General features: G+C 52.4%; 33 protein-coding genes and 1 pseudogene. 17 read left to right on the top strand and 17 right to left on the bottom strand.

What is annotated here, in order from left to right; all coding sequences use genetic code 11:
• The 4 genes from F4Y39_23465 to F4Y39_23450 are packed head-to-tail and all read left to right on the top strand — an operon-like array spanning position 1 to position 3,705.
• Positions 1 to 474: a hypothetical protein gene (locus F4Y39_23465; protein ID MYC16697.1), complete on the top strand. Its 474-nt coding sequence runs from the start codon at positions 1 to 3 to the stop codon at positions 472 to 474.
• 22 nt (positions 475 to 496) lie between these two features.
• On the top strand, positions 497 to 1,045 hold the full coding sequence (locus tag F4Y39_23460; GenBank protein MYC16696.1) for a shikimate kinase: 549 nt from the start codon (positions 497 to 499) through the stop codon (positions 1,043 to 1,045).
• A 2-nt stretch (positions 1,046 to 1,047) separates the two neighbouring features.
• On the top strand, positions 1,048 to 2,151 hold the full coding sequence (locus F4Y39_23455) for a 3-dehydroquinate synthase (GenBank protein ID MYC16695.1): 1,104 nt from the start codon (positions 1,048 to 1,050) through the stop codon (positions 2,149 to 2,151).
• Between the two features lie 9 nt (positions 2,152 to 2,160).
• Positions 2,161 to 3,705: an amidophosphoribosyltransferase gene (locus tag F4Y39_23450; GenBank protein ID MYC16694.1), complete on the top strand. Its 1,545-nt coding sequence runs from the start codon at positions 2,161 to 2,163 to the stop codon at positions 3,703 to 3,705.
• A 15-nt stretch (positions 3,706 to 3,720) separates the two neighbouring features.
• Here the strand turns inward: F4Y39_23450 and F4Y39_23445 are convergent, their stop codons facing one another.
• Complete coding sequence (locus F4Y39_23445; protein ID MYC16693.1) at positions 3,721 to 5,796, bottom strand: amino acid permease; 2,076 nt, start codon at positions 5,794 to 5,796, stop codon at positions 3,721 to 3,723.
• A 12-nt stretch (positions 5,797 to 5,808) separates the two neighbouring features.
• Complete coding sequence (locus F4Y39_23440) at positions 5,809 to 7,047, bottom strand: hypothetical protein (protein ID MYC16692.1); 1,239 nt, start codon at positions 7,045 to 7,047, stop codon at positions 5,809 to 5,811.
• 185 nt (positions 7,048 to 7,232) lie between these two features.
• Between F4Y39_23440 and F4Y39_23435 the strand changes: the two genes are divergently transcribed.
• From F4Y39_23435 to F4Y39_23400, 8 genes are all read left to right on the top strand, one after another.
• Positions 7,233 to 8,279, top strand: a complete 1,047-nt coding sequence (locus F4Y39_23435) for a TIM barrel protein (GenBank protein MYC16691.1) — start codon at positions 7,233 to 7,235, stop codon at positions 8,277 to 8,279.
• A 17-nt stretch (positions 8,280 to 8,296) separates the two neighbouring features.
• Positions 8,297 to 9,304, top strand: coding sequence for a pyridoxal-phosphate dependent enzyme (locus tag F4Y39_23430; GenBank protein ID MYC16690.1), 1,008 nt, complete (start codon positions 8,297 to 8,299; stop codon positions 9,302 to 9,304).
• 3 nt (positions 9,305 to 9,307) lie between these two features.
• Positions 9,308 to 11,113: a hypothetical protein gene (locus tag F4Y39_23425; protein ID MYC16689.1), complete on the top strand. Its 1,806-nt coding sequence runs from the start codon at positions 9,308 to 9,310 to the stop codon at positions 11,111 to 11,113.
• Positions 11,114 to 11,236: 123 nt separating this feature from the next.
• Complete coding sequence (locus F4Y39_23420) at positions 11,237 to 11,725, top strand: CinA family protein (protein ID MYC16688.1); 489 nt, start codon at positions 11,237 to 11,239, stop codon at positions 11,723 to 11,725.
• Positions 11,707 to 12,993: a DegT/DnrJ/EryC1/StrS family aminotransferase gene (locus F4Y39_23415; GenBank protein MYC16687.1), complete on the top strand. Its 1,287-nt coding sequence runs from the start codon at positions 11,707 to 11,709 to the stop codon at positions 12,991 to 12,993. Before F4Y39_23420 ends, F4Y39_23415 begins: the two co-directional genes overlap by 19 nt.
• Complete coding sequence (locus F4Y39_23410) at positions 12,950 to 13,723, top strand: hypothetical protein (GenBank protein ID MYC16686.1); 774 nt, start codon at positions 12,950 to 12,952, stop codon at positions 13,721 to 13,723. The genes F4Y39_23415 and F4Y39_23410 overlap by 44 nt, the downstream gene beginning before the upstream one ends.
• A gap of 20 nt (positions 13,724 to 13,743) precedes the next feature.
• Complete coding sequence (locus F4Y39_23405) at positions 13,744 to 14,976, top strand: right-handed parallel beta-helix repeat-containing protein (protein ID MYC16685.1); 1,233 nt, start codon at positions 13,744 to 13,746, stop codon at positions 14,974 to 14,976.
• A gap of 13 nt (positions 14,977 to 14,989) precedes the next feature.
• Positions 14,990 to 15,778 (top strand): phytanoyl-CoA dioxygenase family protein, encoded by a 789-nt coding sequence (locus F4Y39_23400; GenBank protein MYC16684.1) that lies wholly within the window; start codon positions 14,990 to 14,992, stop codon positions 15,776 to 15,778.
• Positions 15,779 to 15,782: 4 nt separating this feature from the next.
• Here F4Y39_23400 and F4Y39_23395 read toward each other — a convergent pair whose 3' ends face one another.
• From F4Y39_23395 to F4Y39_23360, 8 genes are all read right to left on the bottom strand, one after another.
• Positions 15,783 to 16,262, bottom strand: coding sequence for a GNAT family N-acetyltransferase (locus F4Y39_23395; GenBank protein ID MYC16683.1), 480 nt, complete (start codon positions 16,260 to 16,262; stop codon positions 15,783 to 15,785).
• A gap of 148 nt (positions 16,263 to 16,410) precedes the next feature.
• Complete coding sequence (locus F4Y39_23390) at positions 16,411 to 17,946, bottom strand: hypothetical protein (GenBank protein ID MYC16682.1); 1,536 nt, start codon at positions 17,944 to 17,946, stop codon at positions 16,411 to 16,413.
• Positions 17,947 to 17,955: 9 nt separating this feature from the next.
• Positions 17,956 to 19,497 carry a sodium:solute symporter family protein gene (locus F4Y39_23385; GenBank protein MYC16681.1) on the bottom strand — a complete coding sequence of 514 codons (1,542 nt, stop codon included), beginning with the start codon at positions 19,495 to 19,497 and terminating at the stop codon, positions 17,956 to 17,958.
• A gap of 61 nt (positions 19,498 to 19,558) precedes the next feature.
• Positions 19,559 to 20,164, bottom strand: a complete 606-nt coding sequence (locus tag F4Y39_23380; protein ID MYC16680.1) for a hypothetical protein — start codon at positions 20,162 to 20,164, stop codon at positions 19,559 to 19,561.
• Between the two features lie 4 nt (positions 20,165 to 20,168).
• Complete coding sequence (locus F4Y39_23375) at positions 20,169 to 21,494, bottom strand: AAA family ATPase (GenBank protein MYC16679.1); 1,326 nt, start codon at positions 21,492 to 21,494, stop codon at positions 20,169 to 20,171.
• The gene (locus F4Y39_23370) at positions 21,448 to 22,707 is read right to left on the bottom strand and encodes a sulfatase-like hydrolase/transferase (GenBank protein MYC16678.1); all 1,260 of its coding nucleotides are present in this window, start codon (positions 22,705 to 22,707) and stop codon (positions 21,448 to 21,450) included. The genes F4Y39_23375 and F4Y39_23370 overlap by 47 nt, the downstream gene beginning before the upstream one ends.
• A gap of 3 nt (positions 22,708 to 22,710) precedes the next feature.
• Positions 22,711 to 23,511, bottom strand: coding sequence for a phytanoyl-CoA dioxygenase family protein (locus F4Y39_23365; GenBank protein MYC16677.1), 801 nt, complete (start codon positions 23,509 to 23,511; stop codon positions 22,711 to 22,713).
• Between the two features lie 162 nt (positions 23,512 to 23,673).
• Complete coding sequence (locus tag F4Y39_23360; protein MYC16676.1) at positions 23,674 to 24,918, bottom strand: DUF2088 domain-containing protein; 1,245 nt, start codon at positions 24,916 to 24,918, stop codon at positions 23,674 to 23,676.
• A 218-nt stretch (positions 24,919 to 25,136) separates the two neighbouring features.
• Here F4Y39_23360 and F4Y39_23355 point away from each other — a divergent pair, with 218 nt between their 5' ends.
• Positions 25,137 to 27,563 carry an FtsX-like permease family protein gene (locus tag F4Y39_23355; GenBank protein MYC16675.1) on the top strand — a complete coding sequence of 809 codons (2,427 nt, stop codon included), beginning with the start codon at positions 25,137 to 25,139 and terminating at the stop codon, positions 27,561 to 27,563.
• 64 nt (positions 27,564 to 27,627) lie between these two features.
• On the opposite strand, the gene glgB is transcribed toward F4Y39_23355, so the two are convergent.
• Together glgB and F4Y39_23345 are read right to left on the bottom strand one after the other, a co-directional pair.
• Positions 27,628 to 29,508 (bottom strand): 1,4-alpha-glucan branching protein GlgB, encoded by a 1,881-nt coding sequence (gene glgB / locus F4Y39_23350; GenBank protein MYC16674.1) that lies wholly within the window; start codon positions 29,506 to 29,508, stop codon positions 27,628 to 27,630.
• A complete protein-coding gene (locus tag F4Y39_23345) occupies positions 29,509 to 30,507 on the bottom strand; it encodes a dihydrodipicolinate reductase (protein ID MYC16673.1) in 999 nt (332 codons plus the stop codon).
• Positions 30,508 to 30,752: 245 nt separating this feature from the next.
• Here F4Y39_23345 and F4Y39_23340 point away from each other — a divergent pair, with 245 nt between their 5' ends.
• Complete coding sequence (locus F4Y39_23340) at positions 30,753 to 31,316, top strand: hypothetical protein (protein MYC16672.1); 564 nt, start codon at positions 30,753 to 30,755, stop codon at positions 31,314 to 31,316.
• A gap of 16 nt (positions 31,317 to 31,332) precedes the next feature.
• A complete protein-coding gene (locus F4Y39_23335; GenBank protein ID MYC16671.1) occupies positions 31,333 to 32,526 on the top strand; it encodes a pyridoxal phosphate-dependent aminotransferase in 1,194 nt (397 codons plus the stop codon).
• Here the strand turns inward: F4Y39_23335 and F4Y39_23330 are convergent.
• Together F4Y39_23330 and F4Y39_23325 are read right to left on the bottom strand one after the other, a co-directional pair.
• On the bottom strand, positions 32,501 to 33,070 hold the full coding sequence (locus F4Y39_23330) for an HAD-IA family hydrolase (protein MYC16670.1): 570 nt from the start codon (positions 33,068 to 33,070) through the stop codon (positions 32,501 to 32,503). The genes F4Y39_23335 and F4Y39_23330 overlap by 26 nt on opposite strands.
• A 7-nt stretch (positions 33,071 to 33,077) precedes the next feature.
• Positions 33,078 to 33,431 carry a cupin domain-containing protein gene (locus tag F4Y39_23325; protein ID MYC16669.1) on the bottom strand — a complete coding sequence of 118 codons (354 nt, stop codon included), beginning with the start codon at positions 33,429 to 33,431 and terminating at the stop codon, positions 33,078 to 33,080.
• A 95-nt stretch (positions 33,432 to 33,526) separates the two neighbouring features.
• On the opposite strand from F4Y39_23325, the gene F4Y39_23320 reads away from it, so the two are divergent.
• Positions 33,527 to 33,865 carry a P-II family nitrogen regulator gene (locus F4Y39_23320; GenBank protein MYC16668.1) on the top strand — a complete coding sequence of 113 codons (339 nt, stop codon included), beginning with the start codon at positions 33,527 to 33,529 and terminating at the stop codon, positions 33,863 to 33,865.
• 13 nt (positions 33,866 to 33,878) lie between these two features.
• On the top strand, positions 33,879 to 36,950 hold the full coding sequence (gene glnE, locus F4Y39_23315; protein MYC16667.1) for a bifunctional [glutamate--ammonia ligase]-adenylyl-L-tyrosine phosphorylase/[glutamate--ammonia-ligase] adenylyltransferase: 3,072 nt from the start codon (positions 33,879 to 33,881) through the stop codon (positions 36,948 to 36,950).
• A 61-nt stretch (positions 36,951 to 37,011) separates the two neighbouring features.
• On the opposite strand, the gene F4Y39_23310 is transcribed toward glnE, so the two are convergent.
• From F4Y39_23310 to F4Y39_23300, 3 genes and pseudogenes are all read right to left on the bottom strand, one after another.
• A complete protein-coding gene (locus F4Y39_23310; GenBank protein MYC16666.1) occupies positions 37,012 to 37,989 on the bottom strand; it encodes a hypothetical protein in 978 nt (325 codons plus the stop codon).
• Positions 37,973 to 39,262, bottom strand: a pseudogene (locus tag F4Y39_23305) (DUF362 domain-containing protein). Before F4Y39_23305 ends, F4Y39_23310 begins: the two are co-directional and overlap by 17 nt.
• 12 nt (positions 39,263 to 39,274) lie before the next feature.
• Positions 39,275 to 40,249 (bottom strand): alpha/beta hydrolase, encoded by a 975-nt coding sequence (locus F4Y39_23300; GenBank protein MYC16665.1) that lies wholly within the window; start codon positions 40,247 to 40,249, stop codon positions 39,275 to 39,277.
• Positions 40,250 to 40,612: the final 363 nt, after the last annotated feature.

Below are 40,612 nucleotides of genomic sequence, written 5' to 3'. Positions count from 1 at the left end.
ATATACAGAGATGTGGGCATTGGTGCGATTATTTTTGCGGATCTGGATTCCAAACGGACGCGCGATATTGTGTTTGATTGGGACGAGGTTCTGAATTTCAACGGCGAGACCGGTCCCTATCTGCAATATACCCACGCGCGATATTGCAGTGTGTTGCGGCGTTATGACGGCACTTTGCCGCCGCGGGATATCGACTTCGCATTGTTAAATGAGCCAGAAGCCATTGAGGTCGTCAAGTGTCTTGCGCGATTTCCAGGGCAGATTCAAAAGGCTGCGGACGAATACGAACCTTCTGTCGTGACAACGCTTATGATTGAATTGTGTACGGTCGCCAATCGGTTTTACAATGCCCATCAGGTTATTTCTGAACAAGCGGATTTGACGGCTGCCCGCGTTGCACTGGTCTATGCGATTAAGACGGTGCTGGCATCGGGCCTAACTTTGCTGGGGATGAAAACGCCAGAACAGATGTGATACCGTATAGTGGAAGAGCGCTGTGTTTGATCTACCTGATAAACCCATATTTCTCACCGGTTTTATGGCTACTGGGAAAACCAGAGTTGGGCGCATTTTGGCCGGGTGGTTGAAGCGGACCTTTGTCGATACAGATGAATTGCTGGTCGATGCTGCTGGGAAAACTATTCCCGAGATTTTTGAACAAGACGGTGAGACCGCATTTCGCCAGTTGGAACACCAGGCGGTTGTCGTGGCATCGAAGATGAGCAATGTGGTCGTGTCGCTCGGGGGTGGTGCCATTACGCAGGAGCGGAATTGGGCGGTTATTCGCGAGACAGGTGTATGTCTTTGTTTCCGCGCTTCTGTCGATACGATTTTTGAACGGGTCAGTCGCAAGCGCGATGAAAGGCCCTTGCTGGCCGGGCTGGATGACGAGGGTTTGAAAAATAAAATTGAGGTGATGATGGCAGAGCGAGAGCGTTTTTATGCGCGTGCAGATGCGTTTGCAACCTCGACAAATGATCACACGCCCGAAGACACAGCAGAGACAGCTCTTATTGAATTACAGCGCGTTCTGGATCGGGATTGACAATGGAAATAGTGACGGTTGATTTAGCTGATCGAAGTTACGATATTTTAATCGGTCGCAATTGTTTGCGCGATTTGGGGGATTTGTATGCGGAACGCGGGTTGGGAGAAACAGCGGCAATTGTGACCAATCCGACGGTTGCCGCGCTCTATCTCGATACGGTTCAGCAGAGTCTCGTGCGTGCCGGTGTGAAGGTTGTGGTCGTAACTGTGCCCGATGGGGAGCAATACAAGACGCTCGAGACGGCCTCGCAGATCTATGGCGATTTGATCGCGGCGGGAATGGATCGGAAATCCTGTATTGTGACATTGGGCGGTGGTGTGGTCGGCGATATGGCTGGTTTTGTCGCTGCGACGTATTTAAGGGGGGTCGATTTTGTGCAGGTGCCCACGACACTGGAAGCGCAGGTCGATGCCAGTGTGGGAGGCAAAACAGCTGTTGATCACGTTTTGGGAAAGAACATGATCGGTGCTTTTCACCAGCCAAAGTTGGTGTTGATCGATACGGCTACACTTGATACTTTGCCCAAACGCGAAGTGCGAGCAGGTATGGCAGAGGTGGTCAAGCACGGGATTATACGCGATCTCGGTCTGGTGGCGTTTTTGGAAGATTGTATTGAGGGTGCGGTAAATTTAAGCCTGCCTGCGGATCAGATCAATTGGCTCGTTGCCCAACAGTGTCGCATCAAGGCGGGTGTTGTGGCCGCCGATGAAACCGAGAAGGGCTTGCGCGAAATTTTGAATTACGGCCATACGGTGGGACACGCCCTGGAAGTGGTGACGCATTACGATTATTACAAACACGGCGAGGCGGTGTGTTTGGGGATGCTGGCTGCAGGGTATATTGCTGTGCAAAAGGGGATGTGGTCGCAAGATGCGTTTGAGCGACAAAATGCACTTATTGCCCGTTTGGGCATTCCCAGGGGTGTGCCCGATTTGAAGGTCGATGAGGTGTTGGCGCGAATGGCAAGCGATAAGAAAGCGCGGGACGGTGTCATCCGCTTTGTATTGCCCGAGCGGATTGGGAAAATTGTGCCACGAGATGATGTGACGCGCGAAGAAATCGTTGCTGGGATTCATTATATGCAGAATCAGGCATTGGGATAGGAGATTTTTATGAGCGAAGATATTGGCCACGAATGCGGCGTGGCAGCCCTTTACTGGCTCAAGAGAAACAGCGGTGCCGATGATTTTGAAAATGTTGCAGCACTTATGCCGAGTATGTTGCTCGACCTCCAAAACAGGGGACAACTCGCCGCGGGGTATTGCGCCTATCACCCCAATCGCGATCACCTGTTGCGCACGTTTAAAGATCTGGGTGGTGTTACCGAAGCCTTCCGCATGTCGCATCCCGGTAAATTCCAGTCTATTATCAACCAATATGCAGGGATTGCTGCGATTGGACATACGCGCTATGCCACCAGTGGCGAAGACGATGTGGGCTATGCACAGCCCTTTGAACGGCAGCACGGGCGTATTTGGAAATGGTTTAGTCTGGCTTTTAATGGCAATCTGGCCAATTACACGCTGTTGCGCGAACGCCTGTTGTCCAAGCAGGGGTATCACTTTACCCTCAATATCGATACCGAAATTATCATGCACACCCTGGCGTATCGATTGAAAGGTGAAAACCCACCCGATCTGGCCGATGTGATGCGCTCGCTTTCCCGCGATTTTGACGGTGCTTATAATATCGCTTTTCTCGATGCCTCGGGGCGCATGTTCGTCTCGCGCGATCCGCTCGGTTTGCATCCCATGTGCTGGGGGGTGAAAGGCCATCTCTTTGCCGCAGCCAATGAATCAACGGCTCTTTCTAACCTCGGTTTTAACGATATAAAATGGCTCGAACCCGGCGAAATGGTGATTGTCGAAAATGGTGACTTGCGCGTTGCGCGCTATACGGAACCGAAAAAAACAGCTCGTTGCTTTTTTGAATGGGTCTATTTTTCCAATGTTGCCAGTGAAATTGATGGCCTCAGCGTCTATACTTCTCGCGCTGAGGCCGGTCGTATTTTGGCCGAGAAAGAAAGCCAGAAAATTGACGATTCATGTGTGGTTGTGCCCGTTCCCGATACGGCCAAAGCAGCAGCCGATGCCTATGCCCACCACCTGAATATGCCCTGTATGGAAGGTGTGATTCGCAATCGCTATGTGGGGCGCACTTTTATCCAGCCCAAAACCACTCGCTCGCAGAGTGCCAAGAGCAAATACACGTCATTGGCTTCTGTTTTATCGGGCAAGCGCGTTTTCCTCGTGGAAGATTCTATTGTGCGCTCCCTCACGCTTCGCACCCTTGCCCATCAGGTGCGCGATATCGGCGGCGCGACCGAAGTGCACGTGCGCGTGGCCTGTCCGCCCATTGTTGCGCCGTGTTTTTACGGCATTGATATGACGACCTTGGACGAACTCTTTGCCCCCGAACACGTTCCGGTGCGATACCGCGGTTTGCCCAGCACACAAACGCTAAAAAAAATGGCTATCGATCTTGATGTCGATAGCCTGAGGTACCTCGATGTTCCCGATCTGGGTTCCAGTATTGGGTGTGAAACAGATACCCTGTGTCTGGGGTGCGTCACGGGCAAATATCCCACAACATGGGGCAATCGCCTCATGCGCGAGGCTCGCAAACACCCAGAGACTGTTGGTCGTCTCTACGGGTGATCTCGTTGCAGGGACTCACCGCCCGCCAAATCGCGCTTCAAGGTTGCGCAAGCCTTCATTATTTCCCAAAATTGTCAATCGATCATTTTCTTGCAGTACGGTATTGCCGCGGGGAATCACCATGCGCCCGCCACGCCGCAACATTGCCACGAGACAGCCTTCTGGAAAATCTGTCTCGATCAGGGCGCGGCCAATGAGGTCGGCGGTTGCGCGATCGCGGCGCAATGTCAATAATAAAAAGGCTTCGTCGCGCAACAGGACTTCTTTTAACTCGACTTCATCGCTGGCAGAGTGCCATTCGCGCAAGAAGTTTTCATCGTCTGCGCGCCGCGCGATTTGTGCCAGGATACGCAGGTGCTGTGACGGGTCGTGTTCTGGGCTGAATAAGAAAAAGAGCGCGGTTAGCTGCGCTTCTACTTCGTGCTCGGTCAGTGGATCTGTAAATTGGATGTGAATACCCGGCAGTGATCGCACGAGGACCATTTCGCAGTGTTCAATGCCATCAATTCTCAAATGTGGCAATCCCACGCCGTGTGTCACGGGTGTCGATCCAATATGCGTGCGGTCCAGCAATTGTTTCTCGATTTCATCTACGGTGTGTGGTACGCGATCCGATAACCATTTCGATACCTGTCGGACTATATCCTCAAATTCGGCCGGGCGATCCAGATCGATGACCAGACTTCGCGCTGCGATCTCTTCGAAGGGATCTTCGTCGCGCAATCCCTTTTCCTTCAGGATACTCCGCAGTTCGACATCCAGGCCGGTGTGTCGCCTTTGTCCCCAGCGTTCAAACATGTGGTAAATTGCGCCGTCTCGGTTGACCTTGTCCCGGGCAAATTTAAAGTACCAAATCGTTCCCAGCAGGATCAGCGCGACAGAAAATAGGGATGGTAACCAGCCCATCTGGACAATCAAGGTACACGACGCTAACATGCCGAATAACTGCATCCACGGGTACAGTGGTGAGTGATATCCCGAGTCGTAGGAAGCCAATCCGCTTTCGCGCATGACAATTACCGCCAGGCATACCAGCGCGAACATCAATAATTGAAACGCACTGGCCAATTTGGCAATTTTGGTTGGGTCGAGAAAGATGAGGATTAAAACAATTACGCCCATGGTAACCAATACCCCTTGAACGGGTGCGCCTCTTGTATTTAAATGCTGAAAAAGTCTCGGCATCATGTGGTCTCGGCTCATTGCCAGAGGAAAGCGAGAAGCCGAAAGCATTCCGGCATTGGCAACCGATGTAAAGGCGAGGAGGGCTGCCAGGGAGATGATCATCGCGCCCCAATCGCCAAATACGGCTTTGGCTGCTGAGGCAGCGGGCGTTAAATCTCCCACCAGTTGCTCGAGCGGCAATACACCGACCATGACGCCCGTGCCGAGAGCATAGACCAGAACGGCTGTGATCAATGAGAAGATGAGGCCCAGAGGCAAATTGCGCTCGGGATGTTTTACTTCTTCTGATAAACTCGCTACGGTTGTCACGCCGACATAACTGATATAGACCAGGCCCGCTGTGGATAAAATCGTCTGGACATCTGCCTCGAATATGGCGGTCAATCGCGCCTGTTCAATATTGGGTACGCCTCCTCCGATAAATATCCCCAGGATCATCAACAAACCCAGTACCAGTGCCATCTGAAATCCACCGCTTTTCTGCGCGCCCAATAGATTCAGTATGCCCAGTCCAACCGCAATTGCGACAGCCACGGGGGTCATTGGCAACTCGGGTATATAAAGCGCAATGTACGCTCCCATGCCCACGAGTGCGAATGATACTTTTAATACGAGTGCCAGCCAGGTGCCAATGCCTCCAAGCGTGCCCATCCACGGTCCGAGTGATCGGTCCAAAAAATAATACACGCCACCCGCGCGGGGCATGGCGGTTGCCAGTTCAATAATGCTGAACATCGCGGGTACGAGTGGCGTAGCGGCGACGATATAGGCCAGTACGATGGCCGCACCCGCCTGTTCGGCAGCCAGTCCTGGCAATAAAAAGAATCCCGCGCTCAAGGTCGTGCCCGTTGCTATGGCATAGACGCCGAGTAAGCCGATTTCCCGTTTGAGTTTTGCGTTTGTCATTCTTTTTTTCCGTTATTCTATTTCAATCCTGACATTTCGGTCTTCGGGCGTGAAAGCTACCAGTGTTATATCGCCATCTCGATAAAATGTGCCATTTCGAAAGGCCGCTTTCGTCAGCGCGGGTGTCAGGGGTTTGTCGTTTATTTTTACGCCTGCAACTGTTATATCGCGCAATCGCAATGTGAATTCGGGCACCTGTACGGGCAAATCGAGTGTTATTATTTGTTCTTCTACCTTTACATCAGCCATTTCGCGCGCGATTGCATAATTGGTAATTTCACTGCATTTGCGCCATTGCGATTGCTCGCCATTGGGGTCGCGTTCTTTGAGCCGCCGCACAATGGTCTGAAATGCCCGAAACCCGCGGCGGTCTTCATTGTGAATTCCGTAAAATCCCTGCCAGTGGCTGATCATCACGGCAGGGTCGCCCGCGTCGATGACTTCGGGCAAACGCCCACCTTGAAGATCCGATGAGATGTAATAATCTACATCTACTTCGCCATATCCGGTCCACGATCCCGTGCGGTCACCCGTCGCTGCGATTACTTCACCCATTGCTTCGCCGCGTTCGGGTTTGGGATACCACACCGGGCAATCTACCGGACCACTGGACGATACGCGCTTAAATAGATACGGTGTTGGATTGCCCGTTACGCTTCGCACGGCGTTTTCTGCACATTTTGCATAAAAGTCTATTGGATTGCCAAATCCTCCCGGGCTTGTGACACCTGCAGGTGTCAGGCCCACATTGTGCAAGATCTCACACGCCAGCGCGATATAATTTGTTACCCGCTCTTCTTCGTCGGTTGGCAGATTGTTCCATCCCCATTGTTCCCACAAGTTTGGATCAACAGGTTGCAATGTTTCCAGATCTACCACAAAGGTGTGTGTGATCATTTCCGGGGTGATGTCGTAGTTGGGCATAATCAGTTCACGACACATCGCCAACCAGCTTTCTTGCTGCGCTTTGGAGAACAGGGGGAGTCCATGGTCTATTCGCCCAATCGCAGCGGGGCATGGGACCACACTGAATTTGCCTTTTACATCGTTTTCCAAGCAGAACTCGGCAAATTCGCGCGTGAACGATTCCGGATGTACCACAGGTACATCTTCCCAGCGATAATCTGTGCCATCTACAGCCTGGCGGTCTCGCATGAAAAAATAGTTCAGATTTACCAGTACAGTCGAGTCATCAAAAATGATCGAGATCGGCACGCGATCCAGGGCGTGTTTGTTGATTTCGACTCGCATAAAACACTCCAGTTTATAGGGGTGGGCTTGAGGAGTGAGAAGATACAAAAATTTCAGACCTCTCACAATCCCCAATCATGTTGCTATCCAGAATTTCTTGCATTATCATAAGGCGTGAGAGGGCCTCACACAGAGACACAAGGACACAAAGATACAAGAAGTGTGAAGATTGAGGAGATTTGACCATGGCAGCCGAAATGTATGCAGGCGCAGAATGGGATCCGGAGAATCCGCGCATGCACATTGGTACCCAGCGTTTTTCCACGTCGGATGAGCATCTCGAATTTCTCGCGCGATGTGGTGTTACAAATATGGCGCTCAATGACGCCAGAGAAATTACGTCAGATCCGAGTCGAGGCTGGACAGTGGAAGAAATTGTAGAAAAAAAAGAAAAGGCCGCAAAACACGGCATTACCGTGGAGATGGTGGCATTGCCGGTGCAACACCTGAATGTCGATGGCAGTTTTGTGCCCGAGTTTATGCGCGGGAATATGAAGGACGGCGAAAAGGAAATTGAGATCGCATGCGATATGGTGCGGGCTGCCGCAGATGCGGGTATTCCCGCGCTGAAGTATTTTCTCTGCGAAATGGAAAATCAACGTACGGAAAGCGTTCCGCTCGGGCGAGGGGATGTGCGCTATTCCACGTGGGATTTGTCTAAGGCCGATGCGGATACGTCGCGGTATGATGAACCGGTTACAGCGGAACAGAACTGGGGAAATATTACGTTTTTTTTGGAGCGCGTTATTCCCGTTGCCACCGAATGCAAAGTGCGTATGGCCTGTCACCCGTGCGATCCCTGGTTGCCGTCGGGTTACAAAGGTGTTGATCGCGTGCTGGGTGGATACGATGGGTTCAAGAGTTTTATAGATATTTGCCCAAGTCCTTATCACGGTCTCAATCTGTGCCTCGGTTGCATGGCGGAGAGCGTTGTGGATCCGCGCAATGAGGTGGCCGATATTATTCGCTATTTTGGGAAGCGAAAAAAAATTAACCTCATCCACTTCCGCAATATAACGGGTGGGCGCAACAAGTTTCAGGAGGTTTATCCGGATGAGGGCGATATGAATATGTTTGTCCTGATGAAAGCGCTCAAGGAAGTGGGCTATCCGCACATGATTGTTCCCGATCACGCGCCAGGCCACACTGCGCAAGGGCATTTCGAACAGGCATTTGCCTTTCAATTTGGCTTTATCCAGGCCCTGCTTCAGGCGGTTGAATTAGAAAATTAAAAAGAGGAGTGATACCCTTGAGCTATTCGATTCGAGAGGTTCGAGAGGCGTTGGGGACGTGCAGCCGATTGTCGCTTGCCGATTTGCCCACGCCGTTGATGGATTGCCCGAGGTTGGCGGCAAAGCTGGGCGGACCGCGCATTCTGGTCAAGCGCGAGGATCAGACGGGGCTGGCGTTTGGGGGGAATAAGGTGCGCGAGTTTGAATATTCCGTAGCACCCGCTGTGGATGAAGGATATGATGTGTTGCTTCACGGCGCGGCGTCGCAGTCGAATCAGTCGCGGTTGACCGCAGCGGTTGCGGCGAGGCTGGGTCTGAAGGCGGTGATGGTGGGGCGCAAGGATGACCATGCAGATCCCGTGAATGGCAATTTGTTGCTCACGCATCTGTTTGGCGCAGAGGTGCATTTGATTGAGAGCGAGCAGGAGAAGGTAGCCGTCATTGAAAAGTTAGAGACCGATGGACACAGGGTCTATAATACGAGTTCGGATGGGTATTATTATCGCAGCGTGTCTTATGTGGATGGGTTTTTGGAATTGTGGGAGCAGGTGCAGGCAATGGATGTGATACCCGATGCCATCTATGTGTGTGCGGGTGTGCATACGCATACCGGGCTTGTCGTTGGGGCAAGAGCACTGGGTGTTGATGTGCGGATTATTGGCATAAGTCCAAGTCCACAGGATGATGCCAAAAAGAATGTGCAACTCGCCGAGGTGGCAAATGAGGTGTGTAAAATTCTGGATTTGGATCTGAGTTTTACGGCAGATGATTTTGAGAGTTATGGCAAATACGCGGGACCGGCGTATGGTGTACTGACGCCCGGGGCGCAAGAGGCCGTATTATTGGCCGCGCAAACCGAAGGGTTGTTGCTGGACCCCGTTTATGCGGGCAAAACCTATGGTGCAATGATTGAGCATATCCGCGAGGGATGGTATCGCAGGGATCAAACAGTTGTGTTTGTGCATACCGGTGGGACACCTGCGCTATTTGCTTATGGCGATGAGTTGCTTAAGGAAAGGATTTGAACGATGCAATCTGAGACTGACCGCCGCGACCAGAGTGTGCTTTACGAACCCAATGAGCGGCCTCCAAATACCATTGCTTTCGCACTCGGTTTTCAGGCTGCCATGCTCTGTATTGCGGGCATTGTAATTACGCCGGTCATCGTGGTGAGGGCCGCGGGTGGGGGCGAGCCTTATCTGTCATGGGCGGTTTTTGCCGCGCTTTTGGTCAGCGGGTTGACCACAGTGATGCAGGCTGTGCGCGTTGGACGCATTGGTGCTGGCTACATCCTCCTTATGGGCACTTCTGGCGCTTTTATCGCGGTTTGCGTGACGGCACTTGCCCAGGGCGGTCCGGCGATGCTCGCAATCCTGGTCATCATTTCATCGTTGTTCCAATTCGCGCTCTCGACGCGGCTCTCGTTGCTGCGGCGAATCATTACGCCAACCGTGGCGGGAACGGTGATCATGTTGATCGCGGTGACCGTTATGCCGATTGTATTTGATATGTTGGCGGATGTGCCCGAAGGAACGCCCTCGGCTGCCGCGCCCACATGTACTATTGCAACCCTGTTCGTCGTGGTCGTGCTCGCGTTGCGGGTTTCGGGTATGTGGCGTCTTTGGGTGCCGATTATAGGGATTGTCGTGGGGTGTATTGTCGCTTCGTTTTTTGGGCTGTACGACATCCAGCGCGTTATCGACGCTCCATGGATAGGGCTTCCCGCAGGTGGTGGCTGGCCGGGTTTTGACCTCAGCTTTGGTCCTGTTTTCTGGTCGCTTCTTCCCGCTTTCATATTTGTGACTCTGGTCGGTGCTATAGAAACAATAGGGGATTCTATCGCGATCCAGAAGGTTTCGTGGCGTACGCCTCGCGCGCCCGATTTTCGAGCGGTGCAGGGCGCAGTTACCGCAGATGGCGTGGGCAACTTGCTTTCAGGTATTGCGGGGACAGTTCCAAATACGACCTACTCGTCAAGTGTTTCAATCACAGAACTCACCGGCGTTGCCGCACGCGGCGTCGGCGTGTGTATTGGCATCGTATTTGTGGTGGCGTCCTTTATTCCCAAGGTGTCGGCACTCCTGCTGGCAATCCCCAATCCCGTGGTTGGAGCCTATGTGACGGTGCTGCTGGCACTTCTCTTTGTTGTGGGTATGCGGATTATCGTCCAGGATGGGGTAGATTATCGCAAGGCGATGATCGCGGGCGTCGCATTCTGGATTGGTGTGGGGTTTCAGGATCAGGCCATTTTTGCGGAATATCTCGGAGAGTGGTGGGGGGCACTGCTCGGCAATGGGATGACGGCTGGCGGTCTCACGGCGATTTTCCTGACGCTGTTTATGGAGTTGACAGCACCGCGCCGGCAGCGCATTGAGACGGCGCTTACTGTCGAGGCTTTGCCAGAGATTGTGTCATTTCTCGAAAAGTTCGCCTCGCGCAGAGGCTGGGATGCCGAGATGACGAATCGTCTCTGTCTGTCTGCCGAAGAAACCCTTCTGATTCTCATTCAGCAAGGGGAGGGCGAACAAGCGGAGAAACGCCTGCTTTTAATTATACGTAGCGATGGAAGCAATGGCGCAGAACTCGAGTTTATCGCTTCGACTGGTGAGGAAAATATTGAGGACCGAATGGCCTATCTCAGAGAACATACAGACGAGATGCCGGTCGAGCATGAAATCTCGCTGCGTTTGCTTCAGCATTTCACTTCGTCTGTGCGCCACCAGCAATATCACGATGCGGATATTGTAACGGTTCGCGTTGAAGCTCCGGTGGGGGATAGAAGAAAAGAAGAAGACGAATCAACGAATCAACGGAACGGGGTACAACTGCGTTAGCAGTTCATCAACGAATCAGCGAATTAGCGAATCAACGAATGGAGTTCTTGCTGACCTTGAGTGGTTGGGCGGGGGGCGTCTATTCGTCTATTCGTCTATTCGCGCTTTAATGTAGAGGTTAATATGGCGGATTTTAAGACAATGGCCACAGATATGGGTGCATTGCTAAAAGACAAGGGGCAGACCGTGGCGGTGGCCGAGTCGTCGTCGGGGGGAATTATTTCTGCAGCGCTTTTGGCTGTGCCGGGGGCTTCGGCTTATTTCAAGGGCGGTGGGGTGTGTTATACGGGTGACTCAAAGCAGATATTGATGGCTGTTTCCGATGCGGCAATGGGCGAGGCGAGGGCTGCGACAAAAACGCATGCCCTGCATCTGGCTCGCGCTGCGCGCGAACGTTTGGGGGCGGACTGGGGTATCGGCGAGACGGGCGCGGCTGGTCCGACGGGAAATCGGTATGGCGATCCGCCCGGTCATACGTGTATCGGCGTTGTGGGACCAGATGCCGAGCAGGCGATTGCGATCGCAACGGGCAGCGAGAACCGGGGAGAGAATATGGAAGTGTTCGCCCGCGAAGCATTGGACCTGCTGGTCGAATGTTTGCAGAGGGATTGATCAAGGAGGGAAATATGGCAGAGTTAGCGCTGTTGGGTGGCGAGCGTGAGGTTAAAGAGAAGGATGATATTTTATGGCCGATGTACGATGCGGCCGAAAGAGATGCTCTTATCGAGGTGCTGGAGAGTCGGGCGTGGTACAATTCCTCGAAGTGCCAGGAGTTTGAAGAGACATTTGCGGCATTTCAAGATGCGAAATACGGGATCGCGTGTACTGGTGGCACTGTGGCTCTGGAAATGATTTGCCGCGGGGCGGGTATTGGTGTAGGCGATGAGGTGATTACGAGTGCCTATACATTTATCGGTACGTGTTCGGGGATTCTAAAAGCCGGTGCTACGGTTGTTTTTTGCGATATAGACCCGGATACCAATAATCTCGATGTGGCGGAGGTCGAGAGTCTTATTACAGATCGTACGAAGGGGATTATGCCGGTGCATTTTGGCGGGTTGGCGTGTGATCTCCAGCGGTTGCTGGATATTGCCGAGCGACACAATCTCGCGATTTTAGAAGATGCGGCGCACGGGTGGGGATCGGCCTATAGGGATCGTGGACTGGGTAGCTGGGGACTGGCTTCGGGGTTTTCTTTTCAGCAGAGCAAAAATATGACGGGCGGAGATGGGGGTATTGCCCTGACCAATGACGAGGCCGTTGCCGATGCGATTGGCTGTGCGGTCAATGTCGGGCGGTCGCGGTATGGTCGTACGGAGGAATCTCGACAATGGGGCGGCAATCATCGGATGACGGAATTTGTCGCTGCGGTTTTATTGTGCCAGTTGAAGCGCATTCCCGAGCATACGGAGATCCGTGAACAAAATGGGGCGATGTTGACGCGCACGTTGTCGGAGGTCGAGGGTATTGATCCGATTCACCGATTGGAAGATGCGACCCGCGTCAACTGGCATGTGTATGGTGCGCGGTATTTATCCGAGGCGTTTGAGGGCGTTTCTCGCGATGCATTTATCAGGGCGATGCGCGCTGAAGGGGTGCCGGTGAGTACGGGATACGAGACGCCAGTTTACAAACATCCGGTTTTTCAAACGGATTGGAAAGCGCGTGATTACACGCCTTTTGCGTGGACAGATGCGGCACAGGATTATCGCTCGTTGCACTTGCCAAAGGTCGAGCAGTATTGCAGGGAACGGCTGTCGATAAGCCAGAGGGCTTTGCTGACTTCTGAAACGCGGATGCGGGATATGTCGCGCGCATTTGTCAAGGTGCGCGAGAATGCAGATAAGCTTCGAGAATGGGAGAGAAGTAACCACAGTTAAAGGAGACAGTATGTTTGAAAACGTAATTGGACTGAAACAGAAATACCGCAATGGCGAACGCATTATTGGCGTGTCTATGGCGCCGAATACGCCGCCGGATCGGTTCGATCAGATTATGGATAAAGATGATTACGATTTCGTGTCTATTGATAGCCAGCATACGCCGTTGAGCGAGGAGCGCATTGCGGCGTTTTGCGATATGGCTGCCGAGCGCGATGTGTTCGTGCAGTTTCGGATCAAACACACGCGCAATGCCTATTTGATTGGCAATTATCTCGATTTGGGCCCGTGTGGGATCGAGATTCCGCAGACCGAGTTGGAAGAGACGGTTGATGATGCGTTGCATTATTTTTATTATCCGCCAGCTGGTGGGCGCAGTTTTGGCGGGAGACATCGGCGAGGCACGGAAGATAAAACTACGGAGGAGTACGCCGATTGGTGGAATAGCTTTGGGATTTTGTGGTTGCAAATTGAGTCGGTAGAGGCCGCAACGCGCGGGCATTTGCTCGCGAAGGCGGGGGTGGATTGTCTGTCGATGGGTCCGACGGATTTGTCTATGAGCATTAAGGCACATCCGCAACATTGGTTGAAGTCCGTGGATGATACGATCGCGTATTTGTGCAGGTCTTTGGAAGGGACTGGCGTGGCGGTCTGTCATCGCAACGGCACGCCGGATACGCGCGAGAAATACGCCGATATGGGGGTGACGGTGTTTTTGGAGAGTGCTTAAAAAATCAGGAGGAGGATGTTATGCCTGCTATGCCAGCGAGAGAGATTCCGTTGCCCGATGCGCCGCGAGATGAGGTGAATGCAGGGGATTTTTTTGATCGGGAGTCGATGACATGTGGTCTGGAGGATGCGGTTGCATCCTTGCCAGAGAGCGGTGGCAGGGTGCGTATTCCGGCGGGTACGTATCTTTTGCGCAAGACGCTGTACGTGCCGAGTCGGGTGAGTCTGGTCGGCGATGGGCCAGCGACGGTGTTAAAGATTCGGCCTTTGCAGGTGGCGTATCTCTCAAAAGATATTCGCAAAGGTGGTCGGGTGTTGAACTGTAAGACCAGTTCGCCTTTTCGCGTGGGTGAGGGGATTGGGGTTTGCGACGATAAGCACAGGGGATGGTGGGGTACGCATGGGGAGGTCGAGCGGGTTGTGGGCAATCGCGTGTGGATGAGTGTGCCGTTTAATCGGCGGTTGTTGGTGCGTGACAATGCCCGGGTGGTGAATCTGTTTCCCTGTATATGGGCAGAGGGTGAGACGGATATTGAAATACGAGATTTGACGATTAAGGGGCCCGAGGATTACGCGGGTGATTGGTGGGATTTTACGTATTCTGCGGTGCATATTGTGGGTTGTGAGCGCGTGCGCGTTCTGAATTGTTCGGTGTTTGGGTGGCCCAGCGATGGGTTTGGGATTCAGCGCGGTTGCGATGCCCAGGTGGCGCATTGTCAGGCTCACGGGTGTCGCGGGCATGGGTTTCATCCGGGAACGGGATTGGCGCGCAGTGTATGGTCGCACAATATCGGGAAGGGAAATGGGGGCGATGGGTATTATTTTTGCGCGCGGGTGCATCATTCGGTGTGTAGCGATAGCGTGTTTTCCGAAAATGGACAACACGGGATTGGCGGTGTGGCAAATGGCGGGGATCACCACAATATTGTGAGTAATAATGTGTGTTCGTACAATGGGATGTGTGGGATAGATGCCAATAGAGGGGATGAGCAGGTGATTACGGGGAATTTGTTGCTGAGCAATTCCCGGGCGGAAAAGGGGAAATATCCCGGTATCCGCGTGTACGATTTGACCCATTCGATTATGCAGGGCAATCGGTGTGCAGACGATCAAGAGAAGCCGACGCAGTTGAAGGGTATTGAGGAGAGTGGCGAGAGCGACTATAATTTGATTAGCGGTAATTTGTGTGTGGGGATGGACAAGGCTATTACTGTTGTGGGAAGGAATAGCCGGGCAGAGGGGAATTTGGTTTGACAGGAGATGAGACATGCTAACAGAAGTGCAAGTGGCGGAGTTTCACGAGAATGGGTTTTTGAATGGGGGTCCGGTGCTGGACGACGCACAGGTCGAGGTGTTGCGCGAGGAATTGTACCGGGTGATTGAGAATAAAGATCGCGATGATGTGTCGCAACCGGTTTTGTTGCGCAATTTGGGCGGTAATGATTCGGCGCCGGTCTGGCAGATTGTGAATATCTGGGAGGCAAGTGAGGCGTTCAGGAATTTGATGTATTCAGAGAAGATCGTGGAAGAAATGGCGCAGTTGACCGGGGCGACGGAGTTGCGTATCTGGCACGATCAGATTCAGTACAAGCCCGCTGAAATTGGGGGGACGACCGGTTGGCATCAGGACGCGCCGCTGTGGCCGATTATTCGGCCGATGACCGAGGTGAGCGCGTGGGTGGCATTGGACGATGTGGATGTGAAAAATGGGTGTATGAGTATGGTGCCGGGTTCGCACAAATGGGGCAATCAGATTGCGTTTGTGCGGGAGGTAAAGGATTTTGACGCGATGCCGTCAGAGTTTGAAGGCCAGTCCATATCGGTGGTGCGCCGACCGGTGAAAAAGGGCGAGGTGCATTATCACCACGCTCTGACCTGGCACGGTTCGCACGATAATCGCAGCAAGCGACCTCGGCGCGCGATTGCGATTCACTATATGACGCAGGATACGTATTACGATGCGAGTGGCAATCACGTGATGAAGGAATTTGTAACTGTGGAAGATGGCGCAATTTTGCGGGGGGAACACTTTCCAACGGTGTGGAGGGATGAGTAAAGAGCTACACTTTGCGGTCTTTCATTGGCATTGCGTAGTGGATTTGTTGGGCGACTGCGGTAAAGCCCGAGCGCGGATAAAAGTTCTGTCCAACGGGGTTTTGGTCGAGGGTTTCGATTTTTGCCACGGCCATGCCCTGTTCTTCAAAATAGTCAAAGGCGGCTGTCATCAATGCTTTGCCGATTCCTTTGCCCTGGTATTCGGGCAAGACGGCGAGGTTGGGTATGCCGCCTATTTTGCTTTCATGGTCGATGCGCGTGGTGATGTAGGCCGCGACTTTGCCTTCTTCTTCCCAAACGAAGATGCCATCGGCATTGGCTGCGACGTCCGCGTCTATGTGTTTGGCTTTGCGTGCTTTCCAATCTGTGTCGGCAAATTGACCGAAGTTTTTTTCGATGTTCTGGTCGATTGATACCCCATCAAAACAGATAACGGTGATTTCTTTGAGGGCGTCGAGGTCTTCAGGGCGGTATTTTCTGATCATGGGATAAGTCCTTTACGCACCGATGCGGACGAGGGCAAGTGTGAGAAAGATGATGCCGATTACACAGATCCAGGTGACGATGAATCCTATGACTGTTTCTCTGGATGGTTTGCGAATTTCAAGGCCAAACACGATAGCCTCCTCGGAATTAGTTGAGCGATAACACTAAAATGCCAAAACTGTTTTTGGGAATCAAGAGATTATTGCAAGCACCAGACCATTCGCGGATTGCGACTTCTATTTTGCCCGCGCCTTCCATTTCCGCATTTCCGCCATTTGATGCATTGAGTCTTTCATGGGCTACGTAGCGATATGTGAGCGTGCCTTCATATTTTTTGCCGTCGATGGTGAGGTCCGGCGATAGGTCGTCTGCTGTGCGGTTGCTAATGAGTACAAAAAGGTGCGCGGCACTTCCGACTGCCTGTGCCTGGATACCCGGTATTTGTTTTCCCTCGTATTCGAGCTGTCCATTGAGGATGGGTGGATTTTGGATGGCGAGGGAGAATTTTGTGTCCGATTCCGCGAATGCTTCTCCGATTAACTGAAGGGGATAGTAGGTGGCGCGCCGGATTGTTTTTCCAAAGTCCGCCTCTGGTTCACCTCCGTATTTCCAATTGGTTCTCGGCGATGGGGGTGCGATTGGGGAGAATGTGGGGAATCCTTTGCCGGGACCGGCAAGTACGTGAAAATTTGCATGGGTAATGCGCGGGTATGTGAGCATTTTTAGGAAGAAGTCGCCCGTGTACATGGCGTGCAATTGTGTGTTGGCGACCCGGTTTGCGGGATTGGCGATATTCCATTCTGTTATCCACATTTCCACGTTGGGGAATAATTTTTCATAGTAGTCCATGGCGTCATCGATATCGCAGTGGATCCAACCAAAGAGATAGCCCCGATATTCCTCAATTTCTTTTTTTCGAGCGGTCCGATAAGCATAGACGTGAACGGTATAGGCGTCGTAAAATTGATCTGCAGCCGCCAATGCACTGTCCCATTTGCGTTGATCCACGTTTTTTTCAAAGCCGTTCTTGTGGAAGGCTACCGGGCTTGCACAGACCGAGACTTTTATGGTTGGGTCAACGGCTTTCATCGCCTGTGCATGTTTTTTGGCTTGTGCGATATAGGTTTCCGCAGAGGGATATTTTTCCGCGTACCACGGTAGATAATGCTCATTGCCGAGTTCCCAATACGCGATCTCGTATTCCTTGTTTTTTGCGTATTGGACCCATCCGGCACTTTCTTCCGGGCTTCCCGTCCACAGGTTGACGACTACGATGGGCGTTATTTTTAGCGCGTTGCACATTTGCATGAAGTCGTCAAATGCGAGTCTCCCATTTCTCCTTTTTCTCAGTCTGACAAAATTGCCTCTGTTTCGTCTGTTGAGTTGCTCGCTGCCGGTTGAACTCATTTCACTCTGGATAAACCCAGCTATTTTCCAGTGGTAAAAATTGCCGATTGTGCCTCCGGGAAAACGCAGTATCTGGGGTTGCAGGTCTTTTGTGAGCGCGACGAAGTTAGAGTCGAGATAACCGTAGTCACCGCTCATCATGTTCGTGTTGAAGCCATAGAGGCTTTTGGGGAGGGTTTGCGTTTCGCTGCGGTCGATTTCTATATGCAGTGCAGGGTCTGTAGCTCCCAAACTCGTATAGAGTGCGGCGATAAGCAATATGGCTATGAGGCGCATGACGACTCCTTACTCCATAACAACTTTTATGCCGGCTTCGCGCAATTTGTGCTCTTGTCCCACAGGCGTGTGGAGCAAGGTGTAAAAGCGGTCGAGTCGCTCTTTGTCTTGCGGTTTGGTGAGTTTGCTGACGATGATGAGTGCGGCAAAACCGCCGGCGATGTAGAGTACGTAGCGATAGGGCAATTCCCAGTCGAGGCCGCCAATGTAGATGCCCAGGCTTTCCAAATTGATGATTGTTTGACCGGATATGGCGAATAAAAATGCCGAGACGACCAGGCCCGCCCAGGCGCCGGGCGCATTGCATCTGCGCCAGAGAATTCCTCCCCAGAATGCAATTCCAAAGAATGCCACGAGCGACCAGGAGAGGCGAATAATTGCGACGACAGAGGTGAAATAGAGCGCGATGATTATGCCGAATATGACGAGTATGAGGGCGACGATACGACCTGTGGTGAGGTAGTGTTTGTCGTCGGCTTCGGGCTTGAAGAGGGGTTTGTAAAAGTTTTCGACAAAGAGAGCGGCGCCATCGACCATGAATGAGTCGCAGGTGGACATTACTGCGGCGATCATCGAGGCGAGCATGATGCCGACGAGGCCGATGGGCAAGAGGTCGCGCGAGGCGAGCCCAAAAGCGTGTTCGGGGTCGTCGATGTTGGGATAAAGGGCAATGCAGGCTACGCCGGTAAATGCCCAGGCTACGGTGCAGAGGCGTTTGATCATGTTGCCGTATGTGAATCCCACGCGGGCTTCGCGTTCGGTTTTGCCCGCACCGCCAATTTCCATGTGGTGGGGTTGGGCAATGATGCCGACGAGGGCGTTGATGACGACCATGACGATGAAGAAGGGCGTGATGCGGTCGTATCCGGCCGGGGGATCGCCGGGGGCTTCGAGGCTGAATTTTTCAATGGGTACTTGCTGGTGAAGGCCGGTGAAGCCGCCGACGCCGTCGATGACAAAGGGGACGAGGAGAAAGGAGAGGACGATGATGAAGATGCCCTGGATAAAGTCGGTGATGATGGCTGCGGGCAGGCCGCCTAATAGACCGTAGGAGAGGAAGAGGACGGTCATCACACCGATGGCGATTTCAGGAGAGATCGCGCCGCCGGTCATGGCACTGGCTGTTTTGCCGGTGCCCAGGAGCATGATGCCTATTTGTATGGCAAAGTAGAGCAGGCCATAGAGGGCGTAGAAATAACCGAGCGAGTTGCTGAACCGATCTTCAAAGAAGTCCGCTATGGTGAGGTAGCGCAGCCTTCGCCATATTGGCGCGATGAGCCAGTAGAAGGGGGTGGCGAATAAGTAGAGCCATTGATACCATATCCCCGCCATGCCCAATTTGTAGGAGGCACCTGCTACAGTTACGGCCTGGTCGGTGTGGGTGCCGGTGCCAAAGGCGTGCATGATCATAAATGTTTTGCCAAAGCTGCGCCCACCCATAAAATAGTCGCCCGTATTTTTGATTTTGCGGGCGACCCATAGGCCGGCAATCATGATGCCGATTAAATAAATGGCGAGCGTGGCAAAGTCCAGCAGGTGTAGTCCAAGCATTAATCCACCTTTTGTTTAAAAAATCAAATCACAAAAAAGAAGACGCAAAGCGAAAATTTGTTCATTCGAATAGCTGCTGTAGCCACTTTGCGAATGTTGTGCTGAGTGTGCCATCTATTTGCAAATCACCTGCGCGAATGGCGGTGCCCATCGGCCTGGGGTCCTCTCGGGTCGCTAACCATGCGTGGACCTTGGCTCGCAATATCTTTTTTTCGGTAAATTTTCGGTCCGTCTCTGGAATGTCGTCAATGTAGTGCTGGGACCGCGGCCATATCGGATCGTCGTCGGGAATCATTTCGGAGACAAAATTTTCGAGTTCGCCGGGCGATGTGTTGTCGGGCATGAACCATAAGCCGACGCGAGGGGTACTGGATATAATCGTGCCGGTTGGTTCTGGACTGCTGGGCACTTCAATGCTCTCTTTTCGAAGCCTATTTGCTACAGCATTCCAGCGGGCGTCCAAATCGTCATTCGCATCTACAATGATGCCGATGGCTTTGCGCCCAGGAGCTAAAATTTCCAGACCAATGTCGTCGAGAAGTTTTTCTATGCCTTCTTTGTTCTGAATACTGAATTGTGGCATTGCTTGATGTCTAAGGCGAAGATGTCTGACGACATGCTCGTCATCTGTCCCTTCAACGAGAAGAACGCGGTCATTATTCTCCATCCACCTACCTCATCTCAATATCAATGCGTTGCTTTGCAGCGGCTTTGATATTGCGTTCCGAATACTCAACCGCACGAAGGGTTCCATTCTCTCGCTCAAGGCGCACGAGCGCACCATCAATATCCTCGCAGTCGGTCATCGCTTGTGCAAAGCCGCGCAGACAGTCAAAGCTGTGCGTTGTCGCCAAAACCTGTACGTTGTTTGCCTCTGCGGTCTCGAATACCATGCGCCAGTAATCGCGCTGTACGGAATGGTGAATGCCATTTTCCGCTTCATCGATGAGCAAGAAACCGTCGCGGCTATTGGTCAGTGCCAGAGCGACGCCAGATAGGTGCAGTGCCCCATCGCCAAGACTTTGCAAAGGGACTGGACGGGCTTGACCTCGGAGTCTTGCTACCACCCGCTGGACATATTCTTTTCCAGATGATATTTCATCTCGGCGCACCGCGACGCGCTCCAGATCGTTGCCGAAGATCAGTCTCAGGGCTTGCACCGCTCGGTCCTCATCTTCTGTTAGCGCAATGGCATTCCAGGATCGTACAATTTCTTCGTCGCTCAACAGGCCCGGTCCCAAAAATTGACATCCTATTGGAGACGACCATTTAGCTTCGTCCAATAACCTCTCTAAGTATAAGCACGCGCTAACGCTATAACGTTCTACGGTTCTGGCCGCATCCGATCCCTGGATAGGTAGTATCCAGGGAAGTATCTGTTCTGTGTCTTGAAAGACGACACGGAATACTTGCGTGTAGCCTCTTGCAACAGACCGAGATAGATATTTTTCGATTTGATAAGCCTGCCTTTCGATCGGCAAACTCTCCTCTATCCTGAGTTGGTCTGTGTCGTTTTTCGGGCCAATTTCGATGCGGGCACATTCCGACACATCGCGTCCGTGAAATAGGGCAGGAAAATCGGGTACAAATCTTCTTTGATCGTTGACATCCGAGAGGGTAGCGATAGAGACTTCTTGGCAGCTTGTTAATAGTTGAGACAGAATATCATAATGACCACGTGCCGCATAAATCTGGATGGCATCTAAGACGGTCGTTTTGCCGACGCTATTCTTTCCGGCGATCAGGGTTACGCGGCCCAACCGATCAATGGTAAGCTCGTCAATCCCCCGAAATCCCTTTATCGATAGGCTCGGAAGGCGCAGCCGGTTGCCGAGTCGTTCTTGGGACATAGCGTTATTACCTCTTTTTGCAGGGCGAAAATTTTGAGATAGTGAAATATAACGCTGACTCTCGCAATAAGTCAATACGCCATCTACACCGCGACCACTGTCACTGTATCGCTTTTGCATCGTGTTCAGGTTGAGGCGTTGCGCCATCGGCTACGTCTCGTTTCCAGGCATCGATTGCATGGCACATTTGCTGGACGCGGTCGGGTTGTTGCGATGCGAGGTCGTTGCTTTCCGATATGTCCTGGGATAGGTCGAAGAGATGCGGCGTGCCTTTGTCGATTACGAGTTTGTACTTGTCGTCGCGCATGGCAAGACCATTCCAGAATAATTGTCGGGCATCCGGTTCATTTTCGCCCAGGAGGGTGGATTTGAGGCTGATGCCATCAAAGTGATTGTCGGGCGCGGATGTTTGAGCGAGGTCGCACATGGTGGGAAAGAGGTCGATGCTGATGGCGAGTTGGTCGGTGACGCTGTTGGGGGCAATTGTTCCGGGCCACCATGCAATGGCGGGGACGCGGTGGCCGCCTTCCCATACGGTGCCTTTGTTCCCGCGCAACGGAGCGTTGGATTCGGGGTTTTGACGGGTGCCGCCGTTGTCGGAAAAGAAGAAGACGAGGGTGTTTTCCTCAATGCCGAGTTCTCGGACTGTGCCCATGATTTCGGCCAGGCTATCGTCCATGGCTTTCATCATCTGGCAATAGGTTTCTCGGGGGTCGTCGGGATGAAAGTCCGCTTTTTCAGGGCCGCGAATGGCGGGGTCGTCAGGTCCCTGCAATGGGGTGTGTACGGCTTCGTGTGCAACGTAGAGGCAAAAGGGCGTGTCTTTGTGGTCTTTGATGAATTGTACGGAATGCTGGGTGATGAGGTGTGTGGTATAGCCTTCTTCTTCGATGTGTTCGAGGCCCTCCCACCAGTCGTACACTTCCATGCGGTCGTAGTGCGAGATGTAGTCGATGTTGCCGCTTACATATCCGCGAAAGCGATCAAAGTCGTGGTGTATGGGATTGAATTTTTTGTCGTACCCGAGGTGCCATTTGCCAAAGATGGCAGAGGTGTAGCCAGCTTGTTTGAGTAGTTTGGGAAAGGTGATTTCAGAGGGGTACAATCCCACATAGTGGTCGGCGCTGTTGGGATCGGCACCGATCACTTTGGGCACGCCTGCGCGCTGTTGATAGCGTCCGGTGAGTAGTCCGGCGCGCGTGGGGCTGCAAACCGCGCCGCTGGAGTGAAAGTCGGTGAATTTAAGCCCTTCGCGGGCCATTTTTTCCATTGCGGGCGTGTGGATCCAGCCCCCGTACGCACTGGAATCACCATAGCCCATGTCGTCGGCGAGTACGATGATGATGTTGGGTTTGTTCATACTTTAATTCACGTCATTCATTCTAAAGCCGGACACAATGGTGCTGTCTTTGCGTTCCAAAATGTTGTTGGGGTCGATGCGATAGGGGTCGTCTTCTGCGCGGCCCACGGGTTGCATTTGGGTGCTGTGGTAGCCGAAGCGAACGGATTTTCGCCATTCGTCGGTGCGGTTGCAATCGGACCAGTGAATGATCTGATAGCTAAAGAAGATGACGTCTCCGGCTTTTGCCGGGATCAGGATGGAGTCGATTTTGTCGGGGTGGTAATCGTCTGGCGGCAGATGAGGAGAGGTGTCTGGACCCAGGACGTGGACGAGCGGACCTTTTTTATGGCTGCCGGGTACCACGCGCAAGCACCCGCTTTCTATTGGGGTGTCGTCCAGGTGAAGCAAGCAATCGACAAAGTCGGGGCCGTCGTGCGGATAAAAGGGATAGTCCTGGTGCATGGGAAAAGGCGTGCCGAGTTCTGGCGGTTTGGCATGGAGGACGGTGTGGTGCCACTGTACTGTGTCGCGGATCAGGTCTTCCACGCAGCCGACGAGTCGTTCGTTAAAGATGGCGCGCCCCCAGGTTGCGGAGTAGAATTGGGGATTGTGCATGAAGACGGCTTTGGTGTTGAGGCGTTCGTCTTCGGGCAGGTATCGGTCGCGCCACGGTCCCCGCCAGCCAATGGTTTCATTGCCCCAATTTTCGATGATGCGCACCATTTCCGAGCCGAGTTCGGCGGTTTCTTCTGGGGTAAATAGCGCTTCGCATTTGAGGTATCCGTTTTCGTGGTAGAAGTCGATTTGTTCCTGTGTCAGCATGGCGTCCTCCAATATAATAACGCAAGAGAACAAGGGATTGGCAAGGATCTCCCCCGGTCCCTACGTCACCCCGTTCTCTTGCGTGATTTTTTTCATAATTGCATCGGCTCAATATAGCATGATAGGCGCGTTAAAAAAAGTAAAATTCTGCGTTTTTGATCCTTATTTTTCGGAAATTTGAATGGCCGCATTTGGAAAAACGGCGACGCGGGCATTATCGGGCAATTTTTCAATGAGTTGGTTGCGGAGTGTGTCCCAATCGCGGAAGAGAATGCCGTCGGGATTGCGTTTGTAAAATTCGTCAACCGGGAAGTTTTCAGACCACATCAGGGTCTGGTGCGGGCCTTCAATTTTGGGTTCGGGGAGTTCTTGCTGGGGCTGTTGGGATTGCTGTTTGCAAAACCGCGCGTAGTCTATTTCGTCGTACAGTCCGTGATGGCATATTCCATCGGTGGCGGGATTGATGGCGACTTTGTACGCGTTTTTGAAGAGCCGAAGCGGCCAGAGTGCTTTGGCGGTTTGTACGGGGTCGTAGTCGAGCGGATAGGCGTTGGCTATGACGAGGTCAGGTTCTGTTTCGGGTGTCCGGGTTGCGTAGGTTTTTAGTGCGAATCGGGCGCCGGTGCGTTGCGCCTGGATGAAGTCGCCCACAAATACACCGGTGATCTGGCGTTTGCGGTTGAGTGTTACGTTGACGACGGCATCGAGGCCCAGGACTTTGGCGACTGCTTCGGCGGCGTCTCGATGGTCGGGTTCGTCGCCCTGTCGTTCAATATTGGCGTGTCCCCGATTTGCGTAAAAGGTGTGAAAGTAGAACATGGTGGCAAAGCCCGAGACGCCTGGCAAGATGAGTTTGGCACCGCCGCCAAATCCCACGTTGGCGTGGGGATAGATGCCGCCAACGCAGAGCTTGAGGTCGGCATCTGCGACAACTCTGTCGATGTAAATGGGTAGGCCGCTGTCCAGGCTGCCCAGGGCGCGCAGGTCTCCGCCCATGAAATAGTGATTCGTGACTTGATATGCGCGGGCGATATCAGCGCCCACTTTTTTGTCGATTTCTTCCGCGTCGATTGGACGGTGAGATCCCCCACCTACGACAAAGCGGATTTGGTTTTTAGGGATGCTGGCTGTTTCGAGTTCTTTGAGGACATAGGGGATGAGTTCGGCAGCGGGTGTGGGACGGCTCAGGTCATCTACGATGATTGCGGCGCTGTTTTTTCCTCTGGCGAGTTCTGATATCCGTGGTGTGCCGATGGGGTTGTCAAAGGCGGTCTGGATCTGGTCTGCGGTGACTTGAGGACATTCCTGTGGACCAAAGGTTTCGACTGTCCAGCCTTCGGGAAAGGTGAGGGTGAGGGCTTCATCACCCGCCCATGCACGGGTGTGTATTGTGGCGGTGTTGTTCATCGCGGCCTCTTTTGTTTTTGTGCGGTTAGATTGGAGTCTCGTCAGGTTGAAGCACAGTATAAAACACAGCCTTTGAGTACACAAGGACTTTGCGGTAAAAAAAGTTGGATTGCAGCCCGAGATTGGTCTGGATGAGAAGATTTTTTAGAAACCTTAGAAAAAACATCTTGTCTAAGTCTATGTTGAAGAGGCTGATTCAATTTTAAAAAGGGGAGGCCATGTTAAGAAATTATCTGACCGTCGCTTTGCGCAATCTGTTTCGGCAAAAGGTTTACTCATTTGTCAATATAGCGGGATTGGCGATTGGTATAGCGACTTGTGTCTTGATTTTGAGTTTTGTCAGGTTTGAACTCAGTTATGATACGTATCATGAAAAGGCAGATCGGATTTACAGGGTTGCACATGAGCGAATAGCTGCAGATGGACAGGCTATGCCAACGGCGACTTCCCAGCAGCCATTGGCTCCTGCCTTACGAGTCGAATTTCCCGAGGTTGTCCAGACCGTCAAGTTCGGGCGTGGGTCATCTGTGATCTTTCATGAGAATAACCGCTTTCAAGAGCCGATCTTTTTTGGGGATGCATCGGTTTTTGATGTTTTTGATTTTCCCATGATTGAGGGAGACCGACATACGGCACTTCAGGCGCCGTATTCTGTGGTTCTTACTGAGAAGGCGGCACGCAAGTATTTCGGTACAAAAGATCCTATGGGTCAGGTTCTCACATTTGTAACGCCGGTCGTGCAGCAGCATTACACAGTGACCGGGATTATACGGGAAATTCCGCGCAATTCTCATTTTAGATTCGAAATTCTGGCTTCATATGAGAGTTTACATGAGAGCGGGACAGGTGCTATTCTGAAGAATTGGTTGTCAAATCCGGTGCTTTATACCTATGTGCTTCTTCCGAAGGGATATTCGCCCCAAGAGCTTGAGGATAAGTTCCCCGCGTTTGTGAAAAAATACATGGGGGAGGCACTGGCAGCGCGCGGAATGGGTGTGAGATTTTTCTTGCAGCCTATTACGAGAATCCATCTCTACTCGCATTTGAGTCACGAGATCGAGCCGAATAGCGATATTGTTCACGTCTATATCTTCGCCGCACTCGCCTGTTTCGTGCTTTTGATCGCCTGTATCAATTTTATGAATCTTTCGACGGCGCGCTCTGCCGCGCGTGCGAAGGAGGTGGGTATAAGAAAGGTTGTAGGAGCCTATCGCTTGCAATTGATTCGGCAATTTATAGGTGAGTCTGCACTGCTGGCATTTATTGCGCTTTTGTTTGCGGTCTCTCTTGTCGAACTTTCTCTGCCTTTTTTTAATCGTTTGATCGGTCAACAATTGGTCGTTGAATACACCAGTATCTCTGCGATACTGGGTTTGGCTGGTGTCGCGCTTGTTACGGGTATTGTTGCCGGGAGTTATCCGGCGTTTTTTCTCTCTGCATTTCAACCTGTGACGGTGTTAAAGGGGGCGCGGCATGCGGGTTTGCAGACTTCGCGTATCAGGCAACTGCTCGTGGTTGTCCAATTTGCTATTTCAATCGCGCTGATCACAGGGACAAGCGTTATTTACGCGCAAATGGCGTATGTGAAAGATAAGGATCTGGGGTTTGAAAGGGCGAACGTTATTTCTATGCCGCTTTTCAGCAGACAGCGAGGTCTCCGTGCAAAATACGAGTCAATTAAGGCCGACTTTTTACAGAGTCCCGATCTCCTGAGTTGCACGCTATCATCTCATGTACCTGTGCCAACGCGATCAACGGTATTTCCACTTATCAGACGGTCGGTGCATCCGGAAGGTGTCCAGGGTGAAATGCAGGTGCCGGGCTATGCGGTTGATCACGATTTTATAAAAACTCTTGGAATCGAGATAATTGAGGGAAGGGATTTTTCTAAAGATTTCACGACCGACGAATCTGAAGCGGTTGTTGTAAACGAAACAGCGGTTGTGCATTTTGGCTGGAGTTCGCCCAAAGAGGCTATTGGTAAGGAATTGGTGCTGATATTTCGGGATAGCCGACCTCGTACTGTCATAGGCGTGGTGAAGGATTTTCACGTTCAATCTCTTTATCAGCAGATTGAACCGATGTTTTTGCATATTTTGCCGAGTGGCGGTAATTATCTTTTGGTCAGGGTCCGTCCCAATCGGAGTTCGGATGCGCTGAATTTTTTGAAGGAGAAGTGGGAGACTTATGTTCCGTATTCTCCATTTGAATACGCTTTTTTAGACGATTATTTTGAACGCCAGTATCGCGCAGATGAACAGCGCGGCAAGATGCTTGGCGGTTTGACGGCGCTGGCTATTTGTATCGCGTGTCTTGGTCTGTTTGGTCTGGCCTCTTATATAGCGGAACAGCGCACGAAAGAGGTGGGGATTCGGAAGGTGTTGGGGGCATCAGTCGCGAATATTGTGCTGCTGTTTACAAAGGATTTTGTAAAGCCCGTTATTCTGGCAAATCTCCTTGCCTGGCCTGTCGCTTATTACGCGATGAGCGGTTGGCTCCACAACTTCGCCTATCGCATTGACCTGAGTATCGGGTTTTTCATTTTGAGTGGGATGCTGACGCTAATCATTGCTCTGCTGACGGTGGGTTGGCAGGCAGTTAGAACTGCGGGTGCTAATCTCGTGGATTCCCTGCGGAGTGAGTAAAAACAGGGCGATATAAAATGTTTGGGACTTGATCTTTGAAGGTCAGGTCCCATTTTTTTGCTTTTTACTCGGGTTTGAACATGACAGCGGCGAGTGGGGGGAGGGTGATTTGCAGGGATTGCGGATGTCCGTGACTTGCGATGGGTTCGGTGTGGACGGTGCCGAGGTTGCCCATGTTGCTGCCGCCGTAGCGTTCTGAGTCGCTGTTGATGAGTTCGCGGTAGGTGCCCGGGGTGGGTACGCCTATGCGGTAGTTTTCCCTTGGGACGGGGGTAAAGTTGCAGGCAAAGATCAGAGGGGTATCGTGTGATCGCGCGCGGCGCAGGAAGGATAGGACGCTGTTGGAGGCGTCGTGGAGCGAGATCCATTCAAAGCCTTCGGGTTCAAAATCCCGTTCGTAGAGTGCTGGTTCTCCCCGGTAGAGGGTGTTGAGGTCTCTTACAAAGCGCTTCAGGTCCGCGTGGTCGGGTTCTGCGAGGAGGTGCCAGTGGACGCTTTCCTGTGAGTTCCACTCTTGCCATTGGCCGAGTTCGCTGCCCATAAAGAGCAACTTTTTGCCGGGATGGGCGTATTGAAAAGCATAAAAGGCGCGCAGATTGGCAAATTTTTGCCAGCGGTCGCCGGGCATTTTGTCGATGAGGGCGCGTTTGCCGTGAACTACTTCGTCGTGGGAGAGTACGAGGATAAAGTTTTCGTGGAAGGCATAGACGAGGCCAAAGGTGAGGTTGTCGTGATGGTATTTGCGGTGGATGGGTTCTTTGGAGATGTAGGACAGGGTGTCGTTCATCCAGCCCATGTTCCATTTGAATCCAAATCCGAGGCCACCCAGATAAACGGGGCGAGAGACGCCGGGCCAGGAGGTCGATTCTTCGGCGATCATCAAGACGCCCGGGAATTTTTCGTGGATGAGGGTGTTGAGCTGGTGCATAAAGGCGATGGCGTCTAAATTTTCTCTGCCGCCATATTGGTTGGGGATCCATTCGCGTTCTTTGCGCGAGTAATCGAGGTAGAGCATGGATGCAACGGCATCGACGCGCAAGCCATCGATGTGATATTTTTCGATCCAGAAGAGGGCATTGGCGATCAGAAAATTGCGTACTTCATTGCGTCCGTAGTTGAAGATTAAGGTGTCCCAATCGGGGTGTGTGCCTTGCCGGGGATCGGCGTGTTCGTACAGGGCTGAGCCGTCGAATTGTGCGAGTCCATGTGCGTCTGTTGGGAAGTGTGCGGGTACCCAGTCGAGGATGACGCCTATGTCGTGGATGTGGCAATGGTTGACGAGGTATTTGAAATCGTCTGGCGTGCCAAAACGGCTGGTTGGCGCGTAATAGCCCGTGATCTGATATCCCCAGGATTCGTCTAAGGGGTGTTCCATGATGGGGAGGAGTTCGATGTGGGTGTAGCCCATTTCGAGGACGTATTCGACGAGTTCATGCGCGAGTTCGCGATAGGTGAGCGGTCGGTTGTTTTCGTGCGGGTTGCGCCGCCATGATCCGAGGTGTACTTCGTATATGGCGATTGGGTCTGTGTATGGGTCTCTTTGCTGGCGGGTTTGTAGCCATTCGGCATCGGTCCACAGGGCGTCGTCGGGCTGGTACACGACAGAGGCTGTGCGCGGGCGGTGTTCCATACAGAAGGCATAGGGGTCGCTTTTGGTGAAGATATCGCCGTTTTGGGTTTTGATTTCGTATTTGTAGAGGGTGCCGGGCGTCAGGTCGGGGATGAGTAGTTCCCATATACCCGTGCTGCCTCTGTTTTGCATGGGGTGCTGGCATCCATTCCAGGCGTTGAAGTCGCCAACCACGCTTACGCGCTGAGCATTGGGCGCCCACACGGCAAAATGTACGCCTTTTTCTGTGGGGTGTGCGCCGAGGCAATCGTAGATGTGATGGTGATTGCCTTCGCTGTGCAGGTGCAGGTCAAAGTCGCTTAGAACAGGTGGCATTTATCCCTCGGGGATTTCCTGGGCGCAGGAGAGTGGGGGGATGTCGATCATGGTGCGCAGTCCGGGTGCGGCAGATGCGACTATTGGGATAGCATTGGCGATGACTGCACAGGTGGCGATGTCGCCGTTGATGCCGCCGGGTATGATGAGGTCGTAAGCGGGCGTGCCATTGATCTGGATGTGCTCCTGGGATTCGATGGATTCGCCATTGTGTATTAGTTGTCCGACGGCGGCTTTGAAGATGAGGGTGAGGACTTCCCGTCCGTTGTGGTATCCCCGTCCCGTTTGCAGTACGCCTGCACAATGTCCCGGTTCTGCGAGAACGGGTTCTACGATGTCTTCGGTGTGGTCGAGTTGCCATCCCAATCGCGCCGCGATCATGTGCATGGATTCGGTGAGGCCGACGTGTCGGATTTTTTGTTGGGCGACGAGGTTTTGAAATTCTTCAACGGTGAGTCCCGCTCCTATTTTTTGCTGAAAGGGGAGGCGGCGCGCAGAGGCGTCCTGGGTGCGTTCTATGCGAATGGATTGCACGGTGTGACACACGCCGGTGGCCGCTGTGGGCAAGAAGTCCATGAGAAAGCCGGGGTTGATGCCGGTTCCGAGGACTGAGACGTCGCGTTCTTTTGCCCAGGTGTCGATGGTTGCGGATAATTCGGGTTGTGTTGTCCAGGGATAAGACAGTTCTTCGCAGGTTGAGACGATGTTGACACCCTGGTCGATAATTTCTTTTAATGTGGGGGCGATGCGCTGGAGTTCTGATACGGTTGTCACTACGGCGAGGTCTGCGTCGGCCAATCCCCTGTCGAGATCATCGGTGATGGCTATGCCGAGGGGGCGGGCGCATTGGCTCACTTCGCCCAAGTCGCGATTTGTTTTGGATGGGTCAATGTCAATGGCACTGACGATTTCAATGCCCGATCGTTTTACCAGATAAGGGGTGAGCATCTGGCCGAGTGGCCCAAGGCCGATTTGTGCGATGCGTATTGGAGAGTGCATGGTAGTTTCCAGTGAACAATGGATAGTAAGTGCGGAATGGAGTAAAGATAAAGTGGAGAGTTCAAAGGGTAAAGGGTAAAGTAGTGGTGTACTCCGTATGTGTACTTGCGTGGAAAGGTATTTCACATTAATTTGAGTGCTCTTTGATACTTCGATAAAGCGTTGCAATAAATGTCCCCTGAATGAAAATTAAAACGCGAATTGGGGGCGGGGACAATTTTTAATTCTCAATTGATAGGTGGATTATGAGTGATGAATTGATTGATGCTTTTGTTGAGAAGTACGCGTCTTTGTCCGGGGTGGCGCATGTGGCTGAGGATGCTGATGCGGTTGCGCCCATTGTGGTCAGTGTGCTCAGGGAGGTGGGTTGTGAGCGGGTTGTGTTTGCCGAGTTGCCCGATGGGTTGGACGATGCTGTTGAACGCGCGTGTGTGGATGCGGGGATTGATGTGCGCGTGCCGCCTTTTGACAGTTCTGAATTGCCCCACGCGATTGACGCTGTCGAGGCGGGAGTGTCCTGGGCGGTTTTTGCTGTGGCTGAGTCGGGAAGTCTCGTCGAGTTTGCTCTGGATGATGCCGTGCGTCTTGTTTCGACTTTGCCCCGCGTACATATCGGTATTTTTAGGGCGAGTACGTTGCTGGAGAATTTGAGGGATGCGGCTGAGCCGTTGCGCCAGTTTTATCTGGATCATCCCGAAAATGCAACGGCGACTTTTATTTCTGGACCGAGCCGAACTGCAGATATTGAAATGCGGCTGACGCTGGGGGTTCACGGTCCCGAAGTTGCACACGCAATTGTTATCAAGTAAGGCGTGAGGTGAGATGATGAATATTGCAAATCGCATGTCGCTGTTGGGTACAGAGTCTGCTTTTGAGGTGCTGGTAAAGGCGCGCGCGCTGGAGGCGATGGGGCACGATGTGGTGCATTTGGAAATTGGCGAGCCGGATTTTGATACGCCCGCGCATATTGTCGAGGCGGGGCAAAGAGCGCTGTCAGATGGGTTTACGCATTACGGTCCGCCCGTGGGATTGCCCGAGTTGCGCGAGGCAATAGCGGAAGAGATTTCGACAACGCGGCAGATTGACGTGCATCCCGACCAGGTGGTGGTGACACCCGGTGCCAAGCCGATTATGTTTTATTCTATTCTCGCATTGGCAGAGCAGGGTGATGAGGTGATTTATCCGAATCCGGGTTTTCCGATTTACGAGTCGGTGATTCGCTTTGCAGGTGCGCAACCCGTGCCTGTGCCTTTGACGGAGGATCGCGGGTTTAGCCTGGATGCGGATCAATTGCGCGATCTGGTGACGGAGCGCACAAAGCTGATTATTCTAAATTCACCGCAAAATCCCACGGGCGGCGTGATTCCAGAAGGCGATTTGAAGGCGATTGCCGAGGTGGCGGTCGAGCACCAGATTCCCGTGTTGTCCGATGAGATTTATTCCCGGATGGTCTATGGCGATGCGTTTCACAGCATTTCGGCGTGTGAGGGTATTGCCGATTTGTTGATTATTCTCGATGGGTTTTCCAAGACGTATGCGATGACGGGCTGGCGCATTGGTTATGGGGTGATGCCGATAAATCTCGTGCCGCATTTTGACAGGCTGATGGTTAATAGCAATTCGTGTACGGCTGCGTTTACGCAAATGGCGGCTGTGGCTGCGTTGAAGGGTCCGCAGGATGCAGTTGGGGATATGATGGATGCGTTTCGCAAACGGCGTGCGATTATTGTTGAGGGTTTGAATGCGATTGAGGGGATTACATGCCCGATGCCCGAGGGGGCTTTTTACGCGTTTCCAAATATTATGGGATTGGGCAAGTCGTCTGCGGATGTCGCGGATATGATTTTGAATGAGGGACACGTAGCGTGTCTGGCGGGGTCGGACTTTGGGGAATACGGCGAGGGGTATTTGCGGTTTTCTTACGCGAATTCTGTGGAAAATATCGAAAAGGCTCTGGCGCGCATCCGATTGTGTGCAGAAAGGTTGGCGTCTGTTAAAGCCGATCCAGGAGCGGTATGATCGCAGGTAGTGACGCGACCTGGAGATCGTGCGTGAGGTCGGATGCGCCATCGGTGAAGTGAATACAGCGCACGCGGGCGGCGGCACTGGCCATTAGGTCGTAGCGGCTGTCGCCAATACTTATGGCTTCGTTTGGGGAAGTGTCGAGGGCCTGGAGTGTTTTGTGGATGAGGTAAGGGCTGGGCTTTATGGGACCGTCGTCTCGGCTGAGGGCGATGTCAAAGACGCGATTGAGTCGATTGATCACACGGTGCATGGCGGCGCCGTGGTTGTTGGTGACCAGGCCGAGTTTGTACTTGCGCGCTCGTAGTGCGTCGATTAGTTCTGTTGCACCAGCGCGAATGGCGGCGTGTTGTGCTGCCTCCCATTCTTTTTCGAGAAGGATGTCATTGGCCTGTTTGCGTTGTTTTGCGGGTAAGTTGTCGATGTGTTGGATGATGGTTTTTTCGGGGGGGCAATTGATTTTTGATCGCAATTCCGGCCAGTTGATGTACGATTCTGTGAGCGTACCGTCCATGTCGAAGATGATGGCGCGAATAGTCATTGTTCGCCTATTCGAGAAATACGGTTTGACGGTCGCCCGATGAAAAGGAGATGATTGCGCGCAGCGGCTCGTCGCCGTTGTTGATCGCGTGGTGGATCACGCCAGCGGGAACTCGAATGCTATCGCCCGGTTTGAGCTGATAGCTGTCGTCGCCGTACGTGTGTTCGCATGTTCCGGAGACGACGTAGAGGATTTCTTCGCAGTTGGGATGGTAATGCGGTGGATTCTGCTGTCCGGGTTGAATGACGGCCATGCCAAAGGTCTGTTTGGCATCGGGGTCAATGGCCTGGCCCATGAGCCAGTTGAGGGTGCCCCAGGGAAATTCTTCGGCTGTGGTTTCCGATAGTCTCGTAACAGGCATAGCGGTTCCTTTTTCGCGTATTGGTGGTGATTTTTGAATGGGCACAGGATATAGGTTTTTTTGTTCTGTGTCAACATTGCGTTTGGGAGGTTGTAATGAAAAAAATTGAGGCGTATATCAAGCCGTTTAAGCTGGATGAAGTAAAGGAAGCACTCACCGAATTGGGATTGGTGGGGATGTCAGTTGGCGAATACCGGGGGTTTGGCCGCCAGCGAGGGCATCGGGAGTTTTACAGAGGCAGCGAATATCACGTGGATTTTTTGCCAAAACTCAAAATTGAACTGGTGGTCGCTGACGATGAGTTGGAAAAGGCGATTGAAGCTATCCTGGAAGCTGCCACCACGGGCGAAGTCGGCGATGGGAAGATTTTTGTGAGTACTGTTGAACAAGCGATCCGCATTCGCACGCGAGAGACAGGAGAAGCGGCGTTATAGCTTGAGGTTCGTTATGGATATTTTTGATTTTGACACACCCGGCACAAAAGACGCGCTTGCACAGGCGGGATTTCGAGATGTTGAACGCGCGTTGCAAAATCTCGAAGAGTTGGCTGGCTCAGAGGCTGATGGTCAACTTCCCGATGATTTTTTTCAGGCGTTGGTCGATGCGCCCGACCCCGATATGGCGCTGCATAATTTTGTGCGCATCGCGCATCACGCGTCATTTTTGCACACGCTCAAAGAACAGCCCGAGTTGTGGCGCATGTTGTTGTGCGTTTTGGGTGGTAGCCCTTTTATGGCTGATATGCTGGTGCGCGACCCCGATACCTTTGACTGGTTGACAGGTGCTCCGGATCGCATTGCACAATCGTGTGATAAAGAACAATTGCTGGCGTCTTTTGAACGGGCTGTCGAGGCTGTGGATACGCGCGAAGACAAGCTCAATGCTGTTCGGCGGGTTGCGCGACGCGAGTTGTTGCGTATTGGCGTAGGCGATCTGGCCGGTGGGCGCGCCATTCAATATGTTGCGGCTGATTTGTCTATTTTGGCAGATGTGTGTTTGCAAAAGTTGATTGATATTTTGTTGCCCGACCTGCAAGTGCGTTATGGCATGCCGCGAAATGGCGATGGACAGCCTGTGGCGTTTGCGATTTTTGGGTTGGGCAAGTTGGGCGGTATGGAACTCAATTTTAGTTCGGATATCGATTTGATGTTTGTCTATAGCGCCGAGGGCAATACGGATGGTGAACGGTCTGTGACCAATCAGGAATTTTTCACCCGATTGTGTGAGCAAATTGTGCGTGCGGCAACAGAGGTGACGCCCGAGGGGTTTTTGTATCGCATGGATATGCGCCTGCGTCCCGATGGCGCGGCTGGCGCGCTCGTGATGCCCCTTGCCGGATATGAGGGCTACTATATGCGGCGGGGCGAGTTGTGGGAGCGGCAGATGCTGATCAAAGCCCGTTGTTGTGCCGGGTCTGAAGCCCTGGGGCAGCGATTTTTGAAGATGGTACAGCCCTTTGTTTATCCGCGCTATTTTGATACCAGCCCGGCAACGGAGATCAACCGCGTTAAGGCGCGTATAGAAGATCAGATTGGAAGCAAGGGGCAGCGCGAGACGCATTTGAAGTTGCGCTCGGGTGGTATCAGGGATATCGAGTTTATTGTGCAGTGTTTGCAATTGCTGGTGGGGCGCATACACGAGAATGCGAGGTCGGATAATACGCTCGAGGCTATCCGGCAGTTGCAGCGTGTATCTGCGCTGTCGGGTAAGGAAGCCGATCAGCTAAGGGATGCTTATGTATTTTTCAGGCGTTTGGAACACCGCTTGCAGATGATGCACAATCGCAGTGATTATTCGCTGCCCGAAGGAGAGGATGAACAGCGCATATTGGCGCGCACAATGGATATGGAATCTGCTGGGGCGTATCGCAAAATACTGGATGTCCATTTGAAGGCTGTACAGGAGGTGTATGCCCAGATCTTTACGGAGGCGCACGAGAGCGAGGGTCGTTCTATAGGCGCGCTGGTAAATATGGAAATAGGCGATGCAGAAGCCAGCGGGTTGTTAGAAGAGATTGGGTTTGATCGGCCGGGCGAGGCGCATCGCAATCTCATTTATCTGGCTTTTGGGCATGTGCCGCGGATTCGGGGCACGCGAGCGCGTCAGAGCTTTACAGAATTGGCACCGGCATTGATGCAGGCACTTCAGGAGTCCGCCGATCCCGATCAGGGGTTGAGCAATCTGGAGAGTCTGGTGTCTGCTTATGGCGCGGGCGATATGTTTTTCCGCATTTTGGCATCCAATCAGGGGTTTCGCCAACTGATGTTGTCACTGTGTGTGGGCAGCCAATTTCTGGTTCAGGTGATAAGGCGCAATCCCGGATTGCTCGATTGGCTGGTTCGCCCAGAGGTTTTGTATCTGGATCCGGAAGCAGAGGTTTTGCATCTCAGTCCGGGTGTGGACGCTTTGCGAGAACAGTTTCGCGCACAGGTTGAGCAGTATGGCGATACGTCCGAATTGGTGAGTGTTCTAAACAGGATAAAACATCGCGAGTTGCTGCGCTTTGGTACGCGCGATCTCGTGGGCTTGACCGATTCGTTTGAAACATTTGAGGCGCTGACGATGTTGGCCGATGTGGTTGTGCAGGTGGTTTATGAGGTGGTTTATGCGCGGTTAGTCGAAAAGCGCGGGGTACCGCGCAATCACAGCGGTGAGGAGGTCGGGTTTGTGGTGCTGGGTCTGGGCAAGATGGGTGGGGACGAATTGAGTTTCGGTTCGGATCTGGATATCGTATTTGTATATGGTGAAGATGGCGAAACAGATGGCGCAAGGCCGCAGGGGAATTTGCAATTTTTTATCGATCTGTCACAGCAGATGATCGCGATGCTGGAGCAGAATACCCCTCAGGGTAAGCTCTATCCGGTGGATCCGCGGTTGCGTCCCGAGGGGGCGAGCGGGCTTCTGGCACTGTCTCTGGAATCTTATAGTCGCTATTTGGAGACGCGCGCGTCAACGTGGGAGCGCATGGCATTGTCTCGCAGCCGGGTCGTCGCTGGCGATCCAGTTTTGGGAGAAAAGTTGCTGAATTTGTTTGAGCCTTTTATTGTGGGTAGCCGGTTTTCGGATGAGGAAGTTGCCACGATGCTGGATATTCGCAAGAAGATGGAGCGCAAAAATGGGCAAAGATCCCGTAAGGTGGTGAGTATTAAAACAGATGCGGGGGGGATTGTAGATATTGAGTTTATTGTACAAATTTTGCAGTTGAAGTTCGCCAAAGATCATCCGGAGTTGCGCAGTGCCAATACGCTTGAGGCACTGAGAAGATTGGTAGAGGGCGGATTTTTGGAGGTAGAAGATGCACAACGTCTCCAGCAAGCGTATGTGTTTTTGCGTACTGTAGAAAAAGTGATCAGGCGCCAGGACGAGCAGGCACGTACCCATTTGCCCACCGAAGACCGCGCGTTGGCAGCAGTGGCACGGGCGATGGGGTTTGATACGGCTGAGGTGTTTGAAGATGTTTTGAAGAACGATATGGCACAGACGCGGGCAATTTTTGAGCGGGTGATAGATATCGCGTAGGTGCAGGGTATGTTGTACGGATAGGAATGGCGGTCCCAGGAAATGGGATCGCCTTTATTTTTTAAAAATACGCGCGGAATTTGTTCACCAGGGGGTGGTCGGACAGGGGCTGGGATATATGACTTTTGTGTTGTGCCAGGCGGGTTTTGATATTTTGCCAGTGTGGCGTTGTCAGGCATATATGGGCTGCGAACAGGTGATAGATGAGGTGATGTGCATCGAGGCGCAGGAGGATGGTTTTGATCGGGGTCGAGTACAATTTTGATGCGAGATGTGCGTAGTATTGCGCAAACGATGGTGTGAGAAGTGCAATGATGCGACCGCGGGGATTGTGCGCGCCGAGCGATGTCGTGTATTGTACCAGGCGGCGTTCGGGCCAGTCATAGCCAATTTTGGCGAGTTCGAGAACTGTTGCTGTTTCTGGATTTGGACACGCGATGTTGCGGGCGTTGTAGTCGGTGGGACCGATTACTGGCGGTGCGTGGATGAGTTCGTTTACGAGGGTTTCCCAGGTTGATGGAAGATCTGAGGCATTTGGGTCGCGTACGAGTGATGGAAGCGTTTCTGTGAGTGATTGGGTGGTGCTATGCCACTGTTTTCGCAATTCATCCGCGCTACATCCGGGCGCAATGTGCGGGATGAATTTGGCGCTGTGTTTGCAAAAGGCTTTTTCAAGGGCGCAAAGGGTATTGATGACGCTGTGCGTGAATGGGCTGGGGTCAGTGGTCTGGCAGATGTCGTCGAGGGTGTGATTGCCGCACCATTCGTAGATGACCAGGTCGTGGTCGGTCGCTATGATGCGGGGGACCGGGGCGCCATTGGCGAGGAGATGGTTCGTGACTTTTTGTTCAACGGCGAGCAAGTGATATGGTTTGCCGCGGGTGAGCGATGCAAAGAGGTGGTGTTTTACAGCAAATACCGAGTGGTCAGTCGTGACTTTCCAGACTGTGTGCGCCCGAGTTTCAGAGAGCGGTTCGATTTTTGCAATGCGCTGTTCCGGCAATTTGTCGCGGAATAAGCGGTTAATGTTTTCGGTCATGGGTGTGCAGGGTGTTTTCTCTTTTGCGCGACTGGATGAATTCGGGGGCTTCGACAATACAATCGCGCAAGATGCCGAATGAATCCCTCAGGGCTTGCAGGTTCGTTTTTTTGAGTTTTGCAGAGGTGTCGCCTACGTCGGGAAAGCCCTGTGCGTTGGGGGTGAGGTGTTCCCAGTTGCGGAAGAGGCGGCCCCAGTCGCTGTTTAGTACATCTTGCATTTTATTTTTAGCATGAAAAGGATACCAGAAACTGTCGTGGTAGAGCACCGAAGCCATATAAGCCCAGGGTGCGAGGATGGTTTTGAGCGACCATTCGATGGGTTTTTTGAGGCTCCCCCAGTAGATCTTGTGCTGCATTTTAGAGGCAAAGGTCATTTTTTTGTACGGGCCAACAAAGTCCCAATTCTCTTCTGCGGCGTTCAAATCACCCGCAATTTCGATTTGGGAAGGATCTCCGCATCCCAGGCCCAGGTCGTGTGCCATGCGGATGTATTTGATTGAAAGTGGATCAAAGCCCATCATTTTGGCGGCGACTGCGTCAATGGCGACCTGGTCGGCACTGGCGAGGATGACGTTTTTGGTGTGGGGGATCATACAGCGCGGACCGGGGCCATCGCCTGCAAAGGTGCCGTCCATGACTGCAAAGACACCGCGGTGGATTTTCTTTTGAATCATGAGCAGATCGACGAGGGTTTCGTGTATGACGGGATGCGTCCAGTGGCGACGTTCGTTGAGCAGGCCGCCAAAGGCATTTTTCATGGCGCCTGTGGTGGTGGTAAAGACGTGGGTTTTGACGGTGGGGAAATGGATGATGTTTTCATTGATAAAGCGTTTGGGAATGTGAAAGCCTTTGGGATAGACTTCGTTCAGGCAGAGAAATTTTTCGGTGAGGTCGCCGACTGCATCGCGTACGTTGATCCATTCTTCGCCTTCGTAGAGATGTATATTTTTCAAGCCGTGTGCTTCGATGACGGGGAGGTGTTTGTTTTCTTTTTCGCCCAAACGCGCGTCGATGACCACGGTTCGGTTGTGGCAGCCGTGAATGAGGTCGGGATCGTAGCCATCCCGTTTCATGGCGCGAATAACACCGTCGAGTTGCCACGGTGTTGTGGAACATCCGGTGAAAAAGAAGTTCCTGGAAATATTGTTTTTGAGCGAGTTGTCGACCTCTTTGGCATTTATATTTTGTTAATCCGCATGATTGAGCAGGCGTTGGTAGTCTTCAAAAACGGTACGCGGCGATGTGCGGAGGACAGCGACTTTGCTTTGCATGGGTCTCTCGAGTTATCCAAGGTGTTTTTCAAATAATTGATACGCCTGTTCGCGCATGGCGTTGGGAAAATCGTGTTCGCAATCGGGGTGTTCGACAATCAGATTTTCTGTTGCATCGTAAAGTTCGTACACGCGCGAGGCTGCGTTGACAACGGCATCTACACTTTGCCATTTGAAATTGCTGTCGCGCAAAGGCGCGGCAATAAAACAGGGTCGGGGTGCCAATGCCGCGATTAAGTCGTGAAAATCAAAGGGTATATCCCACAGCCGATGGACGTAATTTTTCAATTTGGGCATATACCGATCCTGTGTCCATCCAGCGAGATTTCCGTCTTTGTAGTCTATGTAAGAATCCAGTCCACAACTCGATACCACAACGCCGATGCGCGGTTCAAAAACAGCGGTATAGACCGAGTTATGCCCGCCCAGAGAGTGCCCGATTGCTCCGACGGGTCCCCGCTTTACATACGGCAGTGTTTCCAGCAGATCAATCGCCCGGATATTGTCCCATATCGCCTTCATGGTTCCGCTTTCATAGCCCAGACCGAATATATCGGGCCAATATTCCGCGAGCATGGGATAGGACGGTGCGATGGTGACAAAGCCGCGTTCGGCCAATTCGCTGGCATAAGCCCGATTGGGGCGGTCGCCCAGTCCCACGACGGTTTTGTATCCCAATGTCGCATGCGTTGGGTGTGGACACAAGACGGCTGGACATTCATGACCATCCAACGCCTGTTTTGGGATTAATAGATACGCCCGTGCACGGTCGCCGGGTTCTGCGGCGTAGGTGATCATTCGCCTGATATACGTCCCGCAATCCACTTCTTCTGCGATATCCACAGCGAGGGGACATCGCTTCTCGTCTTCCGGTAAAGGACCCATTATTTTCTGCGTTGCTCGGAGTATTTTCGCGCGCTTTTCTTCCCACTCTGTTAGTGAAGTGAGCGGAATAATTTGACCGTTTTGATTGACGAGTTGATTCATTTTGCTTCCCATTCAGAACTTAAATAAAAAACTACATTTCGAAAAAAAATACCAAAAATAAGACATAAAGAGGTCAGATAAGACATAAGTGGAATCTTTTTTTGTTGCAGCGACAGAGAGATAGGTATTATCATTATTGTTGTATGAAAAAGCCGCCGACAAGACCGGGCAAGTCAACTGTCAGCGGCAGGTAAATATCTCAAGCTGAGAACTTGAGAAGGATGTAAAAAATAACAATCCGGAACGCGATTGTCAATGCGAATTAAAGTGCAAATAATGTTCAATTGAAAAGAGAAAAGTGAACCTTGTTTTCACATTTTAATTCGATATTCAGCCTGTCTTTTTCTCGATAATAATCTTTAT

This window comes from Gemmatimonadota bacterium, from assembly GCA_009838845.1.
In the GTDB taxonomy this organism is placed as follows: Bacteria; Latescibacterota; UBA2968; order UBA2968; family UBA2968; genus VXRD01.
This window is presented reverse-complemented; position numbering and strand designations above follow the sequence as displayed.

Coding starts and splice junctions, on each gene's coding strand:
- F4Y39_23415 (MYC16687.1), top strand. CDS start 11,707: ATGTTTGCAGAGGGATTGATCAAGGAGGGAAATATGGCAGAGTTAGCG.
- F4Y39_23310 (MYC16666.1), bottom strand. CDS start 37,989: ATGACCGAAAACATTAACCGCTTATTCCGCGACAAATTGCCGGAACAG.
- F4Y39_23360 (MYC16676.1), bottom strand. CDS start 24,918: ATGAACAACACCGCCACAATACACACCCGTGCATGGGCGGGTGATGAA.
- F4Y39_23425 (MYC16689.1), top strand. CDS start 9,308: ATGCAATCTGAGACTGACCGCCGCGACCAGAGTGTGCTTTACGAACCC.
- F4Y39_23420 (MYC16688.1), top strand. CDS start 11,237: ATGGCGGATTTTAAGACAATGGCCACAGATATGGGTGCATTGCTAAAA.
- glgB (MYC16674.1), bottom strand. CDS start 29,508: ATGCCACCTGTTCTAAGCGACTTTGACCTGCACCTGCACAGCGAAGGC.
- F4Y39_23385 (MYC16681.1), bottom strand. CDS start 19,497: ATGCTTGGACTACACCTGCTGGACTTTGCCACGCTCGCCATTTATTTA.
- F4Y39_23455 (MYC16695.1), top strand. CDS start 1,048: ATGGAAATAGTGACGGTTGATTTAGCTGATCGAAGTTACGATATTTTA.
- F4Y39_23405 (MYC16685.1), top strand. CDS start 13,744: ATGCCTGCTATGCCAGCGAGAGAGATTCCGTTGCCCGATGCGCCGCGA.
- F4Y39_23450 (MYC16694.1), top strand. CDS start 2,161: ATGAGCGAAGATATTGGCCACGAATGCGGCGTGGCAGCCCTTTACTGG.
- F4Y39_23345 (MYC16673.1), bottom strand. CDS start 30,507: ATGCACTCTCCAATACGCATCGCACAAATCGGCCTTGGGCCACTCGGC.
- F4Y39_23440 (MYC16692.1), bottom strand. CDS start 7,047: ATGCGAGTCGAAATCAACAAACACGCCCTGGATCGCGTGCCGATCTCG.
- F4Y39_23395 (MYC16683.1), bottom strand. CDS start 16,262: ATGATCAGAAAATACCGCCCTGAAGACCTCGACGCCCTCAAAGAAATC.
- F4Y39_23330 (MYC16670.1), bottom strand. CDS start 33,070: ATGACTATTCGCGCCATCATCTTCGACATGGACGGTACGCTCACAGAA.
- F4Y39_23340 (MYC16672.1), top strand. CDS start 30,753: ATGAGTGATGAATTGATTGATGCTTTTGTTGAGAAGTACGCGTCTTTG.
- F4Y39_23390 (MYC16682.1), bottom strand. CDS start 17,946: ATGCGCCTCATAGCCATATTGCTTATCGCCGCACTCTATACGAGTTTG.
- F4Y39_23300 (MYC16665.1), bottom strand. CDS start 40,249: ATGAATCAACTCGTCAATCAAAACGGTCAAATTATTCCGCTCACTTCA.
- F4Y39_23400 (MYC16684.1), top strand. CDS start 14,990: ATGCTAACAGAAGTGCAAGTGGCGGAGTTTCACGAGAATGGGTTTTTG.
- F4Y39_23335 (MYC16671.1), top strand. CDS start 31,333: ATGAATATTGCAAATCGCATGTCGCTGTTGGGTACAGAGTCTGCTTTT.
- F4Y39_23445 (MYC16693.1), bottom strand. CDS start 5,796: ATGACAAACGCAAAACTCAAACGGGAAATCGGCTTACTCGGCGTCTAT.
- F4Y39_23435 (MYC16691.1), top strand. CDS start 7,233: ATGGCAGCCGAAATGTATGCAGGCGCAGAATGGGATCCGGAGAATCCG.
- F4Y39_23325 (MYC16669.1), bottom strand. CDS start 33,431: ATGCCTGTTACGAGACTATCGGAAACCACAGCCGAAGAATTTCCCTGG.
- F4Y39_23365 (MYC16677.1), bottom strand. CDS start 23,511: ATGCTGACACAGGAACAAATCGACTTCTACCACGAAAACGGATACCTC.
- F4Y39_23380 (MYC16680.1), bottom strand. CDS start 20,164: ATGGAGAATAATGACCGCGTTCTTCTCGTTGAAGGGACAGATGACGAG.
- F4Y39_23355 (MYC16675.1), top strand. CDS start 25,137: ATGTTAAGAAATTATCTGACCGTCGCTTTGCGCAATCTGTTTCGGCAA.
- F4Y39_23320 (MYC16668.1), top strand. CDS start 33,527: ATGAAAAAAATTGAGGCGTATATCAAGCCGTTTAAGCTGGATGAAGTA.
- F4Y39_23375 (MYC16679.1), bottom strand. CDS start 21,494: ATGGCGCAACGCCTCAACCTGAACACGATGCAAAAGCGATACAGTGAC.
- F4Y39_23370 (MYC16678.1), bottom strand. CDS start 22,707: ATGAACAAACCCAACATCATCATCGTACTCGCCGACGACATGGGCTAT.
- F4Y39_23410 (MYC16686.1), top strand. CDS start 12,950: ATGCAGATAAGCTTCGAGAATGGGAGAGAAGTAACCACAGTTAAAGGA.
- glnE (MYC16667.1), top strand. CDS start 33,879: ATGGATATTTTTGATTTTGACACACCCGGCACAAAAGACGCGCTTGCA.